This window comes from Amycolatopsis echigonensis (assembly GCF_002846615.1).
Lineage (GTDB): Bacteria > Actinomycetota > Actinomycetes > Mycobacteriales > Pseudonocardiaceae > Amycolatopsis > Amycolatopsis echigonensis.
Window position 1 is genome coordinate 6903676 of sequence record NZ_PJMY01000003.1, and the last position, 55309, is coordinate 6958984.

57 protein-coding genes, 4 tRNA genes and 1 pseudogene (2 of these 62 running past the window's edge) are annotated in these 55309 nt (G+C 70.2%); 38 read left to right on the forward strand and 24 right to left on the reverse strand.

The features are described 5' to 3' along the window. Positions 1 to 161: the 5' portion of an RraA family protein gene (locus ATK30_RS37565; protein WP_101439486.1), read on the reverse strand. The gene continues 457 nt to the left of window position 1, outside the view; only the first 161 of its 618 coding nucleotides appear in the window; it begins with the start codon at positions 159 to 161; its stop codon lies beyond the left edge, outside the window. Positions 162 to 227: 66 nt separating this feature from the next. Between ATK30_RS37565 and ATK30_RS37570 the strand changes: the two genes are divergently transcribed. Beyond that, positions 228 to 728 carry a methylated-DNA--[protein]-cysteine S-methyltransferase gene (locus tag ATK30_RS37570; protein WP_101439487.1) on the forward strand — a complete coding sequence of 167 codons (501 nt, stop codon included), beginning with the start codon at positions 228 to 230 and terminating at the stop codon, positions 726 to 728. An 873-nt stretch (positions 729 to 1601) separates the two neighbouring features. On the opposite strand, the gene ATK30_RS44870 is transcribed toward ATK30_RS37570, so the two are convergent. Next, positions 1602 to 1976 (reverse strand): hypothetical protein, encoded by a 375-nt coding sequence (locus ATK30_RS44870; RefSeq protein ID WP_143271470.1) that lies wholly within the window; start codon positions 1974 to 1976, stop codon positions 1602 to 1604. A gap of 76 nt (positions 1977 to 2052) precedes the next feature. Here ATK30_RS44870 and ATK30_RS37575 point away from each other — a divergent pair, with 76 nt between their 5' ends. From ATK30_RS37575 to fgd, 4 genes are all read left to right on the forward strand, one after another. After that, entirely contained in the window at positions 2053 to 2391 is a 339-nt protein-coding gene (locus ATK30_RS37575) for a hypothetical protein (RefSeq protein ID WP_143271471.1), read from the forward strand. Between the two features lie 82 nt (positions 2392 to 2473). After that, entirely contained in the window at positions 2474 to 2848 is a 375-nt protein-coding gene (locus tag ATK30_RS37580) for a YciI family protein (RefSeq protein ID WP_101439489.1), read from the forward strand. Positions 2849 to 2977: 129 nt separating this feature from the next. Further along, on the forward strand, positions 2978 to 4411 hold the full coding sequence (locus tag ATK30_RS37585) for a glycoside hydrolase family 76 protein (protein WP_244194967.1): 1434 nt from the start codon (positions 2978 to 2980) through the stop codon (positions 4409 to 4411). Positions 4412 to 4516: 105 nt separating this feature from the next. Continuing rightward, positions 4517 to 5521, forward strand: coding sequence for a glucose-6-phosphate dehydrogenase (coenzyme-F420) (gene fgd, locus ATK30_RS37590; protein ID WP_101439490.1), 1005 nt, complete (start codon positions 4517 to 4519; stop codon positions 5519 to 5521). A gap of 248 nt (positions 5522 to 5769) precedes the next feature. Here the strand turns inward: fgd and ATK30_RS37595 are convergent, their stop codons facing one another. Continuing rightward, positions 5770 to 8229 carry an SdrD B-like domain-containing protein gene (locus ATK30_RS37595; RefSeq protein WP_244194844.1) on the reverse strand — a complete coding sequence of 820 codons (2460 nt, stop codon included), beginning with the start codon at positions 8227 to 8229 and terminating at the stop codon, positions 5770 to 5772. Positions 8230 to 8437: 208 nt separating this feature from the next. Here ATK30_RS37595 and ATK30_RS37600 point away from each other — a divergent pair, with 208 nt between their 5' ends. Continuing rightward, complete coding sequence (locus ATK30_RS37600; RefSeq protein ID WP_220818227.1) at positions 8438 to 9166, forward strand: hypothetical protein; 729 nt, start codon at positions 8438 to 8440, stop codon at positions 9164 to 9166. 40 nt (positions 9167 to 9206) lie between these two features. Continuing rightward, positions 9207 to 9431: a hypothetical protein gene (locus ATK30_RS46625; protein ID WP_244194845.1), complete on the forward strand. Its 225-nt coding sequence runs from the start codon at positions 9207 to 9209 to the stop codon at positions 9429 to 9431. Positions 9432 to 9617: 186 nt separating this feature from the next. On the opposite strand, the gene ATK30_RS37610 is transcribed toward ATK30_RS46625, so the two are convergent. Next, positions 9618 to 10937, reverse strand: coding sequence for a right-handed parallel beta-helix repeat-containing protein (locus tag ATK30_RS37610; protein ID WP_101439492.1), 1320 nt, complete (start codon positions 10935 to 10937; stop codon positions 9618 to 9620). A 521-nt stretch (positions 10938 to 11458) separates the two neighbouring features. Between ATK30_RS37610 and ATK30_RS37615 the strand changes: the two genes are divergently transcribed. Next, positions 11459 to 12529: a Dyp-type peroxidase gene (locus tag ATK30_RS37615; RefSeq protein WP_244194968.1), complete on the forward strand. Its 1071-nt coding sequence runs from the start codon at positions 11459 to 11461 to the stop codon at positions 12527 to 12529. A gap of 73 nt (positions 12530 to 12602) precedes the next feature. On the opposite strand, the gene ATK30_RS37620 is transcribed toward ATK30_RS37615, so the two are convergent. The 4 genes from ATK30_RS37620 to ATK30_RS37635 form a co-directional block, all read right to left on the reverse strand. Then, positions 12603 to 12677, reverse strand: a tRNA-Val gene (locus ATK30_RS37620). Between the two features lies 1 nt (position 12678). Further along, a tRNA-Cys gene (locus tag ATK30_RS37625) sits at positions 12679 to 12749 on the reverse strand. A gap of 21 nt (positions 12750 to 12770) precedes the next feature. Continuing rightward, positions 12771 to 12843 (reverse strand) — tRNA-Gly (locus ATK30_RS37630). Positions 12844 to 12982: 139 nt separating this feature from the next. After that, complete coding sequence (locus ATK30_RS37635; protein ID WP_005159130.1) at positions 12983 to 13408, reverse strand: SsgA family sporulation/cell division regulator; 426 nt, start codon at positions 13406 to 13408, stop codon at positions 12983 to 12985. A 391-nt stretch (positions 13409 to 13799) separates the two neighbouring features. Between ATK30_RS37635 and ATK30_RS37640 the strand changes: the two genes are divergently transcribed. Further along, a tRNA-Val gene (locus tag ATK30_RS37640) sits at positions 13800 to 13874 on the forward strand. Positions 13875 to 13925: 51 nt separating this feature from the next. Here the strand turns inward: ATK30_RS37640 and ATK30_RS37645 are convergent. Both ATK30_RS37645 and ATK30_RS37650 read right to left on the reverse strand, forming a co-directional pair. Next, positions 13926 to 14183, reverse strand: a complete 258-nt coding sequence (locus tag ATK30_RS37645) for a hypothetical protein (protein WP_101439494.1) — start codon at positions 14181 to 14183, stop codon at positions 13926 to 13928. Next, positions 14180 to 14719: an RNA polymerase sigma factor gene (locus ATK30_RS37650; RefSeq protein WP_101439495.1), complete on the reverse strand. Its 540-nt coding sequence runs from the start codon at positions 14717 to 14719 to the stop codon at positions 14180 to 14182. The genes ATK30_RS37645 and ATK30_RS37650 overlap by 4 nt, the downstream gene beginning before the upstream one ends. A gap of 382 nt (positions 14720 to 15101) precedes the next feature. Here ATK30_RS37650 and ATK30_RS45455 point away from each other — a divergent pair, with 382 nt between their 5' ends. From ATK30_RS45455 to ATK30_RS37705, 12 genes are all read left to right on the forward strand, one after another. After that, positions 15102 to 15554 (forward strand): nitroreductase family deazaflavin-dependent oxidoreductase, encoded by a 453-nt coding sequence (locus tag ATK30_RS45455; RefSeq protein ID WP_244194846.1) that lies wholly within the window; start codon positions 15102 to 15104, stop codon positions 15552 to 15554. A gap of 15 nt (positions 15555 to 15569) precedes the next feature. Further along, on the forward strand, positions 15570 to 15983 hold the full coding sequence (locus tag ATK30_RS45460) for a hemerythrin domain-containing protein (protein WP_167442070.1): 414 nt from the start codon (positions 15570 to 15572) through the stop codon (positions 15981 to 15983). Positions 15984 to 16552: 569 nt separating this feature from the next. Then, complete coding sequence (locus ATK30_RS37660) at positions 16553 to 18103, forward strand: sugar transferase (protein WP_208637523.1); 1551 nt, start codon at positions 16553 to 16555, stop codon at positions 18101 to 18103. 155 nt (positions 18104 to 18258) lie between these two features. Next, positions 18259 to 18870: a malonic semialdehyde reductase gene (locus tag ATK30_RS37665; protein WP_101439496.1), complete on the forward strand. Its 612-nt coding sequence runs from the start codon at positions 18259 to 18261 to the stop codon at positions 18868 to 18870. A gap of 168 nt (positions 18871 to 19038) precedes the next feature. Further along, complete coding sequence (thrS, locus tag ATK30_RS37670; protein WP_101439497.1) at positions 19039 to 21066, forward strand: threonine--tRNA ligase; 2028 nt, start codon at positions 19039 to 19041, stop codon at positions 21064 to 21066. Next, a complete protein-coding gene (locus ATK30_RS37675) occupies positions 21063 to 21605 on the forward strand; it encodes an HIT family protein (protein WP_101439498.1) in 543 nt (180 codons plus the stop codon). Before thrS ends, ATK30_RS37675 begins: the two co-directional genes overlap by 4 nt. Positions 21606 to 21655: 50 nt before the next feature. Further along, on the forward strand, positions 21656 to 22186 hold the full coding sequence (locus ATK30_RS37680) for a MarR family winged helix-turn-helix transcriptional regulator (protein ID WP_101439499.1): 531 nt from the start codon (positions 21656 to 21658) through the stop codon (positions 22184 to 22186). A gap of 100 nt (positions 22187 to 22286) precedes the next feature. After that, entirely contained in the window at positions 22287 to 22934 is a 648-nt protein-coding gene (pgsA, locus tag ATK30_RS37685; protein WP_101439500.1) for a phosphatidylinositol phosphate synthase, read from the forward strand. Beyond that, positions 22931 to 23833, forward strand: a complete 903-nt coding sequence (locus ATK30_RS37690) for a phosphatidylinositol mannoside acyltransferase (RefSeq protein WP_101439501.1) — start codon at positions 22931 to 22933, stop codon at positions 23831 to 23833. The genes pgsA and ATK30_RS37690 overlap by 4 nt, the downstream gene beginning before the upstream one ends. A gap of 17 nt (positions 23834 to 23850) precedes the next feature. Next, entirely contained in the window at positions 23851 to 24993 is a 1143-nt protein-coding gene (locus ATK30_RS37695; RefSeq protein ID WP_101441277.1) for a glycosyltransferase family 4 protein, read from the forward strand. Beyond that, positions 24990 to 25475 carry a LemA family protein gene (locus ATK30_RS37700; RefSeq protein ID WP_101439502.1) on the forward strand — a complete coding sequence of 162 codons (486 nt, stop codon included), beginning with the start codon at positions 24990 to 24992 and terminating at the stop codon, positions 25473 to 25475. Before ATK30_RS37695 ends, ATK30_RS37700 begins: the two co-directional genes overlap by 4 nt. A 15-nt stretch (positions 25476 to 25490) precedes the next feature. Then, positions 25491 to 26003, forward strand: coding sequence for an XdhC family protein (locus tag ATK30_RS37705; RefSeq protein WP_208637524.1), 513 nt, complete (start codon positions 25491 to 25493; stop codon positions 26001 to 26003). Between the two features lie 121 nt (positions 26004 to 26124). Here ATK30_RS37705 and ATK30_RS37710 read toward each other — a convergent pair whose 3' ends face one another. Further along, positions 26125 to 28236: an elongation factor G-like protein EF-G2 gene (locus ATK30_RS37710; protein WP_101439503.1), complete on the reverse strand. Its 2112-nt coding sequence runs from the start codon at positions 28234 to 28236 to the stop codon at positions 26125 to 26127. A 443-nt stretch (positions 28237 to 28679) separates the two neighbouring features. Here ATK30_RS37710 and ATK30_RS37715 point away from each other — a divergent pair, with 443 nt between their 5' ends. After that, positions 28680 to 30272 (forward strand): M4 family metallopeptidase, encoded by a 1593-nt coding sequence (locus ATK30_RS37715; protein ID WP_101439504.1) that lies wholly within the window; start codon positions 28680 to 28682, stop codon positions 30270 to 30272. A 143-nt stretch (positions 30273 to 30415) separates the two neighbouring features. On the opposite strand, the gene ATK30_RS37720 is transcribed toward ATK30_RS37715, so the two are convergent. Together ATK30_RS37720 and ATK30_RS37725 are read right to left on the reverse strand one after the other, a co-directional pair. Continuing rightward, positions 30416 to 30736 carry an AzlD domain-containing protein gene (locus ATK30_RS37720; protein ID WP_101439505.1) on the reverse strand — a complete coding sequence of 107 codons (321 nt, stop codon included), beginning with the start codon at positions 30734 to 30736 and terminating at the stop codon, positions 30416 to 30418. Next, on the reverse strand, positions 30736 to 31431 hold the full coding sequence (locus tag ATK30_RS37725; protein ID WP_101439506.1) for an AzlC family ABC transporter permease: 696 nt from the start codon (positions 31429 to 31431) through the stop codon (positions 30736 to 30738). The genes ATK30_RS37720 and ATK30_RS37725 overlap by 1 nt, the downstream gene beginning before the upstream one ends. A gap of 70 nt (positions 31432 to 31501) precedes the next feature. Here ATK30_RS37725 and ATK30_RS37730 point away from each other — a divergent pair, with 70 nt between their 5' ends. Both ATK30_RS37730 and ATK30_RS37735 read left to right on the forward strand, forming a co-directional pair. Then, positions 31502 to 32065, forward strand: coding sequence for a helix-turn-helix domain-containing protein (locus tag ATK30_RS37730; RefSeq protein WP_101439507.1), 564 nt, complete (start codon positions 31502 to 31504; stop codon positions 32063 to 32065). A 112-nt stretch (positions 32066 to 32177) separates the two neighbouring features. Next, positions 32178 to 32654: a cupin domain-containing protein gene (locus ATK30_RS37735; RefSeq protein WP_101439508.1), complete on the forward strand. Its 477-nt coding sequence runs from the start codon at positions 32178 to 32180 to the stop codon at positions 32652 to 32654. A gap of 6 nt (positions 32655 to 32660) precedes the next feature. Here the strand turns inward: ATK30_RS37735 and ATK30_RS37740 are convergent, their stop codons facing one another. Further along, entirely contained in the window at positions 32661 to 33902 is a 1242-nt protein-coding gene (locus ATK30_RS37740; protein ID WP_101439509.1) for a flavin-dependent oxidoreductase, read from the reverse strand. A gap of 419 nt (positions 33903 to 34321) precedes the next feature. Between ATK30_RS37740 and ATK30_RS37745 the strand changes: the two genes are divergently transcribed. After that, positions 34322 to 34933 carry a hypothetical protein gene (locus ATK30_RS37745; protein ID WP_101439510.1) on the forward strand — a complete coding sequence of 204 codons (612 nt, stop codon included), beginning with the start codon at positions 34322 to 34324 and terminating at the stop codon, positions 34931 to 34933. Between the two features lie 576 nt (positions 34934 to 35509). Here the strand turns inward: ATK30_RS37745 and ATK30_RS37750 are convergent. Continuing rightward, positions 35510 to 35941, reverse strand: a complete 432-nt coding sequence (locus tag ATK30_RS37750) for an Hsp20/alpha crystallin family protein (RefSeq protein WP_101441279.1) — start codon at positions 35939 to 35941, stop codon at positions 35510 to 35512. Positions 35942 to 36686: 745 nt separating this feature from the next. Here ATK30_RS37750 and ATK30_RS37760 point away from each other — a divergent pair. Further along, positions 36687 to 36935: a MerR family transcriptional regulator gene (locus ATK30_RS37760; protein ID WP_376772281.1), complete on the forward strand. Its 249-nt coding sequence runs from the start codon at positions 36687 to 36689 to the stop codon at positions 36933 to 36935. A gap of 94 nt (positions 36936 to 37029) precedes the next feature. After that, positions 37030 to 37926, forward strand: a complete 897-nt coding sequence (locus tag ATK30_RS37765; protein WP_101439512.1) for an aminoglycoside phosphotransferase family protein — start codon at positions 37030 to 37032, stop codon at positions 37924 to 37926. A gap of 216 nt (positions 37927 to 38142) precedes the next feature. Here the strand turns inward: ATK30_RS37765 and ATK30_RS37770 are convergent. Continuing rightward, positions 38143 to 39182, reverse strand: a pseudogene (locus ATK30_RS37770) (LLM class F420-dependent oxidoreductase). Positions 39183 to 39314: 132 nt separating this feature from the next. Then, a complete protein-coding gene (locus ATK30_RS37775) occupies positions 39315 to 39683 on the reverse strand; it encodes a hypothetical protein (protein ID WP_101439513.1) in 369 nt (122 codons plus the stop codon). A 163-nt stretch (positions 39684 to 39846) separates the two neighbouring features. Here ATK30_RS37775 and ATK30_RS37780 point away from each other — a divergent pair, with 163 nt between their 5' ends. Beyond that, complete coding sequence (locus ATK30_RS37780; protein ID WP_101441280.1) at positions 39847 to 40146, forward strand: hypothetical protein; 300 nt, start codon at positions 39847 to 39849, stop codon at positions 40144 to 40146. 123 nt (positions 40147 to 40269) lie between these two features. Continuing rightward, positions 40270 to 40443 carry a hypothetical protein gene (locus ATK30_RS45840; RefSeq protein ID WP_183126811.1) on the forward strand — a complete coding sequence of 58 codons (174 nt, stop codon included), beginning with the start codon at positions 40270 to 40272 and terminating at the stop codon, positions 40441 to 40443. A 156-nt stretch (positions 40444 to 40599) separates the two neighbouring features. Here the strand turns inward: ATK30_RS45840 and ATK30_RS37790 are convergent, their stop codons facing one another. Genes ATK30_RS37790 through ATK30_RS37805 form a run of 4 tightly spaced genes read right to left on the reverse strand, consistent with a single transcriptional unit; the run spans position 40600 to position 44140 of the window. Next, positions 40600 to 41520, reverse strand: a complete 921-nt coding sequence (locus ATK30_RS37790; protein ID WP_101439514.1) for a VOC family protein — start codon at positions 41518 to 41520, stop codon at positions 40600 to 40602. 18 nt (positions 41521 to 41538) lie between these two features. Further along, positions 41539 to 42738 carry an acyl-CoA dehydrogenase family protein gene (locus ATK30_RS37795; protein WP_101439515.1) on the reverse strand — a complete coding sequence of 400 codons (1200 nt, stop codon included), beginning with the start codon at positions 42736 to 42738 and terminating at the stop codon, positions 41539 to 41541. A 29-nt stretch (positions 42739 to 42767) separates the two neighbouring features. Further along, entirely contained in the window at positions 42768 to 43301 is a 534-nt protein-coding gene (locus ATK30_RS37800; protein WP_208637525.1) for a flavin reductase family protein, read from the reverse strand. Continuing rightward, complete coding sequence (locus tag ATK30_RS37805) at positions 43298 to 44140, reverse strand: fumarylacetoacetate hydrolase family protein (protein ID WP_101439516.1); 843 nt, start codon at positions 44138 to 44140, stop codon at positions 43298 to 43300. The genes ATK30_RS37800 and ATK30_RS37805 overlap by 4 nt, the downstream gene beginning before the upstream one ends. Positions 44141 to 44301: 161 nt before the next feature. Between ATK30_RS37805 and ATK30_RS37810 the strand changes: the two genes are divergently transcribed. Genes ATK30_RS37810 through ATK30_RS37825 form a run of 4 tightly spaced genes read left to right on the forward strand, consistent with a single transcriptional unit; the run spans position 44302 to position 47562 of the window. Continuing rightward, the gene (locus ATK30_RS37810) at positions 44302 to 44988 is read left to right on the forward strand and encodes a GntR family transcriptional regulator (protein WP_101439517.1); all 687 of its coding nucleotides are present in this window, start codon (positions 44302 to 44304) and stop codon (positions 44986 to 44988) included. Beyond that, entirely contained in the window at positions 44988 to 45569 is a 582-nt protein-coding gene (locus ATK30_RS37815) for a nuclear transport factor 2 family protein (protein ID WP_101439518.1), read from the forward strand. Before ATK30_RS37810 ends, ATK30_RS37815 begins: the two co-directional genes overlap by 1 nt. Beyond that, on the forward strand, positions 45566 to 46609 hold the full coding sequence (locus tag ATK30_RS37820; RefSeq protein ID WP_101439519.1) for an amidohydrolase family protein: 1044 nt from the start codon (positions 45566 to 45568) through the stop codon (positions 46607 to 46609). The genes ATK30_RS37815 and ATK30_RS37820 overlap by 4 nt, the downstream gene beginning before the upstream one ends. Next, a complete protein-coding gene (locus tag ATK30_RS37825) occupies positions 46606 to 47562 on the forward strand; it encodes an amidohydrolase family protein (protein ID WP_101439520.1) in 957 nt (318 codons plus the stop codon). The genes ATK30_RS37820 and ATK30_RS37825 overlap by 4 nt, the downstream gene beginning before the upstream one ends. Before the next feature lie 97 nt (positions 47563 to 47659). Here ATK30_RS37825 and ATK30_RS37830 read toward each other — a convergent pair whose 3' ends face one another. Further along, on the reverse strand, positions 47660 to 48511 hold the full coding sequence (locus ATK30_RS37830) for a phytanoyl-CoA dioxygenase family protein (RefSeq protein WP_101439521.1): 852 nt from the start codon (positions 48509 to 48511) through the stop codon (positions 47660 to 47662). An 80-nt stretch (positions 48512 to 48591) separates the two neighbouring features. On the opposite strand from ATK30_RS37830, the gene ATK30_RS37835 reads away from it, so the two are divergent. The 4 genes from ATK30_RS37835 (at position 48592) to ATK30_RS37850 (ending at position 52079) form a co-directional block, all read left to right on the forward strand. After that, positions 48592 to 49575 (forward strand): LacI family DNA-binding transcriptional regulator, encoded by a 984-nt coding sequence (locus ATK30_RS37835; protein ID WP_101439522.1) that lies wholly within the window; start codon positions 48592 to 48594, stop codon positions 49573 to 49575. Positions 49576 to 49766: 191 nt separating this feature from the next. Then, positions 49767 to 50183: an SRPBCC family protein gene (locus ATK30_RS37840; protein ID WP_101439523.1), complete on the forward strand. Its 417-nt coding sequence runs from the start codon at positions 49767 to 49769 to the stop codon at positions 50181 to 50183. Between the two features lie 120 nt (positions 50184 to 50303). Further along, entirely contained in the window at positions 50304 to 51740 is a 1437-nt protein-coding gene (locus ATK30_RS37845) for a sugar porter family MFS transporter (RefSeq protein WP_101439524.1), read from the forward strand. 132 nt (positions 51741 to 51872) lie between these two features. Further along, on the forward strand, positions 51873 to 52079 hold the full coding sequence (locus tag ATK30_RS37850; protein WP_101439525.1) for a hypothetical protein: 207 nt from the start codon (positions 51873 to 51875) through the stop codon (positions 52077 to 52079). A 24-nt stretch (positions 52080 to 52103) separates the two neighbouring features. Here the strand turns inward: ATK30_RS37850 and ATK30_RS37855 are convergent, their stop codons facing one another. Next, on the reverse strand, positions 52104 to 53471 hold the full coding sequence (locus tag ATK30_RS37855; RefSeq protein WP_101439526.1) for a DHA2 family efflux MFS transporter permease subunit: 1368 nt from the start codon (positions 53469 to 53471) through the stop codon (positions 52104 to 52106). Positions 53472 to 53860: 389 nt separating this feature from the next. Next, positions 53861 to 54772: a pyridoxal 5'-phosphate synthase lyase subunit PdxS gene (gene pdxS, locus ATK30_RS37860; RefSeq protein ID WP_009079327.1), complete on the reverse strand. Its 912-nt coding sequence runs from the start codon at positions 54770 to 54772 to the stop codon at positions 53861 to 53863. 412 nt (positions 54773 to 55184) lie between these two features. Here pdxS and pdxT point away from each other — a divergent pair, with 412 nt between their 5' ends. Continuing rightward, a protein-coding gene (gene pdxT / locus ATK30_RS37865; RefSeq protein ID WP_101439527.1) for a pyridoxal 5'-phosphate synthase glutaminase subunit PdxT crosses the window boundary here: on the forward strand, positions 55185 to 55309 show its 5' end (the start). 511 nt of this gene lie beyond the right edge of the window; only the first 125 of its 636 coding nucleotides appear in the window; it begins with the start codon at positions 55185 to 55187; its stop codon lies beyond the right edge, outside the window.

Consider the following 55309-nt stretch of genomic DNA (forward strand, 5'->3'; position numbering starts at 1 on the left):
AGCATCAGATTGTCGCCCGGCGGGCATCGCACCGGGTACGCGGGCCCGGCGATCCGCGGCACCGGCCCCCACAAGGGGCGCACGCCGTAGTCGAGCACCTGGCCGCGGCCGAGCAAGTCGGCGAGCGTCGTGGTCGGGATGTCGGCGAAACCGTCGTCCATGGACGGCGATGCTCTCACGCGCGGCCCGGCCGGATACCGTTCCGTGGCACCGATCACGGAGGACAGATGGCTTTCCGGCACACCGTCGTCGCATCACCGGTCGGCGACCTCACCCTGGTCGCCGACGGCAGCGCGCTGGTCGCCGTCTATTTCGACGGCCACAGCCGGACCCCGCGCTTCCCGGACTTCGGCCCGCGCACCGACGACGGTTTCGCCGCTGTGACCCAGCAGCTCGACGAGTACTTCGCCGGTCAGAGGCGAACCTTCGACCTCGAACTCGACCTGCGCGGCTCCGAATTCGAGCGCCGCGTGTGGCAACTGTTGACTCGCATCCCCTACGGCGAGACCCGCACCTACCGCGATCTGGCCGTCGAACTGGGCGAACCCGGCGCGGCACAAGCGGTCGGCAACGCGAACGGCTGGAATCCGCTGAGCATCGTCGTGCCCTGTCACCGGGTGGTCGGGAGCAGCGGCGGTCTCACCGGGTATGCGGGCGGCGTCGACCGGAAACGGTTCCTGCTGCACCTGGAAGAACCGCCCGCGAACGACGCCGGACGGCTGTTCTAACGGACCCGCAGTGCCGGTGCTGCGACAGGACGGGGCGGGCCGAAACTTGCAGTGGCTGCAGCTGTGCGTACGCCTCGCCTAGTTCGGATGCGTCCGTTCGGGCCACTCCGCCGAGTGTCGCGTTCTTCCGGCACTCACTCTCCGTGTCACCTATGTGGGTGACGGTTGACTGCTCAATAACCTCGCATGGGGTGACGCTCTGTGTATTACCGTTTGAGAGTGCGTGCGCTGGACCCGAGTTTCTCCGTATGGCGACTGTGCGAATGAACGTGCATCTTCCCGTGTCAGAGCCGGTTATTCGCAGTTGACGGACTCGCCGAGAGGTCTGGACAAATCGTCGCCGGAGTGGCCGTCGGAGGTCGGACCAGCGACCGCGAAGAGTAGCCAAAACCGTCACTCGAACCGTTGGGCGACGCTGAGGGACCGTTCACCGCGACACTGCCAGTAGAACTGGTCGGTGACGCACCGTTTTCGCCAGGATGAGCGCATCCGGGGCCCGCGCCGCACGACCGCCGGGGTCCGGGGAGCCGTCGGAACCGGTCCGCCGGCCGGAAGAGAAAGGGATGACGACCTCATGACGGTGGTTCCCTGCCTCGCCGACCCGCCGCGCCGAGCCGGGCAGCCGCGCCAGACCGGCGAGCCGCCCGAAAGCGCGGCGCCGGTCCGGGAGCCCCAGCCGAACCGCCGGGGCAAGCCGGACTCAGCGCCCTGTCCGCGCGGTGTGGCGAAGCCGGAGAGACTGGCCCCGGCTGCAGAGGCGTCCCGGTCGGGAGATGCGGACGATGCAGCCTCCACTGCCGAGGCGGCCCGGGAACCAGAGGCAAGCGGCACGGCCAATGTCGACCCGGTTGAACCCAGCTCAGTCGATCCCGCTCAGTCAGCCGATGCGGCCGCGGTCAGCCCAGCCGGAGGCGCCGCGGCGAGCGGCAATGATGCGGCAAGCACGGTGCCGCAGCCAGCGGATCCGGCTGCCGCCAGCGCAGCCGGAAATGCTGCGGCGAGCGACACCGATCCTGCGAGCGCCGCGTCGCAGTTAGCCGGTGCGGGTGTGGCCGTGGGTGCTGTGGCGAGCGGCACCAATTCTGCATGCTCCGCGTCGCACTCGGCCGGTTCGGCGGCCAGCGCGGCTGGAGGTGTCGCGGCGAGCGGCAATGATGCGGCAAGCACGGTGCCGCAGCCAGCGGATCCGGCTGCCGCCAGCGCAGCCGGAGATATCGCGGCGAGCGGCACCGATGCCGCAAACACCACGCCGCAGTCAGTCGAACCGAACCGTCCCGCGGACTCGCTCCACCCTGATCCCCAGCATCCCGCCCGGGTCCGCGTCGTGGTCGACTGGGAGCCCTTCTCCCGGCCGCCTCGGCGCGTCGCCACGCGGGACGAGATGGTCGCTTCCGCGCACCGTGTTCTGGACCGCCGCAAGCGCGGCCGGCACCGCAAGCCCGACACCCGCGACCCCTGGACCTCCCGAGCCGCGGATTTCGTCGTCGCCTGGGCCGCCGCGCTCCGGATGGCGTTGCTCGTCCTCGCTGGAACCGCGTTCCTCGCCGGTCTCGTGCTGATGGACAGCCCGATCGCGGGCGTCGCGGTGACGTCGGCGACCGTCGCCGCGGGCGTCGCGGCGTGGCTGACCCGGCCGCGAAAGTCCCCCTCGCATCGTTGTTGAAGCAGGGTGTCGATTCCGCGCGAGGCCGTTCGACGAGGATGTGACGGCTGGACGATGCCAGCCCCGACCCGAGGAGCGGTCCATGCGTTTCCTGATGATGCACCGGCTTGACGAGAACGCCCCCGAGGCCTGGAACCCCACCCCGGAATTCATGGAGAAAATGGGCGCGTTCATCCAGGACTGGACCGAACGCGGCATCCTGATCACCGCCGAGGGCGTGCACCCCTCGGCGAAGGGCGCGATCGTCCGCAAACCCCGCGGCGCGACGCCGACGGCGACGGACGGGCCGTTCACCGAGGCCAAGGAGGTCATCGGCGGATTCGCCCTGGTCAACGCCGAGAACCGGGCCCAGGCCGTCGAGTACGCGAGCCAGTACGCGGACCTGTTCGACGAGATCGAGGTCGAGGTCCGCCAGGTCGTGGAGTTCGCCGACCTCCCGGACCTGGCGGGGAAATAGCCCAGCGCACCGGGCATTCGGCCGCATTCGCGCGCCAAGTCTTTGTCATGAGTTGACCCGCGCCGCGCCGCGAGCGGATCTTCGTCCTGGGGGACAGGGCGGGGATCCGAGGAGGCAGCGGTGCGGGTCATGCTCACGGTGGTCTTGACAACGATGTCAGCACTGATGCCGGTCCAGGCCAGGACACCCGCGCCGCAACCGGCGGCGAACCTCGTGGTGTGCGACAAATACTGCGACGACCGCGCCGCCGACCAGGCGTCCAGCGACCGGATCGCGGTCACCGCGCCGCTCGACGACCGCGTCCTCCAGCTGCACTTCGCCGACAGCGACCCGATGGGCTGGGCCGTCATCGACCATTCGCGTCCGGGCGACCGGGTGTGGCTCGACCGGTCCTTCGACGGCGGCGCGACCTGGGACGGCGGCGCACAACTGGGCCTGACGACCGCCCCGTCCGGGGTCGGCGGCTGGCGCACCCAGATGTACAACAACGACGACTGGCACAACCGCGGCGTCGGCGCTCTGCGCGCGTGCGGCGGCACGGTCGACACTGGACGGATCGCTTGCACGCCTTGGGCACGCACCCGCTGGAACGCCGCGAACCGCGCGCAAGCGGCGGCGACCGCGATGATGGCCCTGTACGACAACGGCACCGGCTACTTCCGCGAGGGCGGCGGCTGGGGAACAGCGGTGTCGCTGGCGGCGGTGATCCGCAACGCGTCGGTCAGCCGGATGGCCAGCTACGACTACGCGATGGCCACGACGTACGACAAGAACGTCAACGCCGGCCGCGGTCAGTTCCGCAACGAGTTCTCCGACGACACCGGCTGGTGGGCGATGGCGTGGCTCGACGCCTACGACCGCACCGGCGAGCAGCGCTACCTCGCGACCGCGAAGGCTGACGCCGACCACATGCAGACCTTCTGGACCGGCGACTGCGGCGGCGGCATCCGGTGGAAAGAAGGCCTGACGTACAAGGCGTCCATCTCCAACAGCCTGTACATCCAGGTCAACGCCACCCTCGCGGACCGCACCGGCGACGCGACCTACCGGAGCCGGGCGCAGCAAGGCTGGGAGTGGTTCCGCGGCAAGGGGCTCATCGGCTCGGACGGCCTGGTGGTGGACGGCATCGACGGCACGAGCTGCGCCGCGGTCGGCCAGCGCTACACCTACAACCAGGGCGTTTTCGTCTCCGGCCTCACCGCGCTGTCCAAGGTGACCGGAGACCAGAGCTTGATCGGCACCGCGCGTTCGGTCGCCGACTCCACGACCCGCACCGGGTCGTTCTTCACCGGGGACGACGGCATCGTCCACGACCCGGGCGAGGGCGCCAGCTGCACCGACGACGGGTCGTACTTCAAAGCCGGACTCGTCCGCGGTCTGTCCGAACTGGACGCCGCGACGTCCGACATGCCCTACCGGGATTTCCTGACCAGACAGGCAGATTCCGCCTACGCGCACTCCCGCAACGACTTCGACCAGTATTCGCGCTCGTGGTCCTCCAGCGCGGGCAAGGGGCAGGGCTGCCAGGCCGCCGCGCTCGCGCTGATGAACGCGACCTACTAGCCCCGTTAGTGACCGACAGCACACCCGCCTTCGCAAGGCCCATCCGGGTACGGTTGACGGTGCCACGGAATCCTGCGTGGTTCATGCGGACGGGGAAGGGCGATCGTGGAGCTGAAGGTCGGGTACAAGGCGTCGGCGGAACAGTTCGGGCCTCGCGAGCTGGTGGAGTTCGCGGTGCGGGCCGAGGAGCTGGGGCTCGACTCGGTGTGGGTGTCGGACCATTTCCTGCCGTGGCGCCACGAGGGCGGCCACGCGCCGTGGGCGCTGGCGTGGATGCCCGCGGTGGCGGAGCGGACCAGCCGGGTGCTGATCGGGACCAGCGTGCTGACGCCGACATTCCGGTACAACCCCGCGGTGATCGCGCAGGCGTTCGCGACGATGGCGCTGCTGTCGGGCGACCGCGTGATCCTCGGCGCGGGCACCGGCGAGGCGCTGAACGAGATCGCGGTGTCGGGCCGGGAATGGCCGGAGTTCAAGGAGCGGTTCGCGCGGCTGCGCGAGTCGGTGCGGCTCATGCGCGAGCTGTGGAGCAAGGACAACGTCGACTTCGAGGGCGACTACTACCAGCTGGTCAACGCGAAGATCTACGACCGTCCGGAGCGTCCGGTGCCGGTGTACATCGCGGCGGGCGGCCCGGTCGTGGCGAAGTACGCGGGCCGTGCGGGCGACGGCATGATCTGCACGTCCGGCAAGGGCATGGAGCTCTACACCGACAAGCTGATGCCGGCGATGGCCGAGGGCGCGGCCGCGGCTGAGCGCGACGCGTCCGGGGTGGACCGGATGATCGAGATCAAGATGTCGTACGACCGCGACCCGGAGAAGGCGCTGGCCAACACCCGGTTCTGGGCCCCGCTGTCGCTGAGCGCGGAGCAGAAGCACACCGTTTCCTCGGCGGAGGAGATGGAGCGGCTGGCCGACGAGCTGCCGATCGAGCAGGTCGCGAAGCGGTGGATCGTCGCCTCCGACCCGGACGAGGCGGTCGCGCAGATCAAGCCGTACCTCGACGCCGGCCTGAACCACCTGGTCTTCCACGGCCCCGGCCACGACCAGGAACGGTACCTGAGCCAGTTCGCCGAGGACGTGCTGCCGCGGCTGCGCGCGCTGTCCTGACGGATCTCGGGAAACGAACCCCCGTCCGGCTCCGGCTGGGCGGGGGTTTTCCGTATGCCGTCGATCATCGCGCTCGTCGCGGTCGCCGAGCCAGCGGTCGCGGCCGTGCGGACGGTCCGTCCACTCCGGACAGTCACCGGAAACCGCGCCAGGTCGCCCCGGCAATCGTGGCCGACATCGCGGATTGGCCGACACGACAACGGTGATCGAAGCCCGCCCATGATGCGCGAGCCTCGATCACCGGGCGATCACTCTTGCCTGAACCGCTTTCTCCGGCTCGCCACCAGGAACGCCGTGCCTCCGACGACGAGGGCTCCGCCGAGGATCAGCAGCATCGGCAGCAGCGGAATCCCGGTCGAGGCCAGCGAATCCGTGCCCGTCGCCGCGCCCGGCGCCGGGGGCTGGGCTGCCGGGGGAGCGGGGTTCGGGCTCGTCGCCGGAGGCGCCGACGACGTGGGCGGGCTGGGCGGCGGCGGAAGGTAGACGCCCGCGTCGATGGTGTGGTCGACCCCGCCTGCCTGTGCGGGGGCGGTCACCGGCGCGTAGCCGTTGCAGAGCCGTCCGGTCGCTGGCGGCACGACGTTCGAATCGTGCGCCCGGTCCGGACCGGCGGTGGGGAGCGTGAACCGCAGGTCGGTCGCGGGCGGCGTCCCGGGCACGTTGTCCGTCGCGGCGGTGCAGACGTCGAACTGCACCGTGTACTTCTCGCCCGGCTTCAGCTGGTACTCCGCCCCGACGCCGCCGAAGTAGTACTCGCCCGCCTTGTCGGTCTGGGTGCTGGCGACCTTCTTGCCGTCGGCGTCGAGCAGGTTCACCGTCGCCTTCGCGAGCGGGACCTCGTCCGTGCGGTTCGGGTCCTGGATGCCGTTGTGGTCGCCGTCGAACCAGACGAGGTTGCCGATCTGGATCGGCGCGTTCGCTGCCTGGTAGGCGATGTCGCCGAGCCCGCCCGCCTTGCCGAAGCTGTTGGCCGGGCCCACGAACGCGTACCCGTGCTTCGGATTGTCCTGCCCCGGCCCGATGCCGGTGCTGACGTCGTAGTAGCCGACGCCGTCGGAGCTGACGTTCTGCGCCGGATCCATCTGGGTGCTGATCGCCCACTGCTGCTGCGGGATGTAGGCGACCGAACCCTGCGCGGACTCCTGGTGCAAGCCGTTGCCGGATCGGCTCGGGTCGAAGAAGTCGCCGGGGAAGTACTCGACGACGCCCGGCGTCTCGTTGCCGTTCGTCTCGGGCTTGCCGTGGTTCGGACAGGCGCCGGTGCCTTCCCAGTCGTATCCGCCGCCGGGAGCCGCGCAGGCCATGGTGATGTCGCCGCCGGACATGCCGGTCGACGCCTCGTTGTGGTCCGGTCGCGGGTCGATGCCGGAGCCGAAGACGTCCATGAACCGGTCCCGGAAGCCGAGGATCATCGAGCCGTCGCGGGTGAAGGCCATGCTCGCCAGCTCGGGCTGCGGGTTGATGCCCGGCCCCGGGGCCGGGCTGGGCCCGTGGTGGGTGAACTTGTCCCACGAAGAGAACGAGGTGTCCCACGGGTTCCAGTGGTCGGTGTCCTCCTCCTGGTATCCCGCGATGACGTACCCGCGGAGATAGTCGAGGCGGTGCTCGAGCACCGGCGTGAACTTCGTGCCGTCGTAGGTGTAGACCACGGCCTTCAGATCCTCGCGCCGCTTCGTGCTTTCCGCCGAGCAGATGCCGCCGACGTACAGTTTCGCGTCGTGTGCGGCGACCGCGAACGGCCGCCAGTCGTTGGGCACGGCGCACTCCGGAGCCGGAATGGGGACGGTCCTGTCCGGTTCCGCGGTGGCTCCCGTCGCGTCGAAACTGACCAGGCTCCGCGTCGCCAGGCTGACCGCGTAGAGCGTCTTCCCGTCTTCGGTGAGCGCGATCCCGCCGAGGCTTTCCTTACCGGGCACGTCCACGAAATGCTCGTCCTTGCGCAGGTCGACCGCGCCGTGCTCGGTGACCGCGGCGTCCGGCACTTTCGCGAACAGCTGGGGCGCGCCGCCGCCCAGCGGCGTCGTGTAAATCGCGCCGCCGCCTTCGGGACCGTAGGTGGTAAAGCGTTTCGCGAACGCTGACTGGAAAATGCGCTCGCGGTATTTGTCGTACGCCAATCCCCATGTGGTGCCGACTTGCGCCTGGGTGTTCAGCACGGTCGGGCAGGCCGAGTCGGCCGGGCAGGTGCCGCGGAAGGTACGGTCGAACGCGACCAGGGCGCGGCTGTTCGGGTCGGGCGCGCTGCCGTCGCTGTTGACCGCCGGGCTTTGCACCGGCACGTAATAGCGGGCGTCGGGCAGCGTGTGGTCGGCCGGGTTCCAGACGCCGGTGATCACCGAAACGTCTTTGCTCTCCCGCAGATCCACGAACGTCGTGAAACTGTCGAAGTGGTTTTTCTCCGTCGACGCGGGCGCGGCCCGCAAATACGCGCGATACGGATCCGGAACGGAAACGTCGACCCGGTACCGGCCGCCGGCGAGCGGGGCGGAGGGGTCCACGACGACCTTTCCCGCCGCGTCCGTCCGCCCGCGCACCTGATGTCCGGCGGGGTCGGTGACCAGCACGGACATCCCCGGTTGCGGGGTGTCCATAGTGGCGTTGACGATTCCGGTGCCGAAGAAATCCCGGAGCACCTGGACGGTCAGCGTGCCGTCCCCGGCGGCCGCGGCTGTGCCGCCGGTGACCGTGATCGCGCTGCCGCCCAGCAAGAGGGCAGCGGCCGCTGCTCGGGTCAGCCTGAATCTGCCGCTCGTTCTTCTGCCACCTCGGGTCATGACTGCGGGATCTCCGTTCTTTGCGCGGAATTTTCGCGCGGCGTGCCGCAAAGTTGTAACAGTGAAGCAGAAAACGGTCTTGCCGGGTACGGCACTCGGATACAGGACCGGGTGAATCAAAACCCTGCTACGGTCACTCGCTGTGCCTGTCAAACGGATCGCGCGCCGCTGGGTCGTCCTCGCCGCGGCAGTGACGCTCGCGCTCGGCGCGGGAATATTCTGGTATGCCTCCGACGGTTCCGCCGATTCAGGCCCGCGCGCGGTCACCGCGGACGAGGCGAGCCGGCTCGCGATCGCGCGGTTCCGCAATTACCAGAAGCAAGTCCGCGCGGTGGCGATCAGTGTGCCCGGCGCGGCGGGCGAACTCGAGATCACCGGTTCGGCCGATTACCGCGCCAAGGCCGGCTACGGAGTGCTGAAAGGCAAGGGGCGCAACGACTCCGGCAATGGTCTGATCCGGTGGACGGCCAGCCGGATCGAACTGCACCCGCTGTCCGCCGTCCCCGAGTTCCCTCCGGAAAAACCGCCGGCGGACGGCTGGTTCGCCCGTCCGCTCGACCCGACCGCGGGCGCACTGGACCGCGCGCTGGCCATTGTTCTCGGACTCGGCAACGACCGGCCGGACAACGCGCAATTGCTGCCGCAGAACGGCGCCGAATGGGTAGCGGCCGATCAGGTGAACGGACATCCGGTCGACGTCTTCACCGGCCCGGATTCGCGAGAGCGGCCCGGCACGGCGGAATCCGTCCGGTACTGGCTCGACGCGGACGGCGTCATGTTCCGGGTCCAGACCGCGATCCCGGGGGAGGCGAAACCGGTCGTCATTTCCTTCGACACCCACGAATCCACTGCGGTGCCGCTCGCGCGCTGAGTTGCGTGAGGGTGTGGCGACCGCAGCAGGGGAGACGGCCATGGCTGGATTTCCGTGGCCCGCAACTGGGATCGTTTCCTTTCAGGTGCGGGCGGCCGGGGGAGAGGTCTGGCAGCATCCAGAACACGCGAGATTCGAGGACGGTCGCGGCTCGCGCATTCGACGGTTGCGGAGGTCTGGTGGCCGCGACCTCCGCATCGGCCTCGCGTGCGGGCTCCTCGTGGTCGTCGTCGGCTTCGTGCTGAACGCCGCCGAAATCGCCTAGCCTCGTTTCGCCAGCCAGCATGGCGCTGCTGCCTGGGTTTCGTTCGAAAGTTTCGCTGAGCCGACTGCGGGTTCGGCATGATGGTGCCTTGTCTCGCTCTGTCAACCAGCATGCGGCGAACGCCCGCGTTTCCGGAAGCCCTTGCTGCCGCCGCACAACCGGATGCCTGGTGAGTGTCCGCTGTCCTCAAGCGGCGGCCACGGAAGCCCGGTCTGCCAGCAACGAGGCCGCGGGTGCCTGGATTTTCGCGACGTCCGGAAATTCCGGCACGGCCGGGACGACGGTAGGTCCGGCCGTGCGCGCGTCCGGGAACTGGGGCTGCGACGGCGGCGCCGCGACGTCCGTAAACGGGATGCCCGCAGGCGGTTTCGCCCTCGTCCACGCTCCCGAGGGCGAGGCAGCACCTGCCGCGGGACACGCAGCACTTGTCACCAATCCCTCCGGAATCGTGTGCGGCACGCCGGAATCAAGACAGTTTCCGCTGCCCTTCGTGGTGCCGGGGAAGGTCCAGCCGACGTCGATGCCGTTCGCCGCGAAGACGTCGCCGACGATCTGGTTGTCCTTCGGCGGCACGTCCTGGGTCGCGGTGAGGACGAGCCCGGCGTTCGCGTTCCCGGCGATCCGGTTGCGCAGCACCTGGTTGCCGCTGCCGCCGTCGATGCCGATCCCGATGCCCCAGCCGCCGTCGGCCTGCTCCGGGGTCGCCGCCTGGCCGTTGGCCGCGACCAGATTGCCGGCGACCACCGAATCCCGCTGCGGCAACAGCTTTTCCTGATGGTCGGAGTTGGTGGTGAGCCCGACGCGGTTCCCGCTGAACCGGTTCCCGGCGACGTACATGTCGCCGCTGGCGTTCGTGCCCTCGTAGCCGACCGCGTTGAGCTCCGCGACGTTGTCCCGCACCACCGTCCGGCACGGTTTGCATTGGCCGACATAGATTCCGGAATCAGCGCCGCCGGACGTGTAAGACTGCTCGATCACTCCGTTCTGTGCGGAAAACGCATAGATTCCGTAGAGACCGTTGCGGGTGGCGGTGACGTGCGAGACCAGGAACGAAGTGAGGAAACGGATCGGCTCGTCGCCGGTGTCGTAACCGCCTCCGTGCCCCGGCAGCCCCGACGCGGCCTTCACCGAACCGGTCACGAGCACGCCGTTCTGCGTGTGATTCCGGACTGTCAGGTTCTCGACCGCAACCCCCGGCGCGGACACGACGACGCCGTTGTCCCGCTTCAGCTGCCCGTCGACGACGACCTTCTCCCGCACTTCGCCGCGCAGCGTGACCCGCGGCGTCGCGATCTTCACCGTTTCGTGGTACTCGCCCGGCGCGACGAGCACGAGATCTCCCGCCTGAGCCAGGGAAACAGCGGCGGAAATGGTCGGCGCGTCGGCGGGAACGCGGATCGTCACGCCCGCCCCGTCCGGCCGATGCCCCTCGGCGGAGGAAGAACCACATCCGCTGACCAATGCCGCGGACAACCCCAGGATCGCCACGATGGCGAGAAAACGCATACGCCCAGTCTGGCACGAGCGCCGGATACCGTTGGAGTGATTGTTGGCCGGTTGGCGGACGTGCGCTTGGTTGGCTGCTGCGCCGGGGGATTCGGCGAGGCGCGGTGGCGGGGCCTGGGAGGTGAATTCGCCGCGAGGGCGCGGGATCGCTCGCCGCGCGGACGGACATGCACTTGGTTGGCCGCTGGATTCGCCGAGGCGCGGTGGCGGGGCCGGACTGCGAGACGAGTTCGCCAGGAGGGCTGGGATCGCTGGCTGGGTTGGCGGTCGCCTCGTGCGGGAACCATCCCCGCGGAATCAGCAATCTCGCAGCCAAGCCCGCCGTGGCAACCCAGGCGAATCGGCGTGAGCTCATCAGGCCGGTTTGTCGGACGCAGTCGCCGGGGCAGTGAGGGGGCGGTCGCCATCGAACCAGGCATCACGCCGAGCCGAATTCGCCTCAGGCACCGGGATCTGTCACGCTGCCCGACGTGAATTCCGCTGAGCGCCGCCCTTCCCGTCGCGCATTTCTCGGGGCGGCGGTGACCGCCGGACTTGCCGCCGGGTGTCACGCGGCCTCCGCGCCGGATGCCGACACCCGGCCGGGCCCGATCCAGCACACCGGCCCTCACCAAGCCGGGATCACCACCCCGCAACAACCGCAACCGCACCTATTAGTCGTCGCCGCAGATGTTTCCGTTGCGCCGGGGCCCCTTCTGGCCGAATTAGGCAGCCACATTCTGGCCATGGCCGCGGGAACCGACGCACGGCTGCTGGGCTTGCCCCCAGGCGACCTGACCGTGACGGTCGGCATCGGTCCCCGGTTGGTCCAGTCCAGCGATCCGCACCTGCCCGGCGCGAAGGACCTCTCTCCGGCCGCGCACGAGGCGATCGCTCCGTCCGACCGCGGCGGCGATCTGCTGCTACAGATCTGCGCGAGCGACTCGCTCGTCCCGCCCGTCGCCGCGTCCGCGCTCCTGGCGAGGCCGGGTGTGCGCGAGCGCTGGCGTCAGTCAGGCGGACGCGGGCCGCGCGTCCCGGTCTCGGACGGGCAGACCGCGCCGCGGAACGTCGTGGGTTTCGTCGACGGCATCATCGGCCCGCGCACTCCCGCCGAGCAGCAGCGGGATCTGTGGCTCGCCGGCCCGGCTCCGGTCGCGGGCGGCACGCTCGCCGTCGTCCGGCGGATGGCGCTGGACGTCGCGCGGTTCGCCGCATTGCCGCTCGCGGAACAGGAGGCGGTCTTCGGCCGCCGGAGAGACACTGGGATCCCGCTGTCGGGCGGCGCGATCGCCGACGGGCCGGATCTGGGCGCCAAAACCCCGGACGGCCGCTATCTCGTCCCCGCCGAAGCGCACATCCGCCGAGCCCACGCGAACGTCGTCGGGGCCGGGCTCATGCTGCGCCGCAGCTACAGCATCGACACGCCGGCGCCCGGCCTCCTCTTCGTGAGCTTCCAGAACGACCTGCACACGTTCACCGCCACCCTGGCCAGCATGGAGACCGCGGACGCGCTGCTGCCGTTCACGACCACCACCGCGAGCGGGACCTTCCTGATCCTCCCCGGCTTCGACGAGCGCCGGCCGCTGGGCTCGACCTTGTTCCCGTCGTGAGCGGATGCCCTGGGGAACGGAAAAAGCCCCGCCTCTCCGAGGAGAAGCAGGGCCTCCGAACTGCGAAACACGATGGTGCGCGATACTGGGATTGAACCAGTGACCTCTTCCGTGTCAGGGAAGCGCTCTCCCGCTGAGCTAATCGCGCGAGGTGGAGACGGGATTCGAACCCGTGTACACGGCTTTGCAGGCCGTTGCCTCGCCTCTCGGCCACTCCACCGCATGGGGCTTGAGCCCTCCGAGCGGACGACGGGATTCGAACCCGCGACCCTCACCTTGGCAAGGTGATGCGCTACCAGCTGCGCTACGTCCGCACTACCTGTGGCTCCGAGGCGGCACCGGGAATCTCGCGATTCCGGCTCGCACCCCGTCGCCGTGGTGTGAAGAAACCATAGCCGATCCCGGCGACCGTCCCGGCACCGGGGGGTTGTTGGCCCGCCCGCGGGCCGGTGATCAGGCCAGATCGTTCGGGATCAGGTGGGTGAGCGCGTCGTCGACGTCGACCCACAGGTGCTCGTTGCCCGGCAGCACGACGTCGTACGTGCGATCCAGGAAATCGGCCAGCTCCTGCGCGGACGCCTCGAACATGGCGTGCCCGGACGGGGAGTTCAGCTCGATCAGGACCGACTCCGGGTCCTCCACCGAAGGCCGGATGCGGACGTCCCCGTCGCCGGCGTCGGCGAGCAGGCCGTCGGCGAGCAGGTCGCGCGCGTAGACCCATTCGACCCAGCCCGCCCGCCCGGTGCGGAAGGCGGCGACGACGGCGTACGGGTCGCGGGTGTCGTAGCGCAGCTCCACCTTCACCGGAACCGCCGGGGTCCGCGGCGCCAGCAGGTCGAAGACCGCCGTCGAGCGGAGCGTCACGTGATCGTTGCGCATCGTCCTACCCTTCGTCTCCCTTCCCGGCCCGGACGACCGAGGACGACGGTGAGACGCACCAGGAGCCCGGATCCGTCGCGGGTGCGCTCGAGATCACCCGTTCGAGACCGTCTGCCCCGAGGTCCGTCCGGTCCGTCGCCGTCCGTGCCGCGCAGCCTTCAGCGGGCGCCCGGTGGGGAGCCACCGGTACATCTTGCGCGGTTCGGCCGCTGTGCGATAGCACCGTCGCACGGATGTCGCGGACGCCCGCACGCGCCCCCGCCCGTGCAGGGCCTCGGTTAGCTCGGGGTTGTTCGGACGGTATTCGCAGGCAGACGGGCGGTAATCAGATCAAACCACCCGTTTGCAGGCCCCCGAAAGTCGTGGGGTAGGCTGGTTTCGCACCGCGAGCGGGCGATTAGCTCAGCGGGAGAGCGCTTCGTTCACACCGAAGAGGTCACTGGTTCGATCCCAGTATCGCCCACCAGCACTTCTCCGATGGCCTGCCGACGATCTCCGCCGGCAGGCCATCGGCGTTTCAGGAGCCCGTCCTCGACACGCCGCACTGCCCGTCCGCGCACGTCCTCTCCAGGCGGCCCCGCGACAGGGTCTGCACCAGCCCGGCCACCCAGCACGTCGGGCATCCCCGCAGCGCCAGCACGCCCACGGGCAGGGCCACCAGGCTTGCCCATCCGATCACCGGGGCCAGCGCGATCGACGCCGCGATCAGTCCGAACCCGACGATTCCGCGGGCGAGGTGCACCGTCAGGGACTTGCTGGCGTACGACGTGCTCATCGGTCTTCCTCCGGGAGATCCAGGCGGGCGCGCACGGCGGCGCGGGCGCGGTGCAGCCGCGACTTCATCGCCGCCGGGCTCAGGCCGAGCGACTTGGCGACGGTCTTTCCCGGCAGACCCTGTATGTCGCGCATGATCAGCACGCCGCGCTGATCGCCGGGCAGCGACGCGATGGCGGCGGAAAGGCGCTCGACCTCCAGCCTGCCCAGCACGTCGTCCTCGGCGGACGGACCCGCGGCTTCCGGGATCGGCTCGTCGCGCTGCACGAGGGCACGCGCCCGGCGCAGGCACTCGTTGCGCACGATCCGGAACATCCACGACGCCAGCGCGGCCGTTGCCCGCAGCGTTCCGATCTTGCGGAACAGGACGATCATCGCCTCCTGTGCCGCGTCTTCGGCGTCCTGGCTGCTCGCGCACAACGAGAACGCGAACCGCCGGACGTGCGGGTACGCGCCGGAGACCAGCACGGCGATCGACGCCTCGTCTCCGCGCTGCGCTGCCGCGACGAGCTGGTCGGCCGGCCAGGGCTCAGCCACGCTTCGACCTTCCGCGCGCTCGCAGGAACACCACGCAGCTGCACACCAGAACCGCCACGACCACCACCGCGACAATGACTACGGTCATCGAACCTCCTTCGACGCGTCGGCCTCGTGGCCGCACGTCCATAAGAGCGGCCGGCCCGGCGAAAGGATTCAGCCGCACGAAGAGCGGCGGCTGTGCTAACTTAGCCGTGCGCCCCGTATGGGCCTACGCATGGAGGTAGCGGCTAACCAGCCAGCACAGAGATCGGGCTCTCCGTCTCTCGCAGTTCCGCGGATCCGTCAGCCGGATCGCTGCGCCATGCCTGTGCCTGCGGGGTCTTTCGCGTCCCTTCCTGTGCTCGACGCCTCCTTTCCGGAAACAACCGAAAGGAATTGTGTGAGCAACGATTTCCACCGCCGGCTCATCGCCGAGTTCCGCGCGAACCGCGGAGCGCTGAGCGGCATGTTCGAGGGCTGGTCGCTGGCCGTGCTGACGACGATCGGCGCGAAGACCGGTCTCAGCCGGGAAGTATTGCTCGGCTACCTGCAGATCGACGGCAACGGGGTGGTCGTCGCGTCGGCGAACGGAGCGGAGCGCAATCCCGCCTGGTACCACAACATCCGGCGGAATCCGAGGGTGACCGTCGAGACCGGCAGCGACACGTATCAGGCAATGGCGGCTATTCCGCAGGGGATCGCGTACGAGAAGCTTTTCGCGCGAGTGGTCTCGGAAGCACCGGGCTACGGCGATTATCAGGCGAAGACGTCCCGCGAGATTCCGGTGGTCGTATTGCATCGGATCGATGCACGTGTCAAAGGCATGGGGGATTGGCTCGTCGAAGTGCACTAATGGTTTCGCGCCGAGTTGCAGGCGCTGCGGGAGCACGCGGACCACCTGGCCAACGGCAGCGGGACCGCGATCGTCCGGCCGAAACCGGACTTGGCTCAGGAGATGCGCACGCACTGCCTCAGCTTCTGCACCGCGCTGCGCCGGCATCACGTCGGCGAGGACTCGGTGGTGTTCCCCTCGCTGGCGGAGCAATTCCCGGCGCTCGCCCCGGCCATCGCGCAGCTTGCCGAGCAGCATCAGGTGGCAGCGCGGCTGCAGGACTCGATCCGGGAACTGGTCGACGGTTTCGTTCCGGGCGCATCCGACCCGGGGAGGCTGCGGACCGAACTGGAGCGGCTCGCCGGGGAACTGGAGGCGCACTTCGCCTTCGAGGAGCAAGCCGTGGTGACCGCGCTCAACGCGACGGCCGCGGCACCGCCGACGGCTTGAGCCTTGGGTCCAGTGTCCAGTGTGGACCCGCGCACGGGCTAGTCCGCGAGAAATGTGCGGCGGAGGTCCGCTTCCGGCAGCGGGGGAGTGGTTCAGTCCACCCAAACAGCCGGAAAGCGGGCGCCGCCGCGCATTCCGGCGCGGATCGCGCTGTGCGCAAGGGAAATCGGCGAGTCGGCGGAGAGCTTGTGCCCGAACGGCGGTTGGGGCGGGTGCGGCCGCCGCCGCTGACCCGCGCGGGGGAGCCGATTCGGCTGCGGGCCTGCTGGGCCGTTCGGGGTAGGTAGTGGGAAACTTGACTACCGCGGGTAATTCCGGTTGCCGGGTCAGCGTGACCCATCGTGATGCCCCCGTTATCTTCCCGGTGCTTCCTGACCGGAAAGACCCGCAGGCCGTGGCCGGAAAATCTCTGTAACACCGCCCGCTGACCACCCGATACCTTGGCGAGTGTCACACGTTCGGCGAGGCGGGCAGGACCGTCCCCCTGATCACGGATTGTGATCATCAGTCCTGACTCACCGTGCCGGTGGCGATCAGGTCCGGGGAGCTTGCGCAGCGCGGGAGGACTGATGGAAGAACCGTTGCGGTCATGGCCCGCGGACGGTGTTTCGCTGCCGAGGGTCGACCTCCGGGCGGTGCCCGCGCCGCCGGTCGACGTGGCGGTGCCGCCGCCCGGCCGTGCCGCCGAAGACCGGCTCGACCCGGCCACGGTCTGCCCGGCGGAAGGCGATCCGCCGAAAACCCACGCCGCGGAGTGGGAAAAGCGCTACCGCAGGACCGTGATCGCGGCGGATCTCGTCGCGGCGTGCGTGGTGATCGCGATCAGCGCGTTCGTCATCGACCGGCTCGCCCCGCACGACATGCACGCGTTCGGCACCGCGTTCGCGATCCTCTGCGCGCTCCCGGTCAGCCGGGCGTGGAGCGCGCGGGTGCTGGGAGAGGGCCCCGAGGAGTACCGCACGCTGGGCCGGGCGTTGATCACCGCGGCGGTGCTGGTCGCGTTCGGCGGGCTGTTGTTCGGTGCGCTCGAAGTGCAGCCGTGGGTGTTTTTCGTAGTGCCCGCCGTCGCATTGGTGCTGTTTCCCCAGCGGTATGTGCTCCGGCAGATTCTGCACCGGAAACGGCGGCGCGGGCTGTGCCTGCTTCCGGTGATGGCCGCGGGCAGCGCGGAGACTGTCGAGGACCTGATCAAGCGGACCCGGACCGAAGCGCACGTCGGGTGGCGGGTCGAGGCGGTCTGCACGTCCACCGGGACCGGGGAGATCGAAGGGGTTCCGGTCGTCGGGCGGCTCGAGGAGCTTTCCCGGCACGTGCGCCGCGGCGGGTACCGGGTCGTCGCGATCACGGCCGACCAGTACTGGAATCCGGAGCGGCTGCAGCGGCTCGCCTGGGATCTCGAAGGCACGTCGTCGGAAATGGTCGTCGCGCCGGTGCTGATGGAGGTCGCCGGACCCCGGCTGAACGTCAGCGGAGTCCTGGGCATGCCGCTGCTGCGGGTGACCGCGCCCGCGTTCACCGGCGGACGCCGGCTGGTCAAAGAAGTCGTCGACCGATGCGGCGCGGCGTTGCTGCTCGCGCTGTTCTCGCCGCTGTTGCTGGCGATCGCGGTAGCGGTGAAGGCGGGCGACCGCGGGCCGGTGGTCTACCGGCAGCGGCGCATCGGCAAGGACGGCGAAGCGTTCACCATGCTCAAATTCCGCACCATGGTCGTCGACGCGCATCTGATCCGGCGCGACTTGGAGAAAGCGAACGAAGGCGCGGGGCCGCTGTTCAAGATGAAGAAGGACCCCCGGGTCACCAAGGTCGGCGGGCTGCTGCGGCGGTACTCGCTCGACGAGCTGCCGCAGCTGTTCAACGTCGTCGCCGGGCGGATGTCGCTGGTCGGGCCCCGGCCGCCGCTGCCGGAAGAGACGGCGACGTACGCTCCGGCCGCGCGCCGCAGGCTGCTCGTGAAACCGGGCCTGACCGGGCTGTGGCAGGTGAGCGGGCGCAGCGATCTTTCCTGGGACGAGAGCATCCGGCTCGACCTGCGCTACGTCGAGGACTGGTCGCTGGCGCTGGACCTGGTGATCCTCTGGAAGACCTTCCGGGCCGTGCTCGCCGGGCAGGGCGCCTACTGACCTGAGAGAATCGCGCCGACGACGGCCGCCGGTCCGCGTGGACCGGCGGCCGTTTCCGTGCGCTGGGTCACAACCGCGCGGGACGCGAAATAGTCAAGCGTTCAACCATGTTGGTGCCGTGCGTAGGCGACCGCACGGAAGGAACGAAGGATCCGATGACTACTTTCGCAGAGTCCGAGCAGCTGCAGGTGCCCGCCGAGGTGCAGGACCTCCTGTTCCGCGAGGCCCGCACGGCCAACAGCTTCAGCTCGGAGCCGGTGACCGACGAGCAGGTCCGCGCGATCTACGACCTCGTCAAATGGGCCCCGACGTCGATGAACACCCAGCCGCTGCGCGCGCTGGTGATCCGCAGCGACGAGGCGAAGCAGCGCCTGCTGCCGCACCTGGCCGAGGGCAACCGCGCCAAGACCGAAGCCGCGCCGCTGACCGTGATCCTGGCCGCGGACGTCGACTTCCACGAGAACATCCCGCAGGTCTTCCCGCACAACCCGGGCGTGAAGGACAACTTCGCCGACGAGTCCGGCCGTGTCGAGTTCTCCAAGCTGAACTCGCTGCTGCAGGTCGGCTACTTCATCATCGGCGTGCGCGCCGCCGGACTGGCCGCGGGCCCGATGACCGGCTTCGACGCCGCCGGCGTGGACAAGGAGTTCTTCTCCGGCAACAACTGGCGTTCGCTCGTCGTGGTGAACGTCGGCAAGCCGGGCGAGAACCCGTGGTTCGACCGCCTGCCGCGGCTCGACTTCGACCAGGTCGTCGAAACGCTCTGACCCTTCCGCTGTCGCCGAGAGGCCGCCCCGCACGCCCGGGGCGGCCTTCCGGCGTTCGCCGCGGCAGCGGGTCGCGGCCGCCGCGCGATACCGCGAGATATCGCGACAGGCCCTCCGACTAGCATCAGCGGGAGCCGTTTCAGTCACTTCTCCCAAAGGAGCCCGATCGTGTCCCAACCGTCGTCAGCTGCCGCCGTACCCGCCCCGCGCGTGGTGGTGCCGGCGGGCACTACGGCGGGCGCCGCGGTGCGCGAAGCCGGGCTGCCCACCAAGGGCCCGGACACGATCGTCGTCGTCCGCGACGTCGACGGGAAACTGCGCGACCTCGCGTGGACCCCGGAAGCGCAGGCCCAGGTCGAAGCCGTCGCGGCGAACACCGAGGACGGCCGCAGCGTGATCCGGCACTCCGCCGCGCACGTGCTCGCGCAGGCCGTGCAGCAGGAATTCCCGGACGCCAAGCTCGGCATCGGCCCGCCGGTGCGCGACGGCTTCTACTACGACTTCGCGGTCGAAAAGCCGTTCACGCCCGAGGATCTGCAGAAGCTCGAGAAGCGGATGAAGCAGATCGTCAAGGGCGCGCAGCAGTTCTCGCGCCGCGTCTTCGACTCCGTCGACGAGGCGAAGGAAGAGCTGAAGGACGAGCCGTTCAAGCTCGAGCTCGTCGACCTGAAGTCCGATGTGGACACGACCGAGGTCATGGAGGTCGGCGGCGGCGAGCTGACCATCTACGACAACCTCGACCCGCGCACCAAGGAACGCGTGTGGAGCGACCTCTGCCGCGGCCCGCACGTGCCCACCACCAAGTTCATCCCGGCCTTCAAGCTCACCCGGGTGGCCGCCGCGTACTGGCGCGGCAACGAGAAAAACCAGCAGCTGCAACGGATCTACGGCACCGCGTGGGAATCTGCCGAGGCGCAGGACGCCCACCTCGAACGCCTCGCCGAGGCCGAACGCCGCGACCACCGCAAGCTCGGCGCCGAACTGGACTTGTTCTCCTTCCCCGAGGAGATCGGCTCCGGCCTCCCGGTGTTCCACCCCAAGGGCGGCATCATCCGCCGCGAGCTGGAGAACTACTCGCGCCGCAGGCACGAGGAAGCCGGCTACGAATTCGTGAACACGCCGCACATCTCCAAGGGCGACCTGTTCCACACCTCCGGGCACCTCCCGTACTACGCGGACACCATGTTCCCGCCGGTGCAGTTCGAGGAAGAGGACTACTACCTCAAGGCCATGAACTGCCCGATGCACAACCTGATCTTCCGCTCGCGCGGGCGGTCCTACCGCGAACTGCCGCTGCGGCTGTTCGAATTCGGCACCGTCTACCGCTACGAGAAGTCCGGCGTCGTGCACGGCCTCACCCGCGTGCGCGGCCTGACGATGGACGATTCGCACATCTACTGCACCAAGGAGCAGATGCCGGGCGAGCTGCGGTCGCTGCTCAAGTTCGTGCTGGACCTGCTCGCCGACTACGGCCTGTCCGACTTCTACCTCGAACTGTCCACGCGCGGGGACTCGGACAAGTTCATCGGCGAGGACTGGGAGTGGGAGGAGGCCACCGAGACGCTGCGGCAGGCCGCCGTCGACTCCGGCCTCGAACTGGTGCCGGACCCGGGCGGCGCGGCCTTCTACGGCCCGAAGATCTCGGTGCAGGCCAAGGACGCCATCGGCCGCACCTGGCAGATGTCGACCATCCAGCTCGACTTCAACCAGAACAAGCGGTTCGGGCTGGAGTACACCGCGCCCGACGGCAGCCGCCAGCGGCCGATCATGATCCACCGCGCGCTGTTCGGGTCGATCGAACGGTTCTTCGGCGTGCTGACCGAGCACTACGCGGGCGCGTTCCCGGCGTGGCTGTCGCCGGTGCAGACGGTCGCCATCCCGATCACCGCGGACCAGGTCGAGTACCTGCACGGCGTGGAGAAGGCGTTGCGCGCCAAGGGGATCCGCGTCGAGGTCGACGCGAGCGACGACCGGATGCAGAAGAAGATCCGCACCCACACCACGCAGAAGGTGCCGTTCCTGCTGCTGGCCGGCGCGAAGGACGCGGAGGCGGGCGCGGTGTCGTTCCGGTTCCGCGACGGCGGCCAGATCAACGGGGTCCCGGTGGACCAGGCCGTCGAGGCGATCGCCGAATGGGTCGCGCGCCGGGAGAACGCGTCGCCGTCGGCCGAGGCCGTGGAGAAGATCCTGAAGTGACCGAGCCGGAACTCGTCGAACAGGACGGGGTCGGGGTCCCGGACGCGCTGCAGCGGCTGTGGACCCCGCACCGGATGGCCTACATCCGCGGCCAGGACAAGCCGGACGACGACGAGTCCGCCGGCTGCCCGTTCTGCCGCCTGCCCGGTCTCGGCGACGACAAGCGCGCCCTGATCGTCGCCCGCGGCGAGACGGTGTTCGCGGTGCTGAACCTGTACCCGTACAACCCGGGGCACCTGATGGTGGTCCCGTACCGGCACGTCGCGGACTACCCCGACCTCACCGCCGAGGAGACGCGCGAGCTGGCCGAGTTCACCCAGCACGCGATGGGCGTGATCCGGGCGGTCTCGGCGGCGCACGGGTTCAACATCGGGATGAACCAGGGCGTGATCGCCGGGGCGGGCATCGCCGCGCATCTGCACCAGCACCTGGTGCCGCGCTGGGGCGGCGACGCGAACTTCATGCCGGTGATCGGGCACACGAAGGTGCTGCCGCAGCTGCTCGGCGAAACCCGCGACCTGCTGGCGGGCGCGTGGTGAGGCCGGTCGCGCCGCGGTAATTGAGTGCTCAACCAGCGTATGATGGCGATATGTCCGAACCACGCTGGCTGACCGACGACGAGCAGCGGGTCTGGCGCGCCTACGCGCAGGCCAGCTCGCTGCTGCAGGCACACCTCGAAGGCCAGCTGCAGCGCGAATCGGGCATGCCGCACGCGTACTACGAGGTGCTCGTCGCGTTGTCCGAAGCGGACGGACGGCGGCTGCGGATGAGCGAACTCGCGTCGGTGCGCGCCTCGTCGCGCAGCAGGCTGTCGCACGCGGTGGCGCGGCTGGAGGCCAAGGGCTGGGTGCGGCGCGAGTCGTGCCCCACCGACAAGCGCGGGTCGTGGGCGGTGCTCACCGACGCCGGGTTCGCCGCGCTGAAGGAGGCGGCCCCGGGGCACGTCGAGGCGGTGCGGGAATCGCTGTTCGACCAGCTGACAGCCGAGCAGGTGCGCCAGCTCGGCGAGATTTCCGAGGCGATCCTGGCCGGGCTGCGGCCTAAATGCCAGGCCGTCCGGGAGGCAGAGGAAGCGGCGGAATTCGCCGCGCCCGTCGTCGAACTGCCGAAATCCGGCTGACGTTCCGGCGGGTCGCGGGCGGGCGGGTCCGGTTCGGACAGCGGGGTCGATAGGCTTTCGTCGCCCACCCGCCCCCGAATCAGGTGCACAGACGAGGAAGATGCTCAACATTTTCGCCCGTGCCTCGGTCTCCCGCGTGACGGACCCGATCGGCGCCGCCCTGGTCCGGGCCGGACTGACCCCGAACGCGATGACCGTGCTCGGCACCGCGGGCGCCGTCGCGTGCGCGCTGGCGTTCTTCCCGCAGGGGATGCTGCTGTGGGGCACGTTCACCGTGTGGGGCTTCGCCATGCTCGACCTGCTCGACGGAGCGATGGCGCGCGCCCGCGGGTACGGCACGCCCTTCGGCGCGGTGCTCGACGCGACCTGCGACCGCCTGGTCGACGGCGCGCTGTTCGCCGCGATCGCGTGGTGGTGCTTCGTCCAGGACCACAACAACCGGGCCGCGGCCGCCGCACTGATCTGTCTCGTGCTGGCCCAGGTCATTTCCTACGTCAAGGCGCGCGCCGAAGCCTCCGGCCTCGAAGCCGACGGCGGGCTGGTGGAACGCGCGGAGCGGCTCATCATCGCCCTCGTCGGCACCGGGCTGCACGGCTTGGGCGTGCCCTACACCGTCGAGATCACGCTGTGGCTGCTCGCCGTGCTGTCGGTGATCACGCTGCTGCAGCGGGCGGCGGCGGTGGCGAGCGCGGCGCGAGCGGCCGCGGCGAAACAGGCCGACTCCTCAGCAGGCGGGGCGCAACCGTGAGCACACTGTCCCAGCGGCTCAGCGAGCTCGGCTACGCGACGGGCTGGCGGCTCGTCCGCCGGCTGCCGCGGTCGTTCGGGGCGGCGACCTTCGCCTTCGGCGCCGACATGGCCGCGCGGCGCGGCGGCGGGGGAGTGCGGCAGCTGCGCGCCAACCTCGCCCGGGTGGTCCCGCAGGCCGGGGAGGCGGAGCTGGACGAGCTGGTCCGGCGCGCGATGCGGTCGTACGCGCGGTACTGGTACGAGACCTTCCGGCTCCCGGCGATGGACCACGCGGCGGTCGCGAAGCAGGTGACGGTGACCGGCGCGGAGAACATCGACGCCGCGCTCGCCGAGGGCAACGGCGCGGTGATGACGCTGCCGCACAGCGGGAACTGGGACATCGCGGGAGTCTGGCTCGCCAGTTACGCGGGCACTTTCACCACCGTCGCGGAGCGGCTCAAGCCCGAGTCGCTGTACCGCCGGTTCGTGTCGTTCCGGGAATCGCTCGGCTTCGAGATCGTGCCGCTGACCGGCGACAGCGCGGCGATGCGGCTGCTGCTGCGGCGGCTGCGCGAGAACAAGCTGGTGGTCCTGCTGGGTGACCGGGATCTGACGTCGTCCGGCATCCCGGTGCGGTTCTTCGGCGAGAAAACGCATCTGCCGCCCGGCCCGGCGCGGCTCGCCGCCACCACCGGGGCCGCGCTGCTGCCGACCGGCTGCTGGTTCACCGAGGACGGCTGGGAGATCCGGATCCACCCGCGCATCCGCGTCACGCAGCGGGCCGAGGTGCCCGCGGCGACGCAGGCGCTGGCCGACGTGTTCGCCGGCGACATCGCCGCGCATCCGGCCGACTGGCACATGCTGCAGCCGTTCTGGCCCGCCGACGCGGCGGCGCCGACGCTGGAAGAAGCGAGCTGACCCGGGTGGCGCGCGGGTTGAAGATCGGGATCGTGTGCCCGTACTCGTTCGATGTTCCCGGCGGGGTCCAGGGGCACGTGATCGACCTGGCGAAGGCGCTGCTCGAGCGCGGGCACCGGGTGTCGGTGCTGGCTCCGGCGGACGAGGACGCGCAGCTGCCGGATTTCGTGCACCCGGCGGGCAAAGCACTGGGGATTCCGTACAACGGCTCGGTCGCGCGGCTGCAGTTCGGGCCGGTTTCGTACGCCCGGGTGCGGCGGTGGATCCGGGACAACGGCTTCGACGTGCTGCACCTGCACGAACCGGCCGCGCCGAGTCTGTCGCTGCTGGCGCTGAAGGTCGCGGACGGTCCGATCGTGGCCACCTTCCACACCGCGACGACGCGCTCGCGGACGCTTTCGGCGTTCCAGCCGGTGCTGCGTCCGCTGCTGGAGAAGATCACCGCGCGGATCGCGGTGTCCGCGCTGGCCCGGCGGGTCCAGGTGGAGCACGCGGGCGGCGACGCGGTCGAGATCCCGAACGGCGTCGACGTCGAGTTCTTCTCCCGGGCCACGCCGCTGGACGGCTATCCGCGCGCGGGCGGGACGATCGGGTTCGTTGGACGGTTCACCGAACCGCGCAAGGGCATGGACGTGCTGCTGGAGGCCGCGCGGCGGCTGCTGCCGGAGTTCGAGGACCTGCGGCTGCTGGTGGTCGGCCGCGGCGAGCCGGACCAGCTGCGGCGGATGGCCGGTCCGGAGCTGTGGCCGCACATCGACCTGCTGGGCCAGGTCGACGACGAGACGAAGGCGCGGGCGCTGCGCAGCGTGGACGTCTACTGCGCGCCCAACACCGGCGGCGAGAGCTTCGGGATGATCCTCACCGAGGCGATGGCCGCGGGCACTCCGGTGCTCGCCAGCGGTCTCGACTCGTTCCGCCGCGTTCTCGACGACGGCCGCGCCGGAATGCTCACCACCACCGGCGACCCGGCGTCGCTGGCCGACGGGCTGCGCGAACTGCTGGGCGACCCGGCGCACCGGGCGTCGCTCGCGGCCGCGGCGGGCGAGCGGGTGACGGCGTACGACTGGGCGGTCGTGGTCACGCAGGTCCTGCGCGTGTACGAGACGGCCATCGCGGCGGATCCCCGGCTGGTCGTGGCGGGGGAGCGGGAGCTGGCGTGACGGTGCTGGTGTGGCTGCTCGTGGCGGCGGCCGCGGTCGTGGTGCTCGGCGGGCTGTTCCTGGTCGCGACGGCGAACCGGCTCGACCGCCTGCACGTCCGGACCGACGCCGGCTGGGCCGCGCTGGAAGCAGCTCTGGCCCGCCGCGCCGTGGTGGCGCGAGCCGTCGCCGCCGTGCTGCACGACGGCACCGACCTGCATGCCGCGGCCGCGCGAGCCGAGGCTGCCGCGCGGCCGGATCGCGAGGCCGCGGAGAACGAGCTGACGCTGGTCCTGGCGCGGGTCGACCGGTCCCAGTTGCCGGTGGTGCTCTCCGAGGAGCTGACCGACGCCGAACACCGGGTCGTCATCGCGCGCCGGGTGCACAACGACGCGGTGCGGGACACGCTGGCGCTGCGGCGGCGCCGGAAGGTGCGGTACTTCAAACTGGCCGGGACCGCGCCGTTGCCGGAGTACTTCGAATTCGCCGAGCCGGACCTCTGAGGCAGACTGAGGCGCATGACGACCGAACCCGATGCCTGCGCCGTCGCACACGGCGAGGTCGAAGAGGCTCCCGCCGAACGGACCCTGGTGGCCGTGTTCGCCTCGCCGGTCTCCCGGTACCTGCTGCGCTACGCGGCCGACCTGGGCTACCGAGCCGTGCTGTTCGAACCGGACGAGGCGCGGGCCAGCGATGCTCCCGAGGGCGTCGACGTCCGTACGACCTCGCCCTCGCCCGGTCCGGACGCGGACGTCGTGGTGACCGACCATCATCGGCCGGAGCTCGGGACGGTCCTGCAAGCCGTACTGGCGACGCCGACGCGATGGGTGGGCGTGCTGGGCAACCCGCGCCATCCGGGCCCGCACGTGGAAGCCCTGCGCGCGCTGGGCGTGCCGGAACCGGACATCGCCCGGGTGCACCGGCCGGTCGGGCTGAACATCGGCTCGCGCACCCCGGCGGAAATCGCGGTGGCGACCCTGGCCGGGCTGGTGGCGGACCGGAACGGGCGACCGGGCGGGTTCGAGTTCTGACCGTCGCGCCCCGTTTTCGAGACCGGTGACCGCTCGCGAGACGGCGCGATTCGCACGGTGCCAAGCAGATCCGGTGCGGAACCCTGGGGAGGCAGACAACCGCCCGCCTCCCCGCCCCGGGTCAGGTCGGAACGACCGCCCCCTCCGGCATCGGCTCGAACCGGGCGTGCCGGCGCGTGAACGTGGCCGTCCCTGACGTCAGCGACCGCAGATCCACCGCGTACCGCAGGAGTTCCGCCGCGGGCACCTCGGCGTGCACGACCGTGTGCCCGCCCTCGCCGGATTCCGTGCCCAGCACCCGGCCGCGGCGCGACGACAGGTCGCCCAGCACGGTGCCCAGGTGTTCGTCCGGCAGGCTCACCTCGACCGTGTCCAGCGGCTCCAGCAGCGTGATCCGGCTGGCCGCCGCGGCTTCCCGCAGGGCCAGCGCGCCGGCGGTCTGGAACGCCGCGTCGGACGAGTCGACGCTGTGCGCCTTCCCGTCGGTCAGCGTCACGCGTACGTCCACCACCGGGTAGCCGTCCTGGACGCCGCGTTCGAGTTGCGCTCGCACGCCCTTCTCGACGCTCGGGATGAACTGGTGCGGCACCGCGCCGCCGACCACCTTGTCCACGAACTCGAACCCGCTGCCGCGCGGCAGCGGCTCGACCTCGATGTCGCACACCGCGAACTGCCCGTGCCCGCCGGACTGCTTCACATGCCGTCCGTGGCCGCGCGCGGGTTTCGCGAACGTGGACCGCAGGCTGATCCGCACCGGCTCGGTGCCGACGTCCGCGCCTCCCGCGCGCAGCCGCGACAGGACGACTTCCGCGTGCGCCTCGCCCATGCACCACAGCACGAGCTGCCCGGTTTCCGCGTTGCGCTCCAGGCGCAGGGTCGGATCGCCCGCCACGAGCCGGGATAGGTTGCGGGACAACGTGTCCTCGTCGCTGCGAGACTTCGCGACCACGGCGACCGGCAGCAGCGGTTCGGGCATCCGCCAGGGTTTGATCAGCAGCGGATCCTCCGGCGACGACACCGTGTCGCCGGTTTCGGCGGAACCCACTTTGGTGAGCGCGCACAGATCGCCCGCGACACAGAACGGCACCTCGCGGAGGTTCGCGCCGAGCGGAGAGTAGAGGTGGGCGACGCGTTCGTCAGCGTCGTGGTCTTCGTGGCCGCGTTCGGTGAGGCCGTGACCCGAGACGTGCACGGGGTTCTCCGGGCGCAGCGTCCCGGAAAACACCCGGACGAGCGAAACTCGTCCCACGTACGAGTCAACCGCGGTGCGCACGACCTCGGCGGCGAGCGGCCCGGCCGGATCGGCGGACAGCGCGGCGTGCTCGGTGCCGTCGGGGCTGGTCACGCCGGGCGGGGTGTGCTCCAGCGGCGAGGGGAAGGCCCGCACGATGCCGTCGAGCACCTCGGCGAGCCCGACCCCGCTGGTCGCGCAGACCGGGATGACCGGGTGGAACGACCCGCGCGCGACGGCCGTCTCGAGGTCGGCGATCAGCACGTCCTCGGCGATCTCCTCGCCGCCGAGGTAGCGGTCCATGAGGGTTTCGTCCTCGCTCTCGGCGATGATGCCCTCGATCAGCTCGTTGCGGGCGTCGGCGAACTCGTCGGAAACGGCGGGGTCCGGGTCGCTCACGCGCGGCGGATAGCCGGCGGAATAGTCGTAGCGCCGCTGGGTGACGAGCCCGACGAGGCCGTCCGGCACGGGGAGGTACAGCGGCAGCACGCCCGCGCCGAAGGCGGCTTGGCAGGCGGCGATCTCGGCGAGCGGGTCGGCGCGGTGGTGGTCGAGCCGCGACACGACGACGGCGCGCGGCATGCCGACCGACGCGCATTCCTCCCACACCGCGATGGTGGCGGCGTCCACGCCCTCTGCGGCGCAGACGACGAACAGCGCGGCGTCCGCGGCCCGCAGCCCGGCGCGCAGCTCGCCCACGAAATCGGCGTACCCCGGGGTGTCGATGAGGTTGATTTTGTGCCCGGCGTGCAGCACCGGGGCGACGGAAAGCCCGACCGAGCGCTGCTGGCGCACGGCCGCGGGGTCGTGGTCGCACACCGTGGTGCCCTCCACGACCGAACCGGCGCGCGGCACCGTGCCGGACGCGGCGAGCAAGGCCTCGGTGAGCGTGGTCTTGCCGGACCCGGACGGCCCGACGAGGACGACGTTGCGCACCTTGGCGGGGTCGTCCACAGCGACGGCGGCCCCGGGGTCGGCACTCCTGTTCTGCTTGTCGGCCATGACGGCCTCCTCAGCGACGGCGGATGGAAGAACTGTGTCTCCGATCACACACCCGCGACCCGCCGGGAGGCAAGGCGGACGGCCCGGGACCAGCCGTTCGCTTGCCGCGGGCCCGGGCGTCCCGGATCGCTCGATTCCACTGTGGACGGCACCGGCCGGACTGTCCACAAAGGATCGCACGACCCGATGCCGCCGGATTCATCCGGAAAGCCGGACTGGTGCCGGAATGGGCGTATGGCGTTTCGCGGGCGAAAAGGGGAAATCCGGAAAAGCGGGAACCGGAAATCGGAGCGCAGGCGCCGAAGTTGATAACTTAGCGACCTTCGTCGGTTGTCCAGAGTGGGAAAAAACCCGACTCTTGGCGGGGTTCGATCCCATTCCACTTCCGAATCCGGCCCCCACCCCCGGGCCTGATCCGGCCTGTCCGGAGGAGAACACCGCCGATGAAATCGCGCCGACCGCTCGTGCTGCTCGCAGCCGGGGTGCTGGCCGGGGCCGTCACCACGGCCACCGCCGCCCACGCGCAACCGCTCGAACCACAGAGCCCCCAGGCCGCCGGAGCCATGGCAGCCAATGCCGCACAGGCGCTGGTCGCTTCCCGGCCCGCCGCGCTGCACGCCAGCAAGGACGACGTTTTCCAGCAGCACAAGGTGATCTCGTCGACGAACGGGCTGAAGTACGTGCCGTACGACCGCACCTACCGGGGCCTGCCGGTCATCGGCGGCGATTTCGTCGTGGCCACCAACTCCGCCGGGCAGGTGCTCGCCACCTCGGTCGCGCAGACCGCCGCGATCAACCTGCCCAGCACGGCGCCGAAGCTGACCGCGAAGCAGGCCGAAGCGATCGCCCGCACCCAAGTGCCCACTGTGGACAGTGTGCAGCCCGCGCGGCTCGCCACATACGCGCTCAGCAGCCCGAAGCTCGCCTGGACGACCCGGGTGACCGGACGGAACGCGGAAGGGCCGAGCAAGCTGGACGTCGTCGTCGACGCGATGACCGGCAAGGTGCTGCACACGCAGGAGCACGTGGCCTACGGTGACGCGCAGGGAGTGTGGAACGGACCGGAACCGCTGCACCTCGACACTTCCCCGGACGGCGCCGGCGGCTATTCGATGACCGACCCGACCATCGCGAACCTCAGCTGCCAGGACGCCGCCACCCAGCAGACCTTCACCAAGTCCACCGACAGCTGGGGCAACGGCGACGAGACCGACAAGGAAACCGGCTGCGCGGACGCCCTCTACGGCATCCAGCAAGAGAACAAGATGCTGTCGCAATGGCTGGGCCGCAACAGCTTCGACGGCAACGGCGGCGCCTGGCCGATCCGCGTCGGGCTCAACGAGCAGAACGCCTACTACGACGGCACCCAGGTCCAGGTCGGGAACAACACCGCGGGCCAGTGGATCGGCTCGCTCGACGTGATCGGGCACGAGTTCGGCCACGGCATCGACGACCACACGCCGGGCAGCATGTCCGGCGGCGGCACCCAGGAATTCGTCGCGGACGTCTTCGGGGCCTCGTCCGAATGGTTCGCCAACGAGCCCGCGCCGTACGCGGTCCCCGACTTCCTCGTCGGCAACCAGGTGAACCTCACCGGCAGCGGCCCGATCCGCAACATGTACGACCCGTCGCAGCTTGGCCACGCGAACTGCTACGACGATTCGATCCCGGGCACCGAGGTGCACGCCGCGGCCGGCCCTGGCAACCACTGGTTCTACCTCGTCGCCGAGGGAACGAACCCGACCAACGGCCAGCCGACGAGCCCGACCTGCAACAACTCCACGGTCACCGGACTCGGCATCCAGACCGCAGTGAAGATCTTCTACAACGCGATGTTGCTCAAGACCAGCGCCAGCTCCTACCAGAGCTACCGCACCTGGACGCTGACCGCGGCGAAGAGCCTCTTCCCGAACGGCTGCACCGAGTTCAACACGGTGAAGGCGGCTTGGGACGGGGTGAGCGTTCCCGCTCAGCCGGACGAGCCGACGTGCGGCGCTATCGGCGCGACCGGTTCGCGGGCGATTGCCGCTCGATGAACCGAAACTGATTTCCCCACCGGCGGGAGGGAGAGGCCAGCATTCGTCTCTCCCTCCCGATCACGAGTGCCTTTCCAGGGCGAGAAAATGCGCCCTTCTTCGATGATGGAAAATGCCGTCCGGCACAATTTCCCCGGAAACGGTTACGGCACTCCGGCGAGCCGGAGCAACGCTGCGGTCGCCGCCGCGGCGATCACCACCGCCACGAACGGCGCCTTCCGCCACGCGAGGACCCCGCCCACCAGCACTCCGGCCGGCCGGGCGATCCCGGCGAATTCGGGGCCCTGGGTCAACGCGCTGGTCGCGACCAGCGCGGCGAGCAGCACGACCGCCGACAGCGTCATCAGCCGCTCGGCCCGCGGGGACAGCCGCACTTTCGTGCGCAGCATCGGCCCGGCCAGCCGGAACGCGAACGTCCCGGCCGCCAGCACGAGCGTCGCGATGATCAGTTCCGCGCCGTCCATCAGTGCGCTCCTTCCAGCGGCTTCGGCTCTTTCGCCGCGGCGCCGGCGACCACCCCGACCAGCGCCAGCAGCACCGGCAGACCGGCCGGGAGCAGGGGAGTGGCGGCGAGCGCGACGACCACGCCGATCAGCACCGGCAGCCGCGAGGCCCGGTCCTTCAGCGACGGCAGCACCAGCGCCAGCAGCACTGCCGGGAAGGCGGCGTCCAGGCCGAACGCGTCGGTGTCGCTGATCGCGGACCCGGCGAACGCGCCGGCCACGACCCCGAGGTTCCAGCACACGAACAGCCCGATGCCGCACGCCCAGTACGCCGCCCGCCGCCGGTCCGCGTCCCGCTGGGCCAGCGCGAACGCCACCGATTCGTCGATCATCAGGTGGCTTCCGGCGAGCCGTCCGAGCAGGCCGTGCCCGAGCGCGTCGCCGACCGCGAACCCGAACGGCACGTGCCGCGCGTTCACCAGCAGCCCGGCGGCGACCGCGGCGAGCGGATTGCCGCCCGAAGCCACGATGCCGACGAACATGAACTGGGACGCGCCGGCGAAGACCAGCAGGGACAACAACATCGGCGCCCACAGCGGGAGGCCGGAGCCCACCGTGATGGCGCCGTAGGAGACACCCACGAGGGTGTCGGCCACGCACACGAGGCCGATGTCGCGGGCGAGGCCGCGATCGAGTGTTCGCCAAATCGAACGCATAGTGTCCTATGCTGAACATGTCCGGCCCTGTTCGTCAAGGCGAACGCGAAGACTGATGGAGCGAACACATATGCCGAACGAGAGCACCGGCGCGCCGCTGGACGTCATCGCGGCGTCGCTGCGCCGCGAGCGGGCCCGCGCCGGCCTCTCCCTGACCGAGGTCGCGCGCCGCGCGGGCCTGGCGAAATCCACGTTGTCGCAGCTGGAATCGGGGTCCGGCAACCCGAGCGTGGAGACGCTGTGGGCCCTCGGTGTCGCGCTGGACGTGCCGTTTTCCCGGCTGGTCGAACCGGAGCGGCAGGAGGTGAAGGTGATCCGCGCGGGCAAAGGTCCGACAGTGTTCGCCGAACACGCCGATTACGCGTGCACGCTGCTGTCGGCGTGCCCGTCCGCGGCGCGCCGGGACATCTACCTGGTCAGCGCGGAACCGGGCACCCCGCGGCGGTCGGATCCGCACATGAGCGGCGTGGTGGAACACACCGTGCTGTGCGCGGGCCGCGCGCGGATCGGGATCATGGACGATCCGGTGGAGATGCTGCCCGGGGACTACATCTGCTACCCGGGGGACGTCCCGCACATCTTCGAGGCGCTGGAGCCGGGGACATTCGGCGTGGAGATCTCCGAATACAACTGACCTCGGTTCCGCTGGCCCGGTCGTTCCCGCGATGTCGGCGGACTGGCGGCTGTACACACGCGACCGGATAGCGCAGAGTCCCTGGCGGAGAAACCATCGGCCAGGAGGTGTGATGACCGGCGAGGAAATCGTGCTCGGTCCCCTGCCCAAGGGGATCACGCCCGCCCGCGAGGGCATGCGCGGCAAAGTGTGGAACGTGCTCGGCCACACCTATTCGATGAAGGCGGCCAGCGAGTCGAGCTTCGCCTTCGAGACCCTCGACCCGCCCGGCACCGGGGTGCCGCCGCACGTCCATCCGACCCAGGACGAGCACATCTACATCCTGGAGGGCGTGTTCACCCTCTACCTCGACGGCAAATGGGAGACCGCCGGCCCCGGCGACACCGTGCGGATGCCGAAGGGGCTCCCGCACGCCTATTACAACCGGAGCGAGGGCATGACCCGGGGCCTGTTCTGGGTGAGCCCGGCCGGAAAGCTGGCGGCGCTGTTCGACAAACTGCACAACCTGACGGACCCGGCTGAGGTGGTCCGGGTGTCGGCGCTGCACGACGTCGACTTCTTGCCGCCCGGTGCGGTGGAAGGCGCCTGAACCGGCTCAGGCGCGGTTCACCTGCTGCGGGGACGCCCCGGAAACGCGGGCGTAGCCGCTGACGATCGCCTCGAGCGCGGCCGCGTCGATGACGTCTTCGAGGCGGGCGAAGCCGTCCGGCGCGCGCCGTTCGACCTCGTCGATGACGTTCTCCGGGCCGCCCAGGCGGTTGCGCAGCACGATCTCGCTGGTGGCCGCCAGCCGGTCGGCTTCGTACGCGCGCAGCGCCTCGGCGGGGTCGGCGTGCCGCGTCAGATGCGAGGCGAGGCTGGACGCGTCGAGAATCGCCTGGCCGGCGCCGTTGGAACCCATCGGGTACATCGGATGGGCGGCGTCGCCCAGCAGCGTCACGCGCCCGTGGGACCATGCGGGCAGCGGATCCCGGTCGCACATCGGGAATTCGAAGATCTCCTCGGTGGCCTCGATCATCGCGGCGTGGTCGACCGCCGGGCACCGGAACCGCCCGACGTGCCGGGCCAGCTCCGCCCGGTCGCCGGGTTTGGCCCAGTCCTGGCGCTCCGGCGGAGGGGTGCCGGGCTGTCCGGTCCGGACGCAGACCGCCCAGTTCGTGAGCCTGGCGCCCGCCGTCCGGCCCGGCCCGATCGGGTAGACCACCAGCTTGGCCGCGGTGCCGCCGGAGACGATCATCGAAGCGCCGCCGCCGAATTCCGGCCAGTCGGTGGCGCCGCGCCACATCAGGACCCCGTTCCAGCGCGGCGGGCCCTCCTCGGGGAACAGCAGGGACCGCGCGGCCGAGTGGATTCCGTCGGCCGCCACCAGGACGTCCCCGGCCACGGTGACCGTCTCGCCGCTGTCCCGCTCGACGAACCGCACCCGGACGCCGCGGGGGTCCTGATCGAACCCGGTCAGCCGGTGCCCGGTCCGCACCGCGTCGGGACCCAGCCGGGTTTCGACGGCTTGCAGCAGCATGTTCTGCAGCCTGCCGCGGTGCAGGCAGTACTGGGGGAGGGTGAATCCGGCGTCCAGCCCGCACGGCTTGCGCAGGATCACCTGCCCGAGCCGGTGGGTGTAGAACAGCTCGCGGGTGCGGATCCCGATCTCGTCCAGCCGGTCGAGCAGCCCGAGCGCGGCGAGTTCCTTGACCGCGTGCGGCAACGCGTTGATCCCGACGCCGAGCTCGCCGATCCGGCTGCTCTGTTCGTACACCGCGCATTCGATGCCTTCGCGATGCAGCCGCAGGGCCGTGGTCAGCCCGCCGATGCCCGCTCCGACGATGACGACCTTCACCGCGACCTCCCGTCCTCGACTGCCCAGCGTGGCGGAGACGGGACGGGAGCGCTACCGCCGACCGGAGGCGGCCAGCGGACCCACGTTCAGGTGTGTGTCGGCCATGGCGAGCGGATGGCTTCCGTCTGGTGTGGACAGCTTTCGTCCGTGAAGGACACTCGGGGCCGTTTCCGCTGTAATCGTCGACGGCTTGTGCAGGGTGGTTTCGGTCATGCGCTGGCATCAGAAGCAAGCGGCCGATTGGTGACGAGATGGTCTCGGTGTTCGAGTTGCGAGGTTGGTGCCGTAACGGTCGATTAGGTCGAAACGACATGGCTGTTGCGATCAAGAAGAACCCGCGGCAAGTGTGGCCTGCCTGGCTGGCGCACGGTGCATTCGGTGAGATCGCATCGTGATGCTGATTGATCAGGAGTTGCTTGATGCGAACGAGTTCGCCGTTGTTGCTCTGCGCGGTGACGACTGTAGCGGTGCTTTCCGCTGGCTGCGCTGGAAACGGTGATGCCGCTGCGACGAGTGCGCCGACGACGGTCACGGTGACCGTCACCGCGGAGGCGTCGTCCTCTGCGCCGCCGACGTCCGAGGCGGCACAGGCCGCAGGATCGACGGGCCCGCGTGGCAACCCGGTGAAGAAGGTGGGCGAGGTCGTGCGATTCTCGCGGTCTTCGGCTGCTGCGCCGACGGATCCGTCGTTCGCGGTCACCAAGATCGCGAAGCAACGGTCGAAGTACGGCTCCGAACAGGCCATGGTCGTGATGCTGCATGTGGAGACCGGCACCGACTCCGAGCTCAACAACGACTTGAGCCTGGCGTTGGGCCCGGTCGTCTATGTGACCGATCCGGACAGCGGCGAGAGCAAGTCGCCGCACGGAGCTATGCAATTGGGAGAAATGCCAGGGACGTTCGGCCGGGACAAGAAGTACGACTTCGGATTCGAATACAAGCTGGCAGACGTGTACGACCACGGATGGCTGACGGTCAACAGCAACGGGGGTCCGGGCGCGGGGATCGACATCCAGTACGACCTCCGTTGAGAATTGCCGCCCAGCGCAGAAACGGTCGTCGGATATTGGGTCGTCGATAGCGGGATTTATGCCGACGACGGCAGTGCGAAGTGCCCAGGATGGTTGACTGGCAGCGTCATGCGCGAAGGGTGGCTGGAAAGGTATTGCTGCTCCTGCGCTTTGTCCCGGATGGCGGCGCGACAGCTGCTGGCCCGAGGCCGAACCGGCCCGGCAGGCTGGCCCCCGTCCGAGCGGGTTCCGAGGATTTCTTTGGCCAGCGGGACCGCCGGCGTCCGGTTCTCCGCATGAAACTTCGTGAGCAGATTGCCGAGATGACCGTCGCTGCGCGTTCGGCCAGCCCCAGCTCGGCGGCGATGTCGCGATTGGACAGTCCTGGGTCGAGCAGTAGCAACACGTCGCGTTCCAGCGCGGCGACTCCGTGGCCGCGCGACCGGGCGTGATCAGCAGTATGGGTTCGTGGGAGCCGGTGCGGTGGGCGATCTTGTGGCCCGCGCGGCACACCGGAGATCCGGATGAGCCGCCAGCCCTGCCCCGCCTTCCCGGCGGTTCGAGGCCCCGCCCGCCGGGGGCGGGGCCAGCATTCGGTCAGGCGCGGATCTGCTTGGCTTCGCCGCTGCTGCCGATCGCGATCTTGCGCGGCTTGGCCTGTTCGGCGATCGGCACCCGCAGGGTGAGCACACCCGCGTCGTAGTCGGCTTTGATGCTGTCGGTGTCGAGGGTGTCGCCCAGGAACAGCTGCCGGGAGAACACCCCGCGCGGACGCTCGGAGACCTGGACCTCCGCGTCCTCGCCGTACTCGGGCCTGCGCTCGGCCTTCACGGTCAGCACGTTGCGCTCGACGTCCAGGTCGATCGACTCCGGCGCGACGCCGGGCAGGTCGAACTGCACCACGTAGTCGTTGCCGGACCGGTAGGCGTCCATCGGCATCAATGCCGGACGGGTCGCCGTGCCGTTGCCGCCGAAGAACTGCTGGGTCAGCCGATCGAGCTCCCGGAACGGGTCAGTTCGCATCAACATGACCATGCGCCTCCCTTTCTCCTTCCCTGATGCCCGCCGGCGGAGGCGGGCGCTCGCTGTTCTCCACTGTGCTAACGACTCGCTCGGTATTTCTGTTCCCGCGACTGTAGGTTTTCTGGACTTGGGACTGGTGGATTGGTAGTTGTCGCGGAGATCCGGCCCCGCCGGGCACTGCGGGCGGGGCCGGAACCAGTTCGGGTGAGAAGCAACCGTGCTGATCTCTGTGCGAGTCGGCGCCGTCGGGCGAGTGGGGGTGGCCGCGGGATCACGTCACGAGACGCGATGCCGGGGCTGCGCGAGCCTCCTCGGCCGGGCGTCGTGGCAGGCCTCCCCGTTTCGGGCCGGTGCGCCGTTTTATCACCTCCCCAGCGATATCACGGCTGTCGTGTTGTCGCTCGGCAACGGAGGGGAACGCTCCCGGTGTCGCGGCGGCCAGGTCCGCCACACGCTCGTCCCGACTCGCCGCTCGGCTGGCTGTCCTGTGCGCTGCGGGCGGGAGTCGTCGGCGTGTTGCGGCGGGAGTGCCGGAGCGGCGCCGAAGCCCGTGGTCACGATCACCTCGAACTCGGCACACAGCCAGGCGGAATCGGCGCAGATCAACTCCGCGAACTCGCAGGCGGCCGCGTCGTGGCGGCTGGCGGTGTCCGGCATCGTCGATCACTCCCCGGCTACGTCTCTCTCGGCACCCAGGTCAGTTATCGCGTCTAGAAATTTCTATAGCGCGGACTGTAGATTGTGTCAAGCAGTGAGTCGAGATAATCTTGAGCTGCGCAGCCTGGACTCCGCGGCCGTGGTGCGGCCCGAACGATCCGGCGGCGGGCACCGCCGCTACTCCCGCCGCCAGCTGACCCAGGTGGTGCGGCTGCGCGAACAACTGGACGAGGGCCACTCCCTCGCGTCGGCCGCCCGGATCGTCGACCTCGAGGACGAACTCGCCGACGCCCACGACACCATCAGCGGCCTCCGCGCGCGGCTCGACGAACGCGACCGCTGACGAGGCCACGCTCGGCATTCGCTTGTGCCGCAGCACAAATGCGGGCCACGACGGGTGCGAACCGCGTTCCGCCGCCTCGGTACTGTCGCTTCCCATGACCGGCGCCGAGATCGTGATCACCGCGGACCTGGTCCGCGATCTGCTCCGGGAGCAGCATCCAGACCTCGCCGGGCTGGCGATCAGCGAGGTGCCGGGCGGCTGGGGCAACCAGATGTGGCGGCTCGGGGACGAGCTGGCCGTGCGCATGCAGCGCAGGGATCCGACCCCGCAGCTGCAGTTCAAGGAACGGCGGTGGCTGCCGGTGCTCGCCCCGCGCCTGCCGCTCCCAGTGCCGACGCCGGTGCGGTCCGGCGAACCGTCCGAGCGTTTTCCCCGGCACTGGACCGTGATGACCTGGGTTCCGGGCGAACCGCTCGACCACGGCACGATCAGCCGCGGCGCCCACGCGGCCGACGCTCTCGCGGACTTCCTCCGGGCACTCCACACGGAGGCTCCCGCCGACGCACCGATCGCCACGGATCGCGGTGCCCATCCCAAGGACTGCACGGACGGCTTCGATCACTTCCTCGAGGCGGTTGCCCTCAACGACCTGGCGGCCGACGTCCGGGCCGTCTGGGACGACGCCGTCGCGGCCCGCGCGTGGCAGGGTCCTCCGGTGTGGGTGCATGGCGACCTCCATCCCGCGAATGTCGTTGTCTCGGACGGAACGCTCTCGGGAATCGTGGACTTCGGCGATCTGTTCGCGGGAGATCCGGCGTGGGACCTCGCCGCCGCCTGGGTGTTGCTGCCCGCGGGCATGGCGGCACGGTTCTTCGCGAGGTACGCGCGGGCGGACGAGCCGGCGATCCGGCGTGCCCGCGGGCTGGCCGCGATGAAGAGCCTCTTCCTGATCCTCATGGGACAGAACGGGGACCGCAGCCTGCCCGGCGGCAAACCGCACTGGGGACCTGCCGGCCGGGCGGCGCTGGGCCGGGTGCTGAAGGGTCTGTGACCGGTCAGCCCGGCCACAGCAGACGACGCGCGGCTTGCGCGTAGAAGTCGCGCAGGATGGCGTGCTGCTCGGCCACCGTTCATCGTCTGGGGTCAGTTTCCGTGCCTGTTTCAGGGTGCCCGGCCACCCACTCAGATCGCGGAGGCAGGCGCTGCGCTCGTGCTGTGTCCACTGTGGAACGACCGAAGCCCCGAAACCGACCACGCTGCGCGATGCTCAGTCGCCCACACCGGACGCTTCGAGAGCTTCGGCCGCGACGCGCAGGGCGGCCTTGCTGGCTTCGGGATCCGGGTGCGTGGGCGAGAGCGCGAGAGTGGTGACCCGGCTTCGGCGAGGGCGCGCATCCGTTCGGCGATCCGTTCCTTCGGGCCGAGAAGCGAGGTCGCGTCCAGGAAGTCCGCGGGGATCGCGGCCATGGCGCCGTCGTAGTCCATGGTCAGGTACCGGTCCCGGACCTCTTCGGCGGCGGCCTCGTAGCCCATCCGGGCGACGAGGTCGCGGTAGAAGTTCTTCTTGCGGCTGCCCGCTCCGCCGATGAACCCGGCGACGTAGGGGCGGGCGTAGTCGGCCGCGGACCGCCAGTCGTCGCCGACGGCGAGCGGGACTGTCGTCACCACGTCGAATCCGTCGAGGGTGGCGCCGATTTTCGCGCGGCCGGCGCGGATCCGGTCGAGGGATTCGCCGCCGTGTTCGGGGGAGAAGAACAGGCCGAGCCAGCCGTCCGCGATTTCGCCGGTGAGTTCGAGGTTGTTCGGACCGAGGGAGGCGAGGTAGAGCGGGATGTGCTCGCGGACGGGCGGCACGGCGAGCGGCAGCGCCTTGCCGGGCCCGCCGGGGAGGGGGAGCTGGAAGTGCGTGCCGCGGTGCCGGACCCGTTCGTAACGCAGCGCTTTGCCGATGATGTCGACGTACTCGCGGGTGCGCTGCACGGGTTTTCCGAACGGGACGCCGTACCAGCCCTCGGACACCTGTGGTCCGGAAACGCCCAGTCCGAGCCGGAATCTGCCGTCGGAGAGGTTGTCGAGGGTCGCCGCCGTCATCGTCGGGCGGCGGGCCGGGATCTGCAGGATCGCGCTGCCGAGGTCGATGCGCTCGGTGCGAGCGGCGAGCCAGCCCAGGACCGTCGCGGCGTCCGACCCGTAGGCCTCGGCCACCCACACGACCGAAAACCCGAGCCGGTCGGCCTCGCGAGCCAGTTCGAGGTTCGTCGAATCGTTGCCGGTGCCCCAATATCCGATGTTGAGTCCGATTTTCATGCGGCCGACGTTACCGCTGGTAATTGACCGGATACCGGTGGTTCCGGCGTTCAGGGGGTGCGATAGGGGTGCCTTTTGTCCACTGTGGAGGTAAGCCCGCACGACCGGCGATGGAGTGCCGCCGGAATCGGGTCAGTAGAGGTAAATGTCGACCAGCAGTGCGCCCAGGGCGCCGACAGTGGCCACGAGTGCGAGACGGCGGCCGGGTGCGGCGCGGAGCGGGCCGAAGCCGAGGAGGAGGGTGAGGGCGGCGAGGGCGAAGACGCCGGATCCCGTGTCTTGCCAGCTGATCGGGAAGAACGGGATCGGGGCGTCGGTGAAGAACTGGCTGGCGTTGGTGGCGCGCAGGACGGCGTTCCAGGCGACCGGCCCGAGGATCGCGCCGGCGGCGACGGCGGCGAGCGTGCCGGGTCGGCGTTCGCGTGCCGCGGCGAGCACCAGCACCACGGACAGGACGGCGGACAGCGCGGCCCCGTAGGCGATTTCTCCCCAAGACAGCATCGACGATGGGTCCTTTCCAGGTGGCGGAGCAGGACGTCCGGGCGGTGCCGGGTGCCGGGGCCGGGTCGAGGCCATTGTGGAGGTCGCGGCCGGGGCTGGCCAGTCACGGACGTGGGATGCTGAGGTGCGGCGCATCCTCGGTCGTCGTGTGGAGGTGGTCCCGATGTCGGTGCAGCCTGAGCGGGAGCGGGTCTCGGAGGCAGGGTGCTGGTGTTGCGGCGGCACGTTCCCGGAGGCGGAGCTGGTCCGGTTGGGGAATCATCCGGAGGTCGGGGTGTGCCTGCGGTGCGCACGGTGGCTGCGGCGCCGCGCCGTTCAGCGCTTCGACGAGCGGCATCCCTCGCCGGCGGCGCGGGTGCGTGGCGCGGTCCAGGGCGTGCGGGCCGCGGTGATCCGCAAAGGCTGGCACCGGCGCGGCGCGCTGGGCGCCGTGCTGCGCTGGATCGACCGTCACCTTCCCTAGGGATGCGACACCGGATGGGACCTTCGCTTCGCCTGAAGGGCAGGACTGTCGTGGTGCGTCGACCGGGGTGTTGGGTGCGCGTACAACGTTCGGCGGTTCGGGAGGGCGCGGGGTGACGAAACCGTGCCGACGGTGGTCGTCGGCGGTCAGGGCCTGGTGAATCCGAGCGTGCGCCAGGTGCAGGCGGCGATGCGGGAGGCGATGCCGGACGTGCCGCTCGCGTCCGATGCCGCGCGCCGCCCGTCGCCGGGTTTGCTGGGGTCGCTGCGGGAGAAAGTGCGCAACCTCGGGCGCTAGGACCATCGGGCAGCGCCTGGCCGAGGACGCGAGCGCACGTGCCGCAAACCTCGAAATGGTCCCAGACCTTCGCCCGGAACCCTTCGAGGTCGGCGACCGGCCAGCGCTACAGCTCCTCGCAGGAACCGAATCCGCGGCCGAAGACGTCCGGTTCGGTCATGCGCCGTCGTGGGCGTCGGTCATCAGCTCGGCCAGGTCTTGCGGTGCGAGGAACGACGGCGGGGGCGGCGGCCCCCACGCGTAGAGGCTTTTTTCGCCGGCGATGACGCGGGGTTCCCAGAGCTGGTCCTCGAGGATGCAGTCGATGTCGGAGTAGTACTCGGAGAAGTTGCCCGCGGGGTCGCGCAGATACCAGAAGAAGTTCGAGCCGATGTAGTGCCTGCCCAGGCCCCAGGTGTGCCGTTCCGGGTGGCCTTCGAGCATCGCGGTGGCGCCGCGGCCGACCTCGTCGACGTCGTCGACCTCCCAGGATGTGTGGTGCAGGAAGCTCACCGGCGCCTGCTGCACGAGCACGTTGTGGTGGTCGGTGGAACAGCGCATGAAGGAAGCCAGGCCGGGGGCTTCGTCGCTGACCTTGAACCCGAGGCCCTCGGTGAAGAACCGCTGTGTCGCGGCCTGATCGGTCGAGCCGAACACGACGTGCCCGAGCTTGCGCGGCCGCACCGGTTGTTCCCGGTCGATGCCGGGCGCGCGGAGGTTGGCCCGCTGGACGGAGCCGGGCTGGTTGTAGACCGCGGTTTCCGGCGGGTCCTGTGTCAGGCGGGGCGCGACGGACACGACGACGTCGAGGCCGGTCACCGGATCCTTCGTGTACAGCGCGTCGCCCTCGATGCGGCTCTCGACGCCGAGGCGGGCCAGCGAGGCGGTGATGCGGCCGAGATCGTCGGGATCGTCCGCGCCGATGCCGAGGGTGAGCAGGCGGCGGTGCGGGGTCTGCCGCAGTTCGAGCTGCTCGCCGCCGTCGGCGGTGGCGAAGCCGGACGCGGTCGGGGTGAGGCCGAACTCGGTGTAGTACTTGGCGGTTTCGTCGACGTCCGGGACGCCGATGGCGATCTTGGTCAGGCGGTGCAGGCTCATGATCGGGTTCCTCCGAGGTCAGATGAGCGGGGTGATCTGGTCGTCGCGCCCGAGCAGCGCCTTGCCGTAGACCTCGTAGTTGACCGCGGGAAGCACGATCGCGTGCCGGGCGGCGACCGCGGAGTCGCGCCAGATCCGCTGCAGCGGGTTGACCTCGGCGAAGCTGCCCGCGCCGTGCGCGGAGAGCAGGAGGTCGATCGCGCGGGTGATGTTGTCGACGGCCCAGCCGGTGTCGGCGCGCACGCGGGCGCGCTCCTGAACGTCCGGGTAGTTTCCGTTGGCCGCAGCGGAGTCGATGTCGTCGGCGGCACGGTAGACGTGCAGGTGGGCGGAGTCGATCCGCATCGCCGCCTCGGCCAGCTGGAGCTGGAAGGCGACGGAATCGGACTGGGCCGCGTAAGTCGTGTAGGAGATCGGCTTGCGGGCGGCCTTCTCCTTGACCAGCTGCAGGGCCTTGCGGCCGAGGCCGAGCTGCGGGCCGGCCAGCACCAGCGTGAGCACGGGCACGAGCGCGGCCCGGAAGAGATCCTCCTCGGGGTGCTCGACGGCGTACTGGCCGCCGATCGCCGGCGGCACGGACATCACCCGGTGCTCCGGCACGAAGACGTCGTCGGCGATCAGGCAGTTGGACCCGGACGAGCGCATCCCGGCGACGAACCAGGTGTCTTCGAACCCGAGGTCGGTGCGGGGAACGAGCGCCATCCCCTGGTCGACGACCTCCCCGGACTCGTCGGTCAGGGGGATGCCGAGCCCGGCCCAGTCGGCGTGCCAGGAGCCGGAGTTGTAGTACCAGCGGCCGGTGACCCGGTAGCCGCCGTCCACTTTGGACGTTTCGGCCGTGGTGGCGAGGACGCCGGACACCTTCGCGTCCGGGTTGTCGCCCCAGACGTCGTCCTGGGCCTGGCGGCTGAACAGCCCGGCGAGCCACGCGCAGACGTTGCTCAGCGCGACGACCCAGGCGGTGCCGCCGTCAGCCTCGGCGACGGCCGCGGAGACGTCGAGCATCGCGCGGACCGGGAGTCCGTAGCCGCCGTAACGGCGGGGCTGTGCGATCTTGAACGCGCCGGCGCCGGTCAGCGCGGCGATGCTTTCTTCGACGACGCGCCGGTCGGCTTCGCCCTGGGCGGCGTTGCGTTCCAGCAGCGGCTGGATCTCGGCGATGCGGGCCAGGACGTGCTCGACCGTGGTGTCGGCGGGGTGTGCGGTGGCGAGGGTCATGACGGCGTTGTCCTACCTTCTGTGTCGGGTCAGCGGGCGCAGGCGGCGATCTGGTCGGTGATGGGCGGGCGGGGCCGGTCGGCGAACCGGGAGTGGGTGCCGAAGGTGCGGTGTGCGTAGACCAGGGGCGGCAGTTCGGTGCGGCCGAGTGCGGTGACCAGCCCGAAGATCAGGAGGTGGTCGCCGGCTTCGACGGTCCGTTCCAGGTCGCAGGCCACCCAGCCGGCGGCGTCGCGCAACCGGGGCAGCCCGTCGTCGGCGAACCACGCGGTGTCGCCGCCGAACCGGTCGGCGCCCCGGGTGGCGAACCGCAGGGCCAGGTCGTCCTGGCCGTGGCCGAGCAGGTTGACGCCGAACCGGCCGGCCGCCTGGATTTCGGCGAGCAGCGCCGAACGCCGGTCGAAGGCGACGCTGACCAGCGGCGGATCCAGCGACAGCGAGGTGAAGGAGCTGACCGTCGCGCCGCGCGGGTCGCCCGCCGCGCTGGTCGTGGTGACGATCGTGACCGGCGCGCAGACCGCGGCCATCACCGCGCGGAACCGGTGTCCGTCGACGGCGGTCATGACGGCTCCGTGAACCGGTGGTGCATCGTGCCGATGCCTTCGACGGCACTGACCAGCTCGTCGCCCGCGGCGAGGAACCGCTGCGGGGTGCGGGCCATGCCGACCCCGGCGGGGGTGCCGGTGAAGATCAGGTCGCCGGGCAGCAGCGGCAGGATCGCCGACAGCCGCGCGACGAGTTCGGGCACGGAGAAGACCAGCTCGCTGGTCCGGCTCTTCTGCACCGATTCGCCGTTGACCTCGCAGCTCAGCGCGAGGTTGTCGGGGTCGGCGAACTCGTCCGGAGTAACCAGCCACGGACCGGTCGGCCCGAAGCCGGGCGCGGACTTGCCGAGGCTGAACTGCGGAGCGGGCCCGGCCAGCTGCAGCGTCCGGTCGGAGAGGTCCTGCCCGACGGTCAGGCCGGCGACGTGGTCCCAGCCGTGTTCGACGGGAACCCGGTGGGCGGCCCTGCCGATCACGGCGACGAGTTCGACCTCCCAGTCCACGGTGGGACCGGTGAGCGCGATTTCGCCGGACGGCCCGGTGAGGCAACTGGGGAACTTGGTGAACACCGTGGGCGAGTCCGGCAGGTCGAGCCCGGCTTCGGCGGCGTGGTCCCGGTAGTTGAGCCCGACCCCGAAGACCTGATTGGGAGCGGGAGAAGGGGCCTGCAGGGCGGCTTCGTCGAAGGCTTCGGCTTCGGCAGCCGCGAGATCGGCTGCCCAGGTCGTGAACTCTTCCCAGCGGGCATACACCGCATGGGGGTCGGCGGGGAAGCGCTGCCCGCTGGCGCGCTCGACGTCGACGGCGCCGTCGTCGGTGAGGAGGACGAGCCGTCCGGCGAGATTGGCGATCCGCATCGAGATGCCTTTCGGTCGATGAGCCCCGGCGCCGTGAACCGCTCGGTCGCGTCCCGGATCTGGGGCGACGAGGTGCGCCGGTCAGCTCATCGTGAACCCGGTGTAGTCGACTGTCAAGGTAAGAATCGATTCTCTCTCGAAGAGTATGTTATCGTCTCGGCATGGCGAAGAGAGCGGGCGGCGAGAGCCTGGCCGTGTCGGTGTACCTGCGGCTGCGATCGGCGATCCTCAACGGGGAGCTGCCTCCGGGCGAGCGTCTCAAGGCCGCCGAACTGAGCGCGGAGTTCGAGGTCAGCCTCAGTGTCGTGCGCGAGGCGCTGGGCCTGCTGGCGGCCAAGGACTTGGTTCAGGTCGACCGCAACCGGGAGTTCCGGGTCACGCCGCTGTCGCTGCGAGCGCTGACGGACCTCACCGAAGCCCGCGTGGTCAACGAAGGCTCGGCCCTGCGGCTGTCAGTGCAGCGCGGCGGCGTGACGTGGGAGTCCGAGGTGCTGGCCGCGCACCACCGGCTGGCCGCGCAGCCGATGATCCTCCCCGGAACGCAGGTGCGCCGCAACGAGGAGTGGGCCCGCGCGCATCTGGAGTTCCATCACACGCTGATCAAGGCCTGCGGCAACGAGGTGCTGCTCGACATCTGCACCCGGCTTTCCGACGCGGCGGAGCTTTACCGCGCGTGGTCCGGCCATCCGGGCGAGCAGCGGCATCGCGACGTAGCGGGCGAGCACCAGGCCCTGGCGGACGCCGCGCTGGCCCACGACGCGGACCTGGCCGTCGCTCGATTCGAAGAGCACGTCAACCGCACGCGGGAAATCCTGATGGAGTGCAGTTTCAGCGCCGAGCGCGCCTGATGAGCACCACGGAAATAGCGGAGCTGATCCTGCGCGAGCGGCAGGGTCGCGATCGTGGCTGGTGGGACCGGATGCGCGCCTGCTATGCGCCGGACGCGATCGTGCGGTTGAGCTGGTTTCGCGGCAGCGGCGAGGAATTCGTCGCCCGGTCGCGGGAGATGACCGGGCACGGCGATGTCGCCCGGCACCGGCTCGGCCCTCCGGTCGTGGACGTCGACGGGCCGCGGGCGGTCGCCGAAGTGCCTGCCGCGATCGAGGTGCGGACCGAACTCGGCGGCGTCGAGGTCGACCTCACCTCCTACACGCGCCTGCTCTACCGGGCTGAACACCGGAGCGGGCGGTGGCTGATCACGTCCCTGGACCCGGTCTACGAACGCGATGTGCTCGCTCCGGTCGTCCCGGGCACTCCGGTGCCCCTGGGTTCGCTCGAAGGACTGCGGCCGTCCTACCGCTTCCTGGCGCAGGTACTCGGCACCCGGGGTTACCCGATCGCCGACGACCTCTACGGCGACGATCGCCCCGGCGAGGTCGCCGACCTCTACACCACCCTCTACGCCTGGCTTTCCCGGAAGGACTCATGACCAAGACCGCCCTGACCGGCGTCCGCGTCTTCGACGGCACCGGACTCACCGAACCCGCCACCGTCGTGATCGACGGTCCGCTGATCGGCACCGACGCAACCGGTGCCGAGGTGCTCGACTGCACCGGCGCGACCGTGCTGCCCGGCCTGTTCGACGCCCACGTCCACCTGCTCGCTCCGGACGACTTGCATGCCCTTGCCGCCCACGGCGTCACCACCGCGCTGGACATGGCGTGCTGGCCCCGGGAGCGTGTTGACTCCTTTCGCGGCCAGGTGCCGGACATCCGCAGCGCGGGCCTGCCCGCCATCGGGCCGGGCGGCAACCACGCGAAGATGCCCGGCATGCCCGGCGAAGCGATCCTGACCGGACCGGAGCAGGCCGCGCCGTTCGTCGCCCGCCGGGTGGCCGAAGGATCGGACTACCTCAAGGTCGTCATTGAAGGGGATCTGCTCGACCAGCCCACGATCGACGCCGTGGTCGCCGCGGGAAAGGCCCACGGCAAGCTCACTGTCGCGCACGCTTCGTCGGTCGACGCGTACCGGCGCGCAGTCCGAGCCGGAGCGGACGTCGTCACGCACGTCCCGAGGGACGGCGTCCTCGACGCCGACACAGTGGCCCAGATGGCCGGCCAGAGCCAGGTCGCCGTGCCCACGCTGGCGATGATGGAGGCACTCACCACCAAGCTCGGCGCGGACGGCTACGCCTTCAGCCGGGACTCGGTCACGGCGCTCCGTGCGGCCGGGGTGCCGATCCTCGCGGGCACCGACGCGTTTTCCGCGCCGCTGCTACCGGTCCCAGTCCTCCAGGGATCGAGCCTTCACCGAGAACTGGCCCTGCTGGTCGAGGCGGGGCTGACCGAGTGCGAGGCGCTGCGCGCGGCGACCGAACTCCCCGCCCGGCACTTCGGCTTCCCCGACCGCGGCGCCGTCCGGGCTGGGCTGCGCGCGGACCTGGTGCTCGTCGACGGCGACCCGACCCGCGAGATCGCCGCGACCGCCAAGATCCGCCGCGTCTGGGCCGAGGGAGAGGCGGTCCGGTGAACGGGCTCATCGACGTCCACGCGCACTTCCTCACCCCGCAGTACGTCGAGGCCGCGATCGCGGCCGGGCACGGATCGCCGGACGGCATGCCCGGCTGGCCGAGCTGGGACGTCGCCCAGCATCTCGACCTGATGGACCGCTGGGGCGTGGCGACCTCGCTGCTGTCGATCTCCTCTCCCGGCGTGCACTTCGGCGACGACGCCGCGGCACGCACACTCGCCCGGCACGTCAACGACACCGGCGCCGACATCCGACGTGCCCACCCCGGCCGGTTCGGGCACTTCGCGTCCCTTCCGCTGCCCGATGTGGACGGCGCGCTCGCCGAACTCGCCTACGCGCTCGACGAACTGGGCGCCGACGGCGTCGCGGTCGAGACCAATGCCGGCGGGCGCTACCTCGGCGACCCCGCCTTCGATCCACTGTGGACAGAGCTGGCGCACCGCGGGACACCGGTGTTCGTGCACCCGACCTCGCCCCCGCATGCCGCGGCGACCGCACTGGGCCGTCCGCGGCCGATGCTCGAATTTCTGTACGACACCGGCCGCGCAGTCAGCGACCTCGTCCTCAGCGGGACCTTGTCGCGGCACCCGGGCATCCCGTGGATCTTCACCCACGGCGGCGGTGTCCTGCCGCTGGTCGCCGAACGCCTGGAACTGTTCCGCACCGGGTTCGCGGGCGGCGACGCCAGCGGCCCGACGGTTCCCGGCCAGATCAGGGACCTGTGGTTCGACATCGCGGGAACACCGTTCCCACACCAGGTTCCGGCATTCGAACGCGCCTTCGGCACCGAGCGGCTGCTGTACGGCAGCGACTACTGCTGGACCCCGTCCGCCCTAGTCGACGCTCAGCTCGCCACCGTCGACGCCGCACCCCAGCCGCCGGGCACGACGTGGCGAGAACTCACCACTCGCAACGGCACCCGATTGTTCCCGCGCTTGAGCGAAACGGCGTAGCGACGCGTACAGCACGCAAAGACCATCCACAGTGGACGGTCGAGCTGTCGCCTCTCGCGCAGCACGTTTCGGAGCTGGCCGTGCCGGGCGTGAAGAGTCAGGATTCGGCTTCGCCCATGACAAGCCCTTCGATCGTGTGCTTCTGCGTGATGGGACGCAATTTCTCGACAACAGGGCACCGGAGGTGCGACCGCACCGCGTCGGGCAGCGATTCCCAGAACTCGCGGGTGACCGCGGTGTCGTGGCGTTCGTCGTTGCCCGCGCCCGGCGCGTCGAGGCCGAGCACCAGCACGGGGCGGGATTTGGCGGAGCGGTTCGCGGTGCCGCGGTGGATCGTCAGCGCCGAGCGGATGGAGATGTCGCCCATCTTCGGATATTTCCGGACGGCGAGGTCGCGGTAGCGCGGATAGTCCTCGCGCGGCGGGAACATGCCATGGGCGAAGGTGCTTCCATCGTCCCAGTGGGTGCCGGGCGCGATTTCGAACGGTCCCATGTCTTCTTCGGTGTCGACGGCGGTCACGTTCACCGCCAAAGAGGTGAGCCGCCGGTCGCGCGCGGTTTCCTCGGGCATCGGGAAATCTCGGTGCCACGGCTGGTCGACGGCTTCGGGGAGCGGAACGTCGAAGCCGACCTCGACGATCCGGTATTCCGGGCCCAGCACGGCTTCGGCGACCGCGGTGATCCACGGATGGGCGGCCAGCTCGGTGAAACCGCGCAGTTGTTCCGGGTGGATTTCGACGTAATAGCGGTGGGGACCGCGGCCGACGGCCCCGCCGGGGCGGGCGCGGGCCTCGGCGAACGCGGTGTCGATATCCTCGCCTAATTCGCGGACCCAATCGCGGGTGAACGCCTGGGGGAGACCGACGATGCCGTCGTGGTGCAGACGGTCGGTCAGGCGCGTGAGCTCGGCGGCGGGCAGGGGTGCTGGTGCGGTACGGGGTGCGGTCATCGTGGCCTCCGATGCGGCAGACGGCGTGCCCTTCGAGTTTGCAACGTGGCATGCCACGTTGCAAGAGTTATGCTGCCGGGGTGAACGCGAAGCTGCGAGACGTGGCGGAACACGCCGGGGTGTCCGTGCGCACGGTGTCCAACGTGGTCAACGGCTTCCAGTACGTCTCCTCGGCGACCCGGGAGCGGGTGCAGGCGAGCATCGACGCGCTGGGCTACCGGCCGAACCTGGCCGCTCGGACGCTGCGCCGCGGCCGCACGGGGCTGATCGCGCTCGTCGTCCCGGAGATCGACTCGCCGTATTTCGCCGAACTCGCCGCCCGGACATCCGCGCTCGCCGAGGCACGCGGGCTGACCTTGCTCATCGACCAGACCGGCGGCGATGCCGAACGCGAGAAGGCGCTGCTGCAAGGTAAACGCAGTCAACTGGTCGACGGCGTCCTGTTCAGTCCCTGGGCCGTCGCTCCCGCGGAATTGGCCGCGCGCACCGACTCCGTGCCGCTGGTGCTGCTGGGGGAGCACGACGGCGCGGACATCGTCGACCACGTCGCGATCGACAATGTCGCAGCTGCGCGCGAAGCCACCGAACACCTCGTGCGGACCGGTAGGCGGCGCATCGCCGCGGTGGGGCTGCAGCCCGCGTCGCTGAACGCGACCGCGCGCCAGCGCCTCGCCGGGTACCGGGAAGCACTGGCGGCTGCGGGCCTGGCGAGCGACCCAGACCTGGAAGTGCCGGTGCAGCGCCTGCATCGCGCTGACGGGTACCGCGCCATGCAGGCGCTGCTCGAGCTTCCGCAGCCGCCGGACGCGTTGTTCTGCTTCACCGACGAGATCGCCTTGGGCGCGTTGCGCGCGGCGGCCGATCGTGGCGTCGCGGTGCCGTCGGACGTGGCGCTGGTCGGGTTCGACGACATCGAAGACGGGCGGTTCAGCGTGCCGGCGCTCACCACGGTGTCTCCGGACAAGGACCGTATCGCCGAACTGGCTCTCGACCGGCTGACGCAAGGGCAGCCGCCCGCGTCGATCGTCGCTCCGCATCGCCTCGTGGTGCGCGAGACCTCCTGAACGGACCCTTCGGCCGGCCGGCCGCGCCCGAGTCCGGTCCTCGGAGGTGTAAGGGGCCGTGTCGCCGGGTAGGGGAGGGATTCGGACGGAAGGGAGGAGTTCATGCGGCCTGACGAGTCCATCGGCAAGGTCCGTCTCACGGGCGGGCGCCCGGACGACGCCGGACCGTCCATCGGGTCGAGGCGGCGGACATGACCCGCGTGGAAGCAACGTCCGACCTGCCGGTCCCGCCGGACGAGCTGTGGGGCGAGGTCGGATCGTTTCAGCGCATCGGGGACTGGCATCCGATGCTCGCGGAGGTCTCCGGCGAAGGCGAAAGCCCCGGTGCCCGGCGGACGGCGACGACCTCGGACGGCGAGCAGCAGGTCGAACGGCTCACCGAGATCGATCCGGAGAATTGGTTCTACCGCTACGAGATGGAATCCGGGGCGCTGCCGGTGCGGGACTGCTTCGCCGAGTTCCGCGTGCGTCCGGACGGAGAAGGCGGCAGCACCGTGCAGTGGTCGAGCGAGTTCGAAGTCGTCTCGCCCGACTACGAGGCCACGCGCGACGCGGTCCGGCAGTTCCTCGCCGCGGGGGTGCGAGCTCTGCACGAACGCTACGGCTGACGGCAACGGGACCGACCTGCGCCACCGCGTGCCGCGTGACCCGGATCGGGACGCCGGTTTCGGCTCCCGCCCACCGGGTACGCGACGCCGAAAGCGCATCTGGAGCCAGAGGTCGAGGAAATGGCGGATTCAACTCCCGGCAACGCGAACGTGCTCGAACTGCTCGACCAGCGGGCGCCGACGAGGTTCTACTGGTCGCTGACCCTGCTGGCGACGGTCGGCGGATTCCTGTTCGGGTACGACACCGCGAACATCGGCTCCGCCCTGAATTTCGTGCCCTACCCGCTGTCCGGGCTCGCGCTCGGGCACCTGGTGTCCGGGACCTCGCTGGGCGCGGCGGCCGGCGCGATCCTGGCCGGACCGCTGACCGACCGCTTGGGCCGCAAATCTCTGCTGGTCGCCGACGCCGTCATCTACGCGGCCGGGGCGTTGCTGGCCGCGTTCACCCCGAACGCGGCGGTGCTCGTCGTCGCCCGCACCCTGATCGGACTGGCCATCGGCGCCGACTCCGCCATCGCCACCGCCTACATCGCCGAGTACGCGCCCCGCGGCCGGAGGGGATCGCTCGGCATCCTGCAGCAGTGGATGATCACCGTCGGGATCCTGATCTCGTACCTGGTCGCCCTCGTCATCTTCCTCGTCCTGCCGGGCAGCGCGAGCACGTTGGACTGGCGGCTCGTCTTCGGGCTCGGGGCGATCCCCGCCCTCGTCGCGCTGGTGCTGCGCGCCCGGATGCCCGAATCGCCGCGCTGGCTGCTGCGCAAAGGCCAGTACGACCGCGTGCGGGACGCGCTGGCCCGCTTCGGCGTCGAGGTGTCCCGGTCCGACGTCGAGCACACCGCGCGCGTCCTGGAGTCCCCGGCGAGCACTGCCGGCCGCCGGGGCGGCTGGACCGCCGGCGTCCGCCGAGCCCTGGTCGTGGTGTGCGTGTTCTTCGCGTTCCAGCAGCTCACCGGCATCAACGTGCCGCTCTATTACGGGCCGCACCTGCTCGGCCCGCTGTTCCAGGGCGGCAACAGCACGCTCGATTCGACGATCGCCGGCGTCGAGGTCACCGCGATCATGACCGTGGTCAACGTCGCCGCCACCTACCTCGCGTTCCGCTACATCGACCGGCTCGGGCGGCGCACCCTGGCCATCGGCGGCTTCACCGGCATGGCCGTCTCGGCACTGATCGCCGCCGCGGGACTGGGCATGTTCGGCGGCACTGCCCGCCTCGTGGTGACCACCGTCGGGTTGTGCCTGTTCATCGCCTGCTTCGCCCTCGGCGTCGGCGGCACCGGCTGGCTCATCCAGGGCGAGGTCTTCCCGACCGACGTGCGCGGGCAGGCGGCCGCCGCCGGAGCCACCGTGGACTGGCTCGCGAACTTCGCGGTCATCATGGTGCTGCCCGTCTGGGAGGCCGCGATCGGACTGGACTGGGTCATGGTCTGCTTCGCCGCGCTGTGCGTCCTCGCCGTCGTCTTCGTCAACCGCTACCTGCCCGAAACGAAGGGGCATTCGGTCGAACAGATCACCGAGCTGTTCGAACGCGAGACGGCAAGCGCGGGGAAGTGAAGCTATGGCAACGCAAGTCCGCCGCCGCGCTCCGCCCGGATGTCGCTGCCACCGAGCCAGATCATGTCGAGGACGGTGCCCTCGCGGCGTCCGCCAAGCGGAAACACCCAAGCACGACAAAGGCAATGCGGTATGAACCACCACGAATCCCGCCAAGGCCACGCTGCCGACCGGTCGTGGGACAGCCTGCCCGAACGGCTGGCCGACACCGCCCGGCAGGTCGCGGCCGAACTGCACGAGGGCCGGCCCGGCACAGCCCTGGACCTCGTCGACAGCATGCTCGCCGAACTCAGCTCCCGCCGCCGGTTGCTCGCCGAACTCGTCAACGTGGACGACTGAACTCGCCACAGGCGACCTGGCCGGTCACGAACCGTGCCCGGGCCGGACTGCGGCGATGAGAGCGAAACCGAGCAGGAAGGCGAGACCGGCGGCGATCAGCGCGGCGTGCAGGCCGGTGACCAGGTCCGTTTCGCCGCCGACGAGCGAACCCAGCACGGCGACGCCGATCACGCTGCCGACCTGGCGCGCCGCGTTGATCACGCCCGAGGCCAGGCCCGCGTGCTCGGGCGGGGCGTTGTCGGTGACCGCGGTGGTCGCGGCGGGCATGGTGAACGACATGCCGAACCCGGCCGCGACCAGGGGACCCGCCAGCACCGCGTAGGCGGAGTCGGCGGCGGTGAGCGCCAGCGCGAGCAGCCCGGCGCTCCCGGCCGCCAGGCCGATCAGCATCGTCGGGCGCGGGCCGCCGGAGCGAGCGGTGAACCGGCCGGAGACCGCCGATCCCGCGGCGACTACGCCCATCTGCGGCAGCAACGCGAGCCCGGCCACGAGAGCGGAGTAGTGGCGCACCTGCTGGAAGTACAGGTTGATCACGAACAGTTCGCCGTAGAACCCCAGGTTGATCAGCAAGCCGACGACGGTCGCCGCCATCAGCGTTCTGTTCCTGAACAACGCCAGCGGCAGCATCGGCGCACGAGCACGCCGTTCGATGAACACGAACCCGGCCACCGCGAGCACGCACACGATCCCCGCGGCCAGCACCGTGCCGGTCAGCCCGCCGCGGCCGCCGTCGATCAGGGCCACCGACAGCGCCACCAACGCGAGTATCGCGGTGGACTGGCCCCCAGGATCTACCTGGCGGGGCCGCCCGGGCGGGGCGGGGACGAACCGTGCCGTGAGGGCCATGGCCGCCAGCGCGATCGGGACGTTGACGAAGAACACCCACCGCCAGCCGATCGTGCTGACCAGCAGCCCGCCCAGGATGGGCCCGGCGGCCGCGGCCAAGCCCGCGATGCCGCCCCACACGCCCACCGCTCGCGCACGGGCCCGTTGGTCGGTGTAGGCCGCTCGCAGCAGCGCCAGCGACGCCGGCACCGCCAACGCCGCGCCGAGTCCCTGGACGACGCGGGCGGCGATCAGCACCGCGAGGTCCGGTGCCAGGCCGCACTCGGCCGAAGCCGCCAGGAACACTCCGAGCCCGCCCTGGAAGACCCGGCGGGCGCCCCATCGGTCAGCCAGCGCGCCCGCGGACAGCAATCCGGCCGCCAAGACCAGCAGATAGCTGTCGACCACCCACTGCAGCCCGCTCACCCCGGCGCGGAACTCGGCTCGCAACGCGGGCAACGCCACGTTCACGATCGTGCTGTCCAGGATGACCATGAAGTAACCCAGGCACACCGCCACCAGCGCCGGCGACAGCACCGCACGCTGGCTCGTCCGTTGTGCAGGCATGCGGACGGCCTACCCGCCCGTTGACGCCGGTACACGGCACCGGCCTGATCCGCCAGGAATCATGGTCTGAGCGCTCGGGGTCGTCTCGTCCGTGCGGAGCCAGGAATCGGTCCCGTATTCCTCGTGTCCCGGTGCGCGAGCTGCGCCGACCCTAGGCCTCGCCGGCTGCTGAGCGTCCACAAAGGACATCGAGCTCCGCGAAATGCCCCACTCGGCACGATTTGACTGGTTCTTGCTGTCCGTGCGGACCTTCGACCTCGGCCGCCACCGTCGTGCCGCCTGAAGTCCCGGCACTGCCGCCGTCCAAATGGCCGCGCGAACGGCGAAGGGCGGGCACCCCTCACCGTTCGCGCAGGTGTATCAAGCGAAACCGAGCGACCGGCGAATCGTCACCAGCCGCGCTCGGCGAGACGGTGCGGTTCCGGCACGTCCTCGACGTTGATGCCCACCATCGCTTCGCCGAGGCCGCGCGACACCTTCGCCAGCACGTCCGGGTCGTCGTGGAAGGTGGTCGCCTTCACGATCGCCTCCGCGCGCTGCGCCGGGTTTCCGGACTTGAAGATGCCCGAACCCACGAACACGCCCTCAGCGCCCAGCTGCATCATCATCGCGGCGTCGGCCGGGGTCGCGATGCCGCCCGCGGTGAACAGCACCACCGGCAGCTTGCCTGCTTCGGCCACTTCGCGAACCAGCTCGTACGGCGCCTGCAGTTCCTTGGCCGCGACGAACAGTTCGTCCTCGGGCAGGGACTGCAGGCGGCGGATCTCGGCGCGGATCTTGCGCATGTGCGTGGTCGCGTTGGAGACGTCGCCGGTGCCGGCCTCGCCCTTGGAGCGGATCATCGCCGCGCCCTCGGTGATCCGGCGCAGCGCTTCGCCGAGGTTGGTCGCGCCGCAGACGAACGGCACGGTGAACGCCCACTTGTCGATGTGGTTCGCGTAGTCGGCCGGGGTGAGCACCTCGGACTCGTCGATGTAGTCGACGCCGAGCGACTGGAGCACCTGGGCTTCGACGAAGTGCCCGATCCGCGCCTTCGCCATCACCGGGATCGACACCGCTTCGATGATGCCGTCGATCAGGTCCGGGTCGCTCATCCGGGCGACGCCGCCCTGCGCGCGGATGTCCGCGGGGACGCGCTCCAGCGCCATGACGGCGACCGCGCCCGCGTCCTCGGCGATCTTCGCCTGGTCGGCGGTCACGACGTCCATGATCACGCCGCCCTTGAGCATCTCCGCCATGCCGCGCTTCACCTTCGCGGTGCCGGTGACGGTCTGGGGTTCGGCGTTCTGCTGCTGCGACACCTTGCGGGCCTTTCTCGGGGGAGCGGAAGTGGTCTTCTCCTCCAGCGTAAGCCGCCGGTGGACCGCTGAGGCAGGCCATTGCGCGGCTATCTCGGAAGGCCACTTTTCGCGCGGAGAGATCCACTTGGGCTCGCTCACTTTTCCGCCGGGGAGCGTTGACCTGGGCCTTCCTGGTCGGCCTACCATGGAAGACGGGAGCGGCCCGCATCGGACGGGTCGGCCCGGCACCAGTGGAGACCACCTTCGAGGTGGCCACTGGCGACAGATTTCAGCAGTCCACTTCACGCCGGCGCGGAACCGGCCGCCGGAGCGCCCTCCGGGTGGGCGGCGGCCCCGGCGCTGCCCGCCTGACCTGGCCGGAAGCGTTCCGGGCGGTCCCCCTAAGCTGGAGTGAACGTCTCAGGGAGGTCGGGTGGCGACAGCTACGGGAGCACGGCCGGCGGTCGGCGTGCTCGCCTTGCAAGGCGCCGTGCGCGAGCACGTCGCGATGCTGGAGAGCGCGGGTGCCCGCGCGGTTCCGGTGCGCCGCCCCTCCGA

Coding starts and splice junctions, on each gene's coding strand:
- ATK30_RS37570 (WP_101439487.1), top strand. CDS start 228: ATGGCTTTCCGGCACACCGTCGTCGCATCACCGGTCGGCGACCTCACC.
- ATK30_RS37580 (WP_101439489.1), top strand. CDS start 2,474: ATGCGTTTCCTGATGATGCACCGGCTTGACGAGAACGCCCCCGAGGCC.
- ATK30_RS37585 (WP_244194967.1), top strand. CDS start 2,978: ATGCTCACGGTGGTCTTGACAACGATGTCAGCACTGATGCCGGTCCAG.
- ATK30_RS46625 (WP_244194845.1), top strand. CDS start 9,207: ATGGCTGGATTTCCGTGGCCCGCAACTGGGATCGTTTCCTTTCAGGTG.
- ATK30_RS37610 (WP_101439492.1), bottom strand. CDS start 10,937: ATGCGTTTTCTCGCCATCGTGGCGATCCTGGGGTTGTCCGCGGCATTG.
- ATK30_RS37635 (WP_005159130.1), bottom strand. CDS start 13,408: ATGCGCAACGATCACGTGACGCTCCGCTCGACGGCGGTCTTCGACCTG.
- ATK30_RS37645 (WP_101439494.1), bottom strand. CDS start 14,183: ATGAGCACGTCGTACGCCAGCAAGTCCCTGACGGTGCACCTCGCCCGC.
- ATK30_RS37660 (WP_208637523.1), top strand. CDS start 16,553: ATGGAAGAACCGTTGCGGTCATGGCCCGCGGACGGTGTTTCGCTGCCG.
- ATK30_RS37665 (WP_101439496.1), top strand. CDS start 18,259: ATGACTACTTTCGCAGAGTCCGAGCAGCTGCAGGTGCCCGCCGAGGTG.
- ATK30_RS37680 (WP_101439499.1), top strand. CDS start 21,656: ATGTCCGAACCACGCTGGCTGACCGACGACGAGCAGCGGGTCTGGCGC.
- pgsA (WP_101439500.1), top strand. CDS start 22,287: ATGCTCAACATTTTCGCCCGTGCCTCGGTCTCCCGCGTGACGGACCCG.
- ATK30_RS37705 (WP_208637524.1), top strand. CDS start 25,491: ATGACGACCGAACCCGATGCCTGCGCCGTCGCACACGGCGAGGTCGAA.
- ATK30_RS37710 (WP_101439503.1), bottom strand. CDS start 28,236: ATGGCCGACAAGCAGAACAGGAGTGCCGACCCCGGGGCCGCCGTCGCT.
- ATK30_RS37715 (WP_101439504.1), top strand. CDS start 28,680: ATGAAATCGCGCCGACCGCTCGTGCTGCTCGCAGCCGGGGTGCTGGCC.
- ATK30_RS37720 (WP_101439505.1), bottom strand. CDS start 30,736: ATGGACGGCGCGGAACTGATCATCGCGACGCTCGTGCTGGCGGCCGGG.
- ATK30_RS37725 (WP_101439506.1), bottom strand. CDS start 31,431: ATGCGTTCGATTTGGCGAACACTCGATCGCGGCCTCGCCCGCGACATC.
- ATK30_RS37730 (WP_101439507.1), top strand. CDS start 31,502: ATGCCGAACGAGAGCACCGGCGCGCCGCTGGACGTCATCGCGGCGTCG.
- ATK30_RS37735 (WP_101439508.1), top strand. CDS start 32,178: ATGACCGGCGAGGAAATCGTGCTCGGTCCCCTGCCCAAGGGGATCACG.
- ATK30_RS37745 (WP_101439510.1), top strand. CDS start 34,322: ATGCGAACGAGTTCGCCGTTGTTGCTCTGCGCGGTGACGACTGTAGCG.
- ATK30_RS37750 (WP_101441279.1), bottom strand. CDS start 35,941: ATGTTGATGCGAACTGACCCGTTCCGGGAGCTCGATCGGCTGACCCAG.
- ATK30_RS37765 (WP_101439512.1), top strand. CDS start 37,030: ATGACCGGCGCCGAGATCGTGATCACCGCGGACCTGGTCCGCGATCTG.
- ATK30_RS37775 (WP_101439513.1), bottom strand. CDS start 39,683: ATGCTGTCTTGGGGAGAAATCGCCTACGGGGCCGCGCTGTCCGCCGTC.
- ATK30_RS37780 (WP_101441280.1), top strand. CDS start 39,847: ATGTCGGTGCAGCCTGAGCGGGAGCGGGTCTCGGAGGCAGGGTGCTGG.
- ATK30_RS37790 (WP_101439514.1), bottom strand. CDS start 41,520: ATGAGCCTGCACCGCCTGACCAAGATCGCCATCGGCGTCCCGGACGTC.
- ATK30_RS37795 (WP_101439515.1), bottom strand. CDS start 42,738: ATGACCCTCGCCACCGCACACCCCGCCGACACCACGGTCGAGCACGTC.
- ATK30_RS37800 (WP_208637525.1), bottom strand. CDS start 43,301: ATGACCGCCGTCGACGGACACCGGTTCCGCGCGGTGATGGCCGCGGTC.
- ATK30_RS37805 (WP_101439516.1), bottom strand. CDS start 44,140: ATGCGGATCGCCAATCTCGCCGGACGGCTCGTCCTCCTCACCGACGAC.
- ATK30_RS37810 (WP_101439517.1), top strand. CDS start 44,302: ATGGCGAAGAGAGCGGGCGGCGAGAGCCTGGCCGTGTCGGTGTACCTG.
- ATK30_RS37815 (WP_101439518.1), top strand. CDS start 44,988: ATGAGCACCACGGAAATAGCGGAGCTGATCCTGCGCGAGCGGCAGGGT.
- ATK30_RS37820 (WP_101439519.1), top strand. CDS start 45,566: ATGACCAAGACCGCCCTGACCGGCGTCCGCGTCTTCGACGGCACCGGA.
- ATK30_RS37830 (WP_101439521.1), bottom strand. CDS start 48,511: ATGACCGCACCCCGTACCGCACCAGCACCCCTGCCCGCCGCCGAGCTC.
- ATK30_RS37840 (WP_101439523.1), top strand. CDS start 49,767: ATGACCCGCGTGGAAGCAACGTCCGACCTGCCGGTCCCGCCGGACGAG.
- ATK30_RS37845 (WP_101439524.1), top strand. CDS start 50,304: ATGGCGGATTCAACTCCCGGCAACGCGAACGTGCTCGAACTGCTCGAC.
- ATK30_RS37850 (WP_101439525.1), top strand. CDS start 51,873: ATGAACCACCACGAATCCCGCCAAGGCCACGCTGCCGACCGGTCGTGG.
- ATK30_RS37855 (WP_101439526.1), bottom strand. CDS start 53,471: ATGCCTGCACAACGGACGAGCCAGCGTGCGGTGCTGTCGCCGGCGCTG.